52 protein-coding genes (2 of these 52 only partly in view) are annotated in these 56,316 nt (G+C 74.5%); 33 read left to right on the top strand and 19 right to left on the bottom strand.

The genetic code is table 11. The features are described 5' to 3' along the window. Window positions 1-8, bottom strand: partial view of an ATP-binding cassette domain-containing protein gene (locus GA0070622_RS27015; protein WP_091580779.1) — the 5' end (the start) only. The gene continues 997 nt to the left of window position 1, outside the view; only the first 8 of its 1,005 coding nucleotides appear in the window; it begins with the start codon at window positions 6-8; the stop codon falls past the left edge of the window. 133 nt (window positions 9-141) lie between these two features. On the opposite strand from GA0070622_RS27015, the gene GA0070622_RS27010 reads away from it, so the two are divergent. Together GA0070622_RS27010 and GA0070622_RS27005 are read left to right on the top strand one after the other, a co-directional pair. Next, complete coding sequence (locus GA0070622_RS27010; RefSeq protein ID WP_091580776.1) at window positions 142-981, top strand: ABC transporter ATP-binding protein; 840 nt, start codon at window positions 142-144, stop codon at window positions 979-981. A 17-nt stretch (window positions 982-998) separates the two neighbouring features. After that, entirely contained in the window at window positions 999-1,895 is an 897-nt protein-coding gene (locus GA0070622_RS27005; protein ID WP_091580774.1) for a ribokinase, read from the top strand. A 45-nt stretch (window positions 1,896-1,940) separates the two neighbouring features. Here GA0070622_RS27005 and GA0070622_RS27000 read toward each other — a convergent pair whose 3' ends face one another. Further along, a complete protein-coding gene (locus GA0070622_RS27000; RefSeq protein WP_091580770.1) occupies window positions 1,941-2,702 on the bottom strand; it encodes a hypothetical protein in 762 nt (253 codons plus the stop codon). A 106-nt stretch (window positions 2,703-2,808) separates the two neighbouring features. Here GA0070622_RS27000 and GA0070622_RS26995 point away from each other — a divergent pair, with 106 nt between their 5' ends. Further along, on the top strand, window positions 2,809-4,392 hold the full coding sequence (locus tag GA0070622_RS26995; protein WP_091580767.1) for an alpha/beta fold hydrolase: 1,584 nt from the start codon (window positions 2,809-2,811) through the stop codon (window positions 4,390-4,392). Window positions 4,393-4,426: 34 nt separating this feature from the next. Here GA0070622_RS26995 and GA0070622_RS26990 read toward each other — a convergent pair whose 3' ends face one another. The 3 genes from GA0070622_RS26990 to GA0070622_RS26980 form a co-directional block, all read right to left on the bottom strand. Continuing rightward, window positions 4,427-5,338: an alpha/beta hydrolase family protein gene (locus GA0070622_RS26990; RefSeq protein ID WP_091580762.1), complete on the bottom strand. Its 912-nt coding sequence runs from the start codon at window positions 5,336-5,338 to the stop codon at window positions 4,427-4,429. 95 nt (window positions 5,339-5,433) lie between these two features. Then, window positions 5,434-5,799, bottom strand: a complete 366-nt coding sequence (locus GA0070622_RS26985) for a DoxX family protein (protein WP_091580757.1) — start codon at window positions 5,797-5,799, stop codon at window positions 5,434-5,436. After that, the gene (locus GA0070622_RS26980; protein WP_091580754.1) at window positions 5,796-6,278 is read right to left on the bottom strand and encodes a DUF6232 family protein; all 483 of its coding nucleotides are present in this window, start codon (window positions 6,276-6,278) and stop codon (window positions 5,796-5,798) included. Before GA0070622_RS26980 ends, GA0070622_RS26985 begins: the two co-directional genes overlap by 4 nt. A gap of 156 nt (window positions 6,279-6,434) precedes the next feature. On the opposite strand from GA0070622_RS26980, the gene GA0070622_RS26975 reads away from it, so the two are divergent. After that, window positions 6,435-6,845 (top strand): nuclear transport factor 2 family protein, encoded by a 411-nt coding sequence (locus GA0070622_RS26975; protein ID WP_091580750.1) that lies wholly within the window; start codon window positions 6,435-6,437, stop codon window positions 6,843-6,845. Here the strand turns inward: GA0070622_RS26975 and GA0070622_RS26970 are convergent. Then, entirely contained in the window at window positions 6,791-7,339 is a 549-nt protein-coding gene (locus GA0070622_RS26970; protein ID WP_091580746.1) for a DUF6232 family protein, read from the bottom strand. The genes GA0070622_RS26975 and GA0070622_RS26970 overlap by 55 nt on opposite strands. 110 nt (window positions 7,340-7,449) lie before the next feature. On the opposite strand from GA0070622_RS26970, the gene GA0070622_RS26965 reads away from it, so the two are divergent. Beyond that, a complete protein-coding gene (locus GA0070622_RS26965; protein WP_091580741.1) occupies window positions 7,450-8,223 on the top strand; it encodes an enoyl-CoA hydratase/isomerase family protein in 774 nt (257 codons plus the stop codon). A 72-nt stretch (window positions 8,224-8,295) separates the two neighbouring features. Next, on the top strand, window positions 8,296-9,918 hold the full coding sequence (locus GA0070622_RS26960) for an acetolactate synthase (protein WP_091580736.1): 1,623 nt from the start codon (window positions 8,296-8,298) through the stop codon (window positions 9,916-9,918). Window positions 9,919-9,964: 46 nt separating this feature from the next. On the opposite strand, the gene GA0070622_RS26955 is transcribed toward GA0070622_RS26960, so the two are convergent. Genes GA0070622_RS26955 through GA0070622_RS26945 form a run of 3 tightly spaced genes read right to left on the bottom strand, consistent with a single transcriptional unit; the run spans window position 9,965 to window position 11,072 of the window. Next, complete coding sequence (locus GA0070622_RS26955) at window positions 9,965-10,363, bottom strand: PLD nuclease N-terminal domain-containing protein (RefSeq protein WP_091580732.1); 399 nt, start codon at window positions 10,361-10,363, stop codon at window positions 9,965-9,967. Between the two features lie 26 nt (window positions 10,364-10,389). Beyond that, window positions 10,390-10,689 carry a DUF202 domain-containing protein gene (locus GA0070622_RS26950; RefSeq protein ID WP_091580729.1) on the bottom strand — a complete coding sequence of 100 codons (300 nt, stop codon included), beginning with the start codon at window positions 10,687-10,689 and terminating at the stop codon, window positions 10,390-10,392. Continuing rightward, window positions 10,686-11,072 carry a YidH family protein gene (locus GA0070622_RS26945; RefSeq protein WP_091580726.1) on the bottom strand — a complete coding sequence of 129 codons (387 nt, stop codon included), beginning with the start codon at window positions 11,070-11,072 and terminating at the stop codon, window positions 10,686-10,688. Before GA0070622_RS26945 ends, GA0070622_RS26950 begins: the two co-directional genes overlap by 4 nt. A gap of 41 nt (window positions 11,073-11,113) precedes the next feature. Here GA0070622_RS26945 and GA0070622_RS26940 point away from each other — a divergent pair, with 41 nt between their 5' ends. From GA0070622_RS26940 to GA0070622_RS26925, 4 genes are all read left to right on the top strand, one after another. Beyond that, on the top strand, window positions 11,114-11,911 hold the full coding sequence (locus GA0070622_RS26940; RefSeq protein ID WP_091580722.1) for a GNAT family N-acetyltransferase: 798 nt from the start codon (window positions 11,114-11,116) through the stop codon (window positions 11,909-11,911). A 2-nt stretch (window positions 11,912-11,913) separates the two neighbouring features. After that, window positions 11,914-12,318, top strand: coding sequence for a hypothetical protein (locus GA0070622_RS26935; RefSeq protein WP_091584054.1), 405 nt, complete (start codon window positions 11,914-11,916; stop codon window positions 12,316-12,318). Between the two features lie 190 nt (window positions 12,319-12,508). Further along, window positions 12,509-13,288 (top strand): electron transfer flavoprotein subunit beta/FixA family protein, encoded by a 780-nt coding sequence (locus GA0070622_RS26930; protein WP_091580717.1) that lies wholly within the window; start codon window positions 12,509-12,511, stop codon window positions 13,286-13,288. An 11-nt stretch (window positions 13,289-13,299) separates the two neighbouring features. Beyond that, complete coding sequence (locus tag GA0070622_RS26925) at window positions 13,300-14,259, top strand: electron transfer flavoprotein subunit alpha/FixB family protein (RefSeq protein ID WP_091580710.1); 960 nt, start codon at window positions 13,300-13,302, stop codon at window positions 14,257-14,259. Between the two features lie 100 nt (window positions 14,260-14,359). Here GA0070622_RS26925 and GA0070622_RS26920 read toward each other — a convergent pair whose 3' ends face one another. Both GA0070622_RS26920 and GA0070622_RS26915 read right to left on the bottom strand, forming a co-directional pair. Continuing rightward, window positions 14,360-15,127: an anti-sigma factor gene (locus GA0070622_RS26920; protein WP_091580705.1), complete on the bottom strand. Its 768-nt coding sequence runs from the start codon at window positions 15,125-15,127 to the stop codon at window positions 14,360-14,362. Then, window positions 15,081-15,686, bottom strand: coding sequence for an RNA polymerase sigma factor (locus tag GA0070622_RS26915; protein ID WP_091580702.1), 606 nt, complete (start codon window positions 15,684-15,686; stop codon window positions 15,081-15,083). Before GA0070622_RS26915 ends, GA0070622_RS26920 begins: the two co-directional genes overlap by 47 nt. Window positions 15,687-15,926: 240 nt before the next feature. Here GA0070622_RS26915 and GA0070622_RS26910 point away from each other — a divergent pair, with 240 nt between their 5' ends. The 7 genes from GA0070622_RS26910 (at window position 15,927) to GA0070622_RS26880 (ending at window position 22,807) form a co-directional block, all read left to right on the top strand. Further along, window positions 15,927-16,757 (top strand): DUF4397 domain-containing protein, encoded by an 831-nt coding sequence (locus tag GA0070622_RS26910; RefSeq protein WP_091580697.1) that lies wholly within the window; start codon window positions 15,927-15,929, stop codon window positions 16,755-16,757. Then, window positions 16,754-17,425 (top strand): class F sortase, encoded by a 672-nt coding sequence (locus GA0070622_RS26905; RefSeq protein ID WP_091580692.1) that lies wholly within the window; start codon window positions 16,754-16,756, stop codon window positions 17,423-17,425. The genes GA0070622_RS26910 and GA0070622_RS26905 overlap by 4 nt, the downstream gene beginning before the upstream one ends. Before the next feature lie 86 nt (window positions 17,426-17,511). Beyond that, on the top strand, window positions 17,512-18,687 hold the full coding sequence (locus tag GA0070622_RS26900; protein WP_091580688.1) for a cysteine desulfurase family protein: 1,176 nt from the start codon (window positions 17,512-17,514) through the stop codon (window positions 18,685-18,687). Between the two features lie 37 nt (window positions 18,688-18,724). Next, window positions 18,725-19,798: a tRNA 2-thiouridine(34) synthase MnmA gene (mnmA, locus tag GA0070622_RS26895; RefSeq protein WP_218012331.1), complete on the top strand. Its 1,074-nt coding sequence runs from the start codon at window positions 18,725-18,727 to the stop codon at window positions 19,796-19,798. 559 nt (window positions 19,799-20,357) lie between these two features. Beyond that, on the top strand, window positions 20,358-21,362 hold the full coding sequence (locus GA0070622_RS26890; protein WP_091580680.1) for a uroporphyrinogen decarboxylase/cobalamine-independent methonine synthase family protein: 1,005 nt from the start codon (window positions 20,358-20,360) through the stop codon (window positions 21,360-21,362). Between the two features lie 36 nt (window positions 21,363-21,398). Continuing rightward, complete coding sequence (locus GA0070622_RS26885) at window positions 21,399-21,767, top strand: VOC family protein (RefSeq protein WP_172967842.1); 369 nt, start codon at window positions 21,399-21,401, stop codon at window positions 21,765-21,767. A gap of 26 nt (window positions 21,768-21,793) precedes the next feature. After that, window positions 21,794-22,807, top strand: coding sequence for an ADP-ribosylglycohydrolase family protein (locus tag GA0070622_RS26880; protein WP_091580671.1), 1,014 nt, complete (start codon window positions 21,794-21,796; stop codon window positions 22,805-22,807). A 19-nt stretch (window positions 22,808-22,826) separates the two neighbouring features. On the opposite strand, the gene GA0070622_RS26875 is transcribed toward GA0070622_RS26880, so the two are convergent. After that, the gene (locus tag GA0070622_RS26875; RefSeq protein ID WP_091584050.1) at window positions 22,827-23,363 is read right to left on the bottom strand and encodes a type II toxin-antitoxin system PemK/MazF family toxin; all 537 of its coding nucleotides are present in this window, start codon (window positions 23,361-23,363) and stop codon (window positions 22,827-22,829) included. Window positions 23,364-23,543: 180 nt separating this feature from the next. Between GA0070622_RS26875 and ligA the strand changes: the two genes are divergently transcribed. From ligA to GA0070622_RS26845, 6 genes are all read left to right on the top strand, one after another. Continuing rightward, window positions 23,544-25,697, top strand: coding sequence for an NAD-dependent DNA ligase LigA (gene ligA, locus GA0070622_RS26870; protein WP_425412784.1), 2,154 nt, complete (start codon window positions 23,544-23,546; stop codon window positions 25,695-25,697). A 150-nt stretch (window positions 25,698-25,847) separates the two neighbouring features. Continuing rightward, a complete protein-coding gene (locus tag GA0070622_RS26865) occupies window positions 25,848-28,454 on the top strand; it encodes an EAL domain-containing protein (protein ID WP_091580663.1) in 2,607 nt (868 codons plus the stop codon). A gap of 104 nt (window positions 28,455-28,558) precedes the next feature. After that, window positions 28,559-28,864, top strand: a complete 306-nt coding sequence (gene gatC, locus GA0070622_RS26860; protein WP_091580658.1) for an Asp-tRNA(Asn)/Glu-tRNA(Gln) amidotransferase subunit GatC — start codon at window positions 28,559-28,561, stop codon at window positions 28,862-28,864. Next, the gene (gene gatA / locus GA0070622_RS26855; RefSeq protein ID WP_091580654.1) at window positions 28,861-30,336 is read left to right on the top strand and encodes an Asp-tRNA(Asn)/Glu-tRNA(Gln) amidotransferase subunit GatA; all 1,476 of its coding nucleotides are present in this window, start codon (window positions 28,861-28,863) and stop codon (window positions 30,334-30,336) included. Before gatC ends, gatA begins: the two co-directional genes overlap by 4 nt. Before the next feature lie 11 nt (window positions 30,337-30,347). Further along, window positions 30,348-31,844: an Asp-tRNA(Asn)/Glu-tRNA(Gln) amidotransferase subunit GatB gene (gatB, locus tag GA0070622_RS26850; protein WP_091580649.1), complete on the top strand. Its 1,497-nt coding sequence runs from the start codon at window positions 30,348-30,350 to the stop codon at window positions 31,842-31,844. Window positions 31,845-31,955: 111 nt separating this feature from the next. Continuing rightward, window positions 31,956-34,313, top strand: coding sequence for a transketolase-like TK C-terminal-containing protein (locus GA0070622_RS26845; protein WP_091580645.1), 2,358 nt, complete (start codon window positions 31,956-31,958; stop codon window positions 34,311-34,313). A 5-nt stretch (window positions 34,314-34,318) separates the two neighbouring features. Here GA0070622_RS26845 and GA0070622_RS26840 read toward each other — a convergent pair whose 3' ends face one another. The 3 genes from GA0070622_RS26840 to GA0070622_RS26830 form a co-directional block, all read right to left on the bottom strand. Next, on the bottom strand, window positions 34,319-35,938 hold the full coding sequence (locus GA0070622_RS26840) for a metallophosphoesterase family protein (protein WP_091580640.1): 1,620 nt from the start codon (window positions 35,936-35,938) through the stop codon (window positions 34,319-34,321). A gap of 54 nt (window positions 35,939-35,992) precedes the next feature. After that, window positions 35,993-37,168, bottom strand: coding sequence for a PQQ-dependent sugar dehydrogenase (locus GA0070622_RS26835; RefSeq protein ID WP_091580636.1), 1,176 nt, complete (start codon window positions 37,166-37,168; stop codon window positions 35,993-35,995). Between the two features lie 66 nt (window positions 37,169-37,234). Beyond that, window positions 37,235-39,040: a SpoIIE family protein phosphatase gene (locus tag GA0070622_RS26830; protein ID WP_091584047.1), complete on the bottom strand. Its 1,806-nt coding sequence runs from the start codon at window positions 39,038-39,040 to the stop codon at window positions 37,235-37,237. A gap of 142 nt (window positions 39,041-39,182) precedes the next feature. Between GA0070622_RS26830 and GA0070622_RS26825 the strand changes: the two genes are divergently transcribed. Beyond that, window positions 39,183-40,109, top strand: coding sequence for a 2-hydroxyacid dehydrogenase (locus GA0070622_RS26825; RefSeq protein ID WP_091580632.1), 927 nt, complete (start codon window positions 39,183-39,185; stop codon window positions 40,107-40,109). On the opposite strand, the gene GA0070622_RS26820 is transcribed toward GA0070622_RS26825, so the two are convergent. Next, complete coding sequence (locus GA0070622_RS26820; RefSeq protein ID WP_091580628.1) at window positions 40,103-40,486, bottom strand: PH domain-containing protein; 384 nt, start codon at window positions 40,484-40,486, stop codon at window positions 40,103-40,105. The two genes, GA0070622_RS26825 and GA0070622_RS26820, sit on opposite strands and share 7 nt — an antisense overlap. Window positions 40,487-40,789: 303 nt before the next feature. Between GA0070622_RS26820 and GA0070622_RS26815 the strand changes: the two genes are divergently transcribed. Then, on the top strand, window positions 40,790-43,168 hold the full coding sequence (locus GA0070622_RS26815; RefSeq protein WP_245666840.1) for a putative bifunctional diguanylate cyclase/phosphodiesterase: 2,379 nt from the start codon (window positions 40,790-40,792) through the stop codon (window positions 43,166-43,168). Between the two features lie 28 nt (window positions 43,169-43,196). On the opposite strand, the gene GA0070622_RS26810 is transcribed toward GA0070622_RS26815, so the two are convergent. Beyond that, window positions 43,197-44,216: a LacI family DNA-binding transcriptional regulator gene (locus tag GA0070622_RS26810; RefSeq protein ID WP_091580620.1), complete on the bottom strand. Its 1,020-nt coding sequence runs from the start codon at window positions 44,214-44,216 to the stop codon at window positions 43,197-43,199. A gap of 383 nt (window positions 44,217-44,599) precedes the next feature. Between GA0070622_RS26810 and GA0070622_RS26805 the strand changes: the two genes are divergently transcribed. The 7 genes from GA0070622_RS26805 to GA0070622_RS32735 all read left to right on the top strand — a co-directional run bounded on the left by GA0070622_RS26805 (window position 44,600) and on the right by GA0070622_RS32735 (window position 52,767). Continuing rightward, window positions 44,600-45,883 (top strand): ABC transporter substrate-binding protein, encoded by a 1,284-nt coding sequence (locus GA0070622_RS26805; RefSeq protein ID WP_091580613.1) that lies wholly within the window; start codon window positions 44,600-44,602, stop codon window positions 45,881-45,883. A gap of 81 nt (window positions 45,884-45,964) precedes the next feature. Beyond that, on the top strand, window positions 45,965-46,978 hold the full coding sequence (locus GA0070622_RS26800) for a carbohydrate ABC transporter permease (protein ID WP_091580606.1): 1,014 nt from the start codon (window positions 45,965-45,967) through the stop codon (window positions 46,976-46,978). A gap of 41 nt (window positions 46,979-47,019) precedes the next feature. Further along, the gene (locus GA0070622_RS26795) at window positions 47,020-47,862 is read left to right on the top strand and encodes a carbohydrate ABC transporter permease (protein WP_172968022.1); all 843 of its coding nucleotides are present in this window, start codon (window positions 47,020-47,022) and stop codon (window positions 47,860-47,862) included. Then, the gene (locus GA0070622_RS26790; RefSeq protein ID WP_091580600.1) at window positions 47,859-50,306 is read left to right on the top strand and encodes a glycoside hydrolase family 2 protein; all 2,448 of its coding nucleotides are present in this window, start codon (window positions 47,859-47,861) and stop codon (window positions 50,304-50,306) included. The genes GA0070622_RS26795 and GA0070622_RS26790 overlap by 4 nt, the downstream gene beginning before the upstream one ends. Window positions 50,307-50,383: 77 nt before the next feature. Then, complete coding sequence (locus GA0070622_RS26785) at window positions 50,384-50,722, top strand: ArsR/SmtB family transcription factor (RefSeq protein ID WP_091580596.1); 339 nt, start codon at window positions 50,384-50,386, stop codon at window positions 50,720-50,722. Then, window positions 50,719-52,521: a SulP family inorganic anion transporter gene (locus tag GA0070622_RS26780; RefSeq protein WP_425412783.1), complete on the top strand. Its 1,803-nt coding sequence runs from the start codon at window positions 50,719-50,721 to the stop codon at window positions 52,519-52,521. Before GA0070622_RS26785 ends, GA0070622_RS26780 begins: the two co-directional genes overlap by 4 nt. Before the next feature lie 72 nt (window positions 52,522-52,593). Continuing rightward, a complete protein-coding gene (locus GA0070622_RS32735) occupies window positions 52,594-52,767 on the top strand; it encodes a hypothetical protein (RefSeq protein WP_176710577.1) in 174 nt (57 codons plus the stop codon). Between the two features lie 27 nt (window positions 52,768-52,794). Here GA0070622_RS32735 and GA0070622_RS26775 read toward each other — a convergent pair whose 3' ends face one another. Together GA0070622_RS26775 and ilvD are read right to left on the bottom strand one after the other, a co-directional pair. After that, window positions 52,795-53,517 carry a hypothetical protein gene (locus tag GA0070622_RS26775; protein ID WP_245666838.1) on the bottom strand — a complete coding sequence of 241 codons (723 nt, stop codon included), beginning with the start codon at window positions 53,515-53,517 and terminating at the stop codon, window positions 52,795-52,797. A 77-nt stretch (window positions 53,518-53,594) separates the two neighbouring features. Further along, window positions 53,595-55,442, bottom strand: coding sequence for a dihydroxy-acid dehydratase (gene ilvD, locus GA0070622_RS26770; RefSeq protein ID WP_091580591.1), 1,848 nt, complete (start codon window positions 55,440-55,442; stop codon window positions 53,595-53,597). Window positions 55,443-55,552: 110 nt separating this feature from the next. Between ilvD and GA0070622_RS26765 the strand changes: the two genes are divergently transcribed. Continuing rightward, a protein-coding gene (locus GA0070622_RS26765; RefSeq protein WP_091580586.1) for a putative bifunctional diguanylate cyclase/phosphodiesterase crosses the window boundary here: on the top strand, window positions 55,553-56,316 show its 5' portion. Its footprint extends 1,672 nt past the window's final position; the window shows 764 of its 2,436 coding nt (coding positions 1-764); it begins with the start codon at window positions 55,553-55,555; the stop codon falls past the right edge of the window.

Here is a 56,316-nt window from a genome sequence, read left to right as displayed (position 1 = left end):
GCGCTCATCCGCGTGCCTCCCGGCAGGGGTGGGGCATGGGCCGTCCTTCCGGATGCGGTGACCAACGACACGGCGCCCCACCCTATGGCGGCGGCCCCGCCCGTGGGGGGCGCCGGGCCGGGTGCGTGATTGGATGGGGCGGTGACTGGTGACCTGATCCCCGGCGCCCCGGGCGCCCCCGCCCCCTCGACCGTGGACGCGGATCTGGTGGTCAGCCTCGACGGGGTGGGCGTGACGCGCTCCGGCACCGCGCTGGTGCACGACGTCGACTGGCGGGTCGAGCTGGACGAACGATGGGTGCTGCTCGGCCCGAACGGCGCCGGCAAGACCACCCTGCTCAACCTGGCCGCCGGCCGGCTGCACCCGAGCAGCGGCGTCGCGCACGTGCTCGGCGAGCGCATCGGCCGCACCGACGTCAACGAGCTGCGGACCCGGATCGGCCTCTCCACCGCCACCCTCGCCGAGCGGATCCCCGCCGAGGAGCGGGTCGTCGACGTGGTCGTGACCGCCGCCTGGTCGGTGGTCGGTCGCTGGCGGGAGAGCTACGACCGCACCGACGAGGCGCGCGCCGCCGCGCTGCTGAGCCAGCTCGGCGTCGGCCACCTCGCCGACCGCGCCTACGGCACGCTCTCCGAGGGCGAGCGCAAGCGCGTGCAGATCGCCCGCGCGCTGATGACCGACCCGGAGTTGCTGCTGCTGGACGAGCCCGCCGCCGGGCTCGACCTGGGCGGGCGGGAGGACCTGGTCGCCCGGCTCGCCGAGCTGGCGTACGACCCGGACGCGCCGGCCATGGTCCTGGTCACCCACCACGTCGAGGAGATCCCGCCGGGCTTCACGCACGCCTTGCTGCTGCGCGAGGGCACGGTGGTGGCGCAGGGTCTGCTCGCCGACGTGCTCACCGCCGACAACCTGTCGAAGACCTTCGGCCTGCCGCTGGTCGTCTCGCGGTCCGGCGACCGCTGGACCGCGCGCGCCGCCTGAGCGGACGGGACCCCGTCGTGCAGCAGACCCGGATCGCCGTCGTCGGCAGCGCCAACATGGACCTGGTCGGCACCGCCGCCGCGCTGCCCCGGCCGGGCGAGACCGTGCTCGGCAGCGAGTTCGTCATGCTGCCCGGCGGCAAGGGCGCAAACCAGGCGGTGGCCGCCGTGCGCGCCGGCGCGTCCTGCGTCTTCCTGGGCGCGATCGGGTCGGACGCGTTCGGGGTCACCCTTCGGGCCCGGATGACCGCGGCCGGCGTGGACACCGGTCACCTGCGGGTGATGTACGGCCCGTCCGGCGTCGCCCTGGTCATGGTCGGCGGCGCGGGGGAGAACGCCATCCTGGTCACCCCCGGCGCGAACGAGGCGTTCACCGCGCCGACCGAGGACGAGCTGACCGCCGTACGCGAGGCGGACGTGCTGGTCGCGCAGCTCGAGGTGCCGGTCGAGACGGTGACCGAGGCGGCGCTCGCGGCCCGTGCCGCCGGCACCCGGGTGGTGCTCAACGCCGCGCCGGCCCGGCCGCTGCCGGCCGACCTGCTGGCCGCGACCGACCTGCTGGTGGTCAACGAGCCCGAGGCGCAGGCGCTGACCGGTCGGGGCCGGGACGCGCCGGCCGCGCTGCTCGACCTGGTGCCCCGGGCGGTGCTCACGCTCGGCGGCGACGGCGCGTGGTACGTCGACCGGGACCGCCCGGCGGTGCACGTGCCGGCGGTGCCGGTGGAGGTGGTCGACTCCACCGCCGCCGGGGACGCGTTCACGGCCGCGCTCGCCGTCGCCTGGGGCGAGGGGCGGGACCTGGTCGAGGCCGTGCGGTGGGCGGCCGCGGCCGGGGCGGCCTGTGTCCGCAAGCTCGGCGCCTCGGTGGCGCTGCCGCACCGCGCGGAGATCGACGCGCTGTTCGCCGGGCGTTAACAAGGGCCCCTTCCACTACCGCAGGCGTTAAGAGGGGGCCCTTCCTTACGCCCCCTCGGCGCGCTCGCCGCGCCGGCGCAGCATGCCGAGCCCGGGGATGCCGGCCACCGCGAGCTTGAGGTCACGGGTGACGTCGAGCAGGTCGTGCAGGTCCGGGCCGACCCGGTCCAGCGTGGCCAGGATCGGCAGCACGTCCGAGGTGAGGTGCTCCTTGAGCTTCGGCAGCTCGTCGACCAGCCGGATCGCGGCGGTCACCTCCTCCGGGCTGAGCTGCTCCACGAAGCGGGCCGCCATCGGGGCCGCGCGGCGCAGCGTCGACTCGTACGCCGCGAGCAGCTCGGTCGCGGTGCCGGCGGCCTGCTCGGCGGTGGCCACCGTGCCGGCCGCCCGGCCCGCCACCGTGTCCGCCTCGGCCACCACGACGGCCGCCGCCCGGGCCACCCGGTCGGCCTCGCCCACCACGGTCGCTGCCGCGGCGGAGACCCGCTCGGCCTCGCCGACCACCACGGCGGCCGCGGCGGCCACCTCGGTCGCGGTGTCGATCGCCCCGGTCGCGGCGGCGCTGATGACGCCCACCTCGCGCACCGCGGCCTCGGCGTCGGTGAGCACCCGGTCGGTCCGGTCGAGCGTCCCCTCGATCCGGTCGACCACGCCGTTGATCCGGCGCACCAGCGCCTCCACCTCGTCGAGCACGGCGAAGGCACGGGCGGGTACGGCGGCGAACGCGGCGGCCGAACCGAGCGCCTGGTCGAGGGCGGAGCGGGTGAGGCCGACGACGGCGCCGGGCCGGGGAAGTGGGATCGCCATGCCGACCAGTGTGCGTCGCCCCGGCCAGTCACGCCGGGTGAGGACGGAGCGGCGCACGTCACGCCGGCCCCTCCCGGCCGGGGCCCGGGACGCGTAGGGTGCCGGCATGCCCGACCCCGGCCCGGCTCCGCGGCGTCTCCTCGCGTTCGGCGCGGTCGCGCTGCTCACCGTCGTCCTCGGCGCTCTGCTGCTGGTCCGCGCGGACGCCGGCCTGGACACCCGGCGGGCGACCGTCGCCGGGGTGCCGCTCACCGAGGTCCGGGCGGCCGGCGGGGACGACGGCCCCCGGCCCGGGGTGGTGATCGCGCACGGGTTCGCCGGCTCGGCCCGGCTGATGCGGCCGCTGGCCGACTCGGTGGCCCGGCACGGCGGGGTCGCCGTGCTGCTCGATTTCGCCGGGCACGGCGCCAACCCGTCCCGGCTGCCCGGCGCGGGCCGGGACGACCAGCGGGCGCGGGCGCTCCTGCGGCACGACCTGGACGTCGCCGTCGGGTGGCTGCGGAGCCGGCCCGGCGTGGACCCGGACCGGGTCGTCCTGGTCGGACACTCGATGGGCGCCGGCGCGGTCACCCGCTACGCGGTCGACCACCCGGAACTCGCCCGCACCGTGGCGATCTCGCTGCCCGACGCCGGGGACGTGCCGGCGGGCTGGTCGGGCAACCTGACGCTGGTGGTCGGCGGGCTGGAGTTCCCCGACTTCCGCCGCGCCGCCGACCAGACGGCACGCGGCGGCCCGCCGGGATCGCGGCAGCGGGTGGTGGCGCCCGGCACCGAACACATCTCGGTGCTCTTCGCGCCGCGCACCCACGCCGCGGTGGTGGCCGCGATCCCCGGCCGTCCGGGTGGCCCGCCACCCGCGCCGCTGACCCGTCTGGCCGGCGCCGGCCTGCTCCTGCTCGGCCTGGGGCTGGGCTTCGTGCCGCTGGCCGCGGTGCTGCTGCGCCGCCCGCCGGCCCCGGTGACCGCCGGCCCGCCCGCTCCGATCGCCCCCGGGGTCGCGCGCCCGCCCGCTCCGATCGCCCCCGGGGTCGCGCGCCCGGCCGCCCCGGTCGCGCCCGGGGCCGCGCGCCCGGGCGCCGCGTGGCCGGGCCGGTGGCTCGTCGTGGCGGTGGGGGCGGCCGGGCTCGGTGCGGTGCTCGCCGCCCCGCTGCCGACCGCCCGGCTGCCGCTCGCGGTGGGTGGGCATGTCGCCGTGTTCCTGCTGCTCACCGGCGGGCTGCTGGTGGCGGCCCAGCGCTGGTTGCGCCCGGCGACCCGGGCCGTCGGCCGGGCGGGGCGAGCCGTCGGGGTGGCCGCGGCGCTCGTCGGGTACGCGGTGCTCGCCGTCGCGCTGCCGCTGCACCTCGGGTTCACCTCGGCCACGCCGGTCGGCGCCCGCTGGTGGCTGCTGCCGGTGGTGCTGCTCTGCTGCCTGGCCTTCCTGCTCGGCGCCGAGCTGGTCGCCGACGGCCGGGGCGGCCGGTACGCGGTGGTCGGCGGGCTCGGCGTGGTGGTCCTGGCCGTGGCCGCGGTGACCGGCCTGGCCCCCGGGTTCGTGCTGCTGGTGGTGCCGCTCTTCGCGGCGCTGGTGGCCTGGCAGGCGGCCTGGGCGGGGGTGCTGCGCCGGCGGGGCGCGCCGTGGTGGCTGCCGGCGCTGGTCGGCGCGGTGCTGCTGGCCTGGCCGATCGCCACCACGCTGCCGCTGGCCTGAGCCGGGGCGGGACCGCCCGCCCCGGCCCGGTCGCTCAGCGCACGCCCTCGAAGACCACCTGCGGATCGGTTTGGGCCGGGGTGCCCCAGACCGCGTCGTCGTAGGCGGCGTCGCCGGCCAGGTGGCGCAGGAACCACTCGGTGAGCAGCCGTCGGGTCAGCTGGAGCTGGACCGTCCGGCTGATCGAGCCGCTGTCGCAGAAGAGCGAACCGCTGTCCATGAAGCCGCAGTGCGAGCCGCCCCTGACGGTCCGGAGCTGCTTGGTCGGTGGCTTGGCGGCGTAGATCGGGCGCTGGTGGTCGGCCGGTGGCGCGATGCCGTCGCGTTCGCCGGCGATCAGCTGCACCGGGACGGTGACGCCGGCCGCGGCCGACACGGCGGAGGGATTGGTCTCGGCGGCGGCCAGGTTCGCCACCGTCACGACGCGCGGGTTGCGGGCGGCGGCCAGGATGCTCGCCCCGCCGCCCATGGAGTGCCCGGACAGGCCCAGCCGGTCGACGGCGACGTGCCCGGCGAACCGGGAGCCGGCCGTGGTGTCCTGGGCCACGGTCCAGGTCAGGGCCGCGTTCAGGTCGTCGGCGAAGGCGCTGTGGCTGGGCGACAGGCTGCCCTGCGAGGTCGGGGCGACGACGATGAACCCCCAGGTCGACAGGTGGGACAGCGTCGAGGAGTACTTCGACACCGACTGGAGGAAGCCGTGGCCGAACGCGATCGCCGGGAACCGGCCGGCGGCGACCGGCTGACCCTTGCCGGCGGCGGTGGCCGGGTAGGTGATCCGGGCCGAGAAGGAGCGGCCGGACGCGCTGACGGTGGCGTCGACGTAGCCGGCCGCGTACGGGCCGGGCGCGGACGGGTCGGCCGACGCCGCGCCGGCGGCGTGGACGCCGCTCGCCGGCAGCGTCAGGCTGAGCGCCGCCGCGACCGCGACGGTGAGTCTCCGCAACATGGCACCCTCCTGCTGAGCGATGGACATGAATGTCCACTCAGGAGAGCAGGGTCGGCGGCCGGGGGTAACACCCCGGTTGGTCAATAACCGCTGTGTTATGACCGGGCGACCCGCAGCGCCCACCAGATCAGCGGCGCCTGCATCGGCACCCGGCCGTAGGCGATCGCCCGCTGCGCCGGCCGGCGTCGCCGCCAGTCCCAGGCCATCTGCGCGTTCGCCGGCAGCACCGCGGCGAACAGGGCCGCCGCGGCCAGCCCGCCGCGCCGCCGGGTGGCCGGATGCGCCACCGCCGCCGCCACGGCCAGCTCGGCCACCCCGGAGGCGTACGTCCAGAAGCGGGCCGGCCCGGGCAGGGCGCGCGGCACGATCGGGTCGTAGAAGCCGGGGCGGGCGAAGTGCGTGACGCCCGCGGCGGCGAGCAGCCCGGCGAGCGCGACGGCCTCGCCGCGACGGTGGGTCATCGTCGGTCTCCCTGCTGTTCGACGGCGCGCTGCACGGCCCGGTAGATCTGCCCGAACCGTAGCGCGTCCGGCGTACGCACCAGCATCGACTCCCGGCCGTGGTGCTGCACCCACAGTTCGTGCACCCGGTTGCCCCGCTCGTAGGAACGGTCCAGCCAGCCGAGCGGCACCTCCAGGAACGGGGTGAGCGCCAGGCCGCCGACCACGAACGCGGCCAGGATGATCAGGGCCAGCTGCCACTCGCCCCGGTCCTGCGCCGCCCATGCCAGCGAGAGCACGCAGACCAGCGCCACCAACGGGGGCAGCGAGAGCAGCAGGACCAGCACCCCGCGCCCGAGCACCCGGCCCCGGACCGCCAGCGTGGTCGCGCCGCGGGCGTGCCAGACGTACGTGACGTCGGCGAGCGCGACCACCTGTCCACCAGCGTGGATGGCCTCCGAGGTGACCTGTACCGCGTCGTCCCGGTAATAGAGGGTCATAAATCAGCGTAACCGTCCGGTCCGCACTCGTGATCGACTCGATCTCGCTGAAGTGGCGGTATCGGAGCGGGTCCGTTCACGCCACCTCGGCGAAGTGGAGTGGATCAAGAGGGATGGGGCGAGCGGGGAGGATGTCGAAGCGTTAGCGTGCCGGGCATGACGGATCGCGACGAGCGGGCGCGCAACGTCGAGGTGGTGCGGCGTTACCTGCGCACGTTCGTCACCAAGGACCTCGCCGAGTTGGCCGAGGTGGTGCACGAGGACGTGCAGATCTACGGATCGGGCACCCGCGTGCGCGGCCGGCGGTATGCCGAGGCGGCCGTCTCCTCGCCCGGCCTGACCGTGCTCGACCAGGAGATCCTGGAGATCTTCGCGGCGGAGGACCGGGTGGCGGTGTCGTTGGCGCAGACCTACCGGCGGGACGCGACCGGGGCGACCACGGTGCAGAGCGCCTGCAAGATATACCGGCTGGCCGGCGGGCGGATCGTGCAGTTCTGGGGCGAGCAGGACACCTACGGTCTGCTGCGCGGTCTCGGGCTGCTGCCGGACGAGCCGATCACGTTCTGACCGGTCGCGGTCCGGCCGGGAGCGGTCCGGCCAGGGCCGGCGGGCACGTGCTCCATGGCCCGCTGCACCGCGCGGTAGATCTGCCCGAAGCGCAGCGCGTCGCCGGTGCGCAGCAGTCGCACCGGGCGGCCGTGCCAGCGGGCCCACATCTCCAGTTGGCGGCTGCCCCGCACGTACGAGCGGTCCAGGTGCTCGAAGAGCACGTCCGCGAGCGGGCCGACGGCGAGGCCGACGAGCACCGAGGCGCCGACGATCGCGATGGTGACCACGGCGGAGCGGTGCAGCCAGACGGCCAGCCCGATGCCGAGCAGGGCGGCCACCAGCGGGCCGGCGAGCGCCGCCCCGATCGCGCCCCGCCCGGCGAGCACCCGCCACGAGCGGTCGCCGCGCCGGTGCCACACCATGGTCAGCTCGGCCAGCGGGTAGCTGCGCCCGTCCACCCGTACCGTCGTGGACGTGACCTGGACCGACCGGTCGTCGTAGTAGGTGATCATGGCCTCACTCCCGGTGGCCGGCGACCCGGAGCCGTCGACACCACACTGTCTACCCCAACGATCCGGGTCGTAAGGTTGGCACGCTACTTCGAAGCGGAAGTGAGGGCAGCGTGGGCGAGTTCGTCAGGCTGGAAGTGAAGGACGGCATCGGCACCATCCGGCTGGAGCGGCCGCCGATGAACGCGCTCAACACCCAGGTGCAGGAGGAGTTGCGCGCCGCGGCGTCGGCCGCCACCGCCGACGCCGAGGTCCGCGCCGTCATCGTGTACGGCGGAGAGAAGGTCTTCGCCGCCGGCGCGGACATCAAGGAGATGGCGGACATGTCCTACGTGGACATGGCCGAGCGGGCTGCCGACCTCTCCAGCGCGCTGGGCGCGATCGCCCGGATCCCCAAGCCGGTCGTCGCCGCGATCACCGGGTACGCGCTCGGCGGCGGCTGCGAGCTGGCGCTGGCCTGCGACTGGCGGATCGTCGCCGCCGACGCCAAGCTCGGCCAGCCGGAGATCAAGCTCGGCATCATCCCGGGTGCCGGTGGCACCCAGCGGCTGGCCCGGCTGGTCGGTCCGGCCCGCGCCAAGGATCTGATCATGACGGGGCGGATGGTCGACGCCGAGGAGGCGCTGCGCATCGGCCTGGCCGACAAGGTCGTTCCGGCCGCCGAGGTCTACGAGGCTGCCGTCGCCTACGTCAAGCCGTTCCTGACCGGTCCGGTGCAGGCGCTGCGCGCGGCGAAGGTGGCGGTCGACGGCGGTCTGGACATGGACCTCACCTCCGGCCTGGCCTGGGAGAGCCAGCTCTTCGCGGCACTGTTCGCCACCGACGACCGGCGCGAGGGCATGGCCGCGTTCGTGGAGAAGCGCAAGCCGGGCTTCACCGGCCGCTGACGCGAGAGCTGTTCACATCCACGCTACCGGCCAGTAGCGTGTGACTCCGGTCGGGCGACGAAGGGGAGTGGCATGACGGAACACCTCGAGGGGCACGGCGGCGAGCTGGCGCTCGCGGCGTTGCGCGCGCACGGCGTACGGGAGATGTTCACGCTCTCCGGCGGGCACGTCTTCCCGCTCTACGACGCCGCGCACAAGGCAAGTTTCCCCCTCTACGACGTCCGGCACGAGCAGTCCGCCGTGTTCGCCGCCGAGGCGGTGGCCAAGCTCCAGCGCCGCCCCGGCCTGGCCGTGCTCACCGCCGGCCCCGGCGTCACCAACGGCGTCTCCGGGCTGACCAGCGCGTTCTTCAACGCCTCACCGGTGCTGGTGATGGGCGGGCGGGCGCCGCAGTTCCGCTGGGGCTCCGGCAGCCTCCAGGAGATGGACCACCTGCCGCTGGTCGCCCCGGTGACCAAGCACGCCGAGACGGTGTTCAGCGCCGACGACATCCCGCGGGCCGTCTCCGCGGCGCTGACCACCGCGCTCACCCCGCACCGCGGCCCGGTCTTCCTGGACTTCCCGCTGGAGGCGGTCTTCTCGGTCGGCGACGCCGAGCTGCCGGCGGTCACCGCGCCGGCGCCGATCGAGCCCGACCCGGACGAGGTGGCCAGGGCGGCCGGCCTGATCGCCGGCGCGTCCCGGCCGGTGATCATCGCCGGCTCGGACGTGTACGCCGGGGACGCCGTCGAGGCGCTGCGCGCCGCCGCCGAATCCCTCCAGGTGCCGGTGTTCACCAACGGCATGGGTCGGGGCGCGCTGCCGCCGACGCACCCGCTCGCCTTCGCCAAGGCCCGCCGGGTCGCGCTCAAGGGCGCCGACGTGGTCGTCGTGGTCGGCACGCCGCTGGACTTCCGGCTCTCCTTCGGCGACTTCGGCGACGCCACGGTGGTGCACGTGGTGGACGCGCCCAGCCAGCGCGCCGCGCACGTGCAGCCGGCCGCCGCGCCCGCCGGTGACCTGCGGCTGATCCTCGGCGCCTTCGCCGACCACACCGGCGACCGGGCCGACCACGCCGACTGGATCGCCGAGCTGCGCACCGCCGAGGACGCGGCGAAGGCCCGCGACGGCGAGGAGATGGCCGCCGAGACCGACCCGATCCGGCCGGCCCGGATCTACGGCGAGCTGCGCAAGGTGCTCGCCCCGGACGCCATCACCATCGGCGACGGCGGCGACTTCGTCTCGTACGCGGGCAAGTACCTGGAGCCCGCCCAGCCCGGCACGTGGCTCGACCCCGGCCCGTACGGCTGCCTCGGCACCGGCATGGGCTACGCGATGGGCGCCCGGGTCAGCCACCCGGACCGGCAGATCTGCGTGCTGATGGGCGACGGCGCGGCCGGCTTCTCGCTGATGGACGTGGAGTCGCTGGCCCGGCAGCGGCTGCCGGTGGTGATCGTGGTCGGCAACAACGGCATCTGGGGCCTGGAGAAGCACCCGATGCGGGCCATGTACGGCTACGACGTCGCCGCCGACCTCCAGCCCGGCCTGCGCTACGACAAGGTGGTCGAGGCGCTGGGCGGCGCGGGCGAGACGGTGGAGAAGGCCGCCGACCTCGGGCCGGCGCTGGGCCGCGCGTTCGACGCCGGCGTGCCGTACCTGGTCAACGTGCTGACCGACCCGACGGACGCGTACCCCCGCTCGTCGAACCTGGCCTGAGCGCGACGGCCGCTCGCCGGGTGACCGGCGGGCGGCCCGGGCCGGATCAGACCTCCGGGCGGTCCCGGTCGTCCGGCCGGTCGCGCAGCTCCTGCTCGCGGCGGCGCAGGTCCTCCTCCCAGCGGCGGAGGCGTTCCTGGTCCTCGTCGCGGGAGCGCTTGTCGAGCGAGGCGAGGAAGTCGGGGTCGTCGTCCGGCGCGAGCGGGCGGCGGGCCGGGGCGGCCGGACTCCCGGCACCGAGGACGCCGGCCGACCCGGCCGGGCGCTCGCGGCCGGCGACGAACCAGGCGATCGAGCCGATCAGCGGGAAGAAGAGGATCACCAGCACCCACACCATCCGGGGCAGCGCCTTGACCTGCCCGTCCTCGGCGGAGAGGCAGCTGATCAGCGCGCAGACGGCGAGCACGATCTGGGCCAGGAAGAGCAGCACGTAGAGGCGGGCCATGCCCCATGATGGCGCACCCGGGTGGGTCAGTGCACCCCACCGAGCACGTGTGCGACGCCGAGCAGCGCCAGCCCGGCCGCGCCGAGCGCGGTCAGCGGCACCGACCAGCGGGCGAGCCGGCGCGGCCCGGCGCCGGTGGCCCGACGCCAGTCCGCCAGCAGCACGGTCAGCCAGACCACGACCGCCGCGCCGGCCAGCGCCGCGTCGACGACCCGGCCGGTGAACGCCGGCCGGAGCTGGAGCAGCAGCACGGCGGTCAGCGTGAGCAGCGTCCGCCGCCAGGCCAGCCGGGTGCGTTCCGGCTGAAGCCCGGGATCCCGGGTCACCCCGCACCCCGCAGCAGCACCGCGACCACCAGGGCCAGCGCGCCGAGCGCGACGACCAGGGCGAGCACGGCCGGGAAGCGGGAGGCCGGCAGCTCCTCGCCCAGTCGCATGGCCCGTTCGGTGCGGGCCCAGTGGTCCACCGCCCGGATCGACACGGTCGCGCCGAGCAGCAGCAACGCGACGGCGAGGATCTCCCGCAGGTGGACCAGCGGCAGCGGCGGGAGGAACTGGGCGGCGGCCAGCCCGCCGGCGACCAGCGCCAGCCCGGTCCGCAGCCAGGCCAGGAACGTCCGCTCGTTGGCCAGCGAGAAACGGTAGTCCGGCGGGCTGCCCACCGAGCGCAGCTCGCGCGGGTCGAACCAGCGCCTGATCGACTCCCACACGCCGTCGATTATCCGCTTTGCCCCACGCCTAGCCTGAGGGGATGACCGATCTTGACGCGCGCGGTCTGCGCGACGCCTACGACAGCCAGATCCGCCCGGAGCTGCCCGACCCGCTGCCCGCCGGGGTGAGCGTGGACCGGGACGGGCCGCTGTTCCGGGTCCTCGGCCTGGACCAGCGCGGCTTCATCACCTACCGGACGCTGGACGGCCTGGCCGGCGCCGAGCTGGACGCGCTGATCGCGCGCCAGGTCGAGTTCTTCCGCGCCCGGGGCGAGGCGGTCGAGTGGAAGCTCGCCGGCCACGACGAGCCGGCCGACCTCGCCGACCGGCTGCGCGCCGCCGGCTTCGTCCCGGAGGACCTGGAGACCGTCGTGGTCGGACCGGTGGCGCCGCTCGCCGCCGCCGTCCCCGTGCTCCCCGAGGGGGTACGCCTGCGCGAGGTCACCGGGCGGGCCGACCTGGAGCGGATCGCCGCCATGGAGGAGGAGGTCTGGCACGACGACCGGAGCCACCTCGTCCACGCGCTGGCCCGGGAGATCGAGGCCGACCCGCAGTCGATCACGATCGTGGTGGCCGAGGCGGGCGAGACGGTGGTGAGCGCCGGCTGGATCCGCTACCAGGCGGGCACCGGGTTCGCCAGCCTCTGGGGCGGCTCGACGTTGCCGCAGTGGCGGAGGAAGGGCATCTACCGGGCGCTCGTCGCGTACCGGGCGCGGCTGGCGCAGCAGCGCGGCAAGACGCTGGTGCAGGTGGACTGCTCGCCGGACAGCCGACCCATCCTGGAGCGGCTCGGGCTCGTTGCGGTCACCACCACCACGCCCTACGTCTACACTCCGTGATCATGGACCGGTTGACGGCGGACGAGCAGCTCACCCTGAAGACCGGCGCGTTCGGCGCCGTCTTCCTGGTCTCCAACGCCGTGCCCGGGGTGCTGGCCATGGTGCGGGAGAGCATCGCCGCCTCCGGCGCGCTGGCCGACGTCGGCGGCGTGGTCAAGGAGGCGTTGACCACCGGGCCACTGCCGCAGCTGCCCCGGGACTCCGCGTTGGAGGTCGAGTCCGTCGTGCTGCCCGCGCTGGGTCGGTCGGTGGAGATCCTGCGGGCCAAGTCGCCGGGGGACGTCGAGGCGTACCGGTCGGTGGTGCTGGCCGCGGCGGACCGGGTGGCCGAGGCGCACCGGGGGGTCGAGCCGGCCGAGGCCGCGGCCATCGACAAGATCAGGCGGGCGCTGGCCGAGCCGGTCTGAGGGGCCGGTCCGCGCGCGGTGAGCTGCGTCACTCCGGGCCCCCGGGGTGGCGATGCTACTTGCGGGTAACATTGGCCCGTGGGCAAGTGCACAGCACCCTGCGGTTGACCGACCGTTAAGTCACGCGGGAGGCTGCGCCCGTGACCGGGCGAGTGATCGCTACACCAAACAGGAGGGTCGTCGAAGCGCGATGAACATCGTCGTACTCGTCAAGCAGGTGCCCGATTCGGGCGCGGACCGCAACCTGCGTTCAGACGACAACACCGTCGACCGCGGTTCGGCGAACAACGTCATCAACGAGATGGACGAGTACGCCATCGAGGAGGCGTTGAAGATCAAGGAGGCGCACGGCGGCGAGGTCACCATCCTGACCATGGGTCCGGACCGGGCGACCGAGTCGATCCGCAAGGCGCTCTCCATGGGGCCGGACAAGGCCGTCCACGTCGTCGACGACGCGCTGCACGGCTCCTGCGCCGTGGCCACCTCGAAGGTGCTCGCGGCCGCCCTCGGGCAGCTCAACGCCGACCTGGTCATCTGCGGCGCCGAGTCCACCGACGGTCGGGTCCAGGTCATGCCGCACATGATCGCCGAGCGGCTGGGCGTCGCCGCCCTCACCGGCGCGCGCAAGCTCACCGTCGACGGCTCGACCCTGACCGCCGAGCGGCAGACCGAGGAGGGCTACGAGGTGGTCACCGCCTCGACCCCGGCCGTCGTGTCCGTCTGGGACACCATCAACGAGCCGCGCTACCCGTCCTTCAAGGGCATCATGGCCGCCAAGAAGAAGCCGGTGCAGACGCTCTCCCTGGGCGACCTGGGCGTGGCCCCGGCCGAGGTGGGCTTCGACGGCGCCACCAGCGCCGTGGTCGAGCACTCGAAGCGCCCGCCGCGCTCCGGCGGCGAGAAGATCACCGACGAGGGCGAGGGCGGCGTCAAGCTGGTCGAGTTCCTCGCCACCGAGAAGTTCGTGTGAGAGGTCTGGACATGTCTGAGGTTCTCGTCGTCGTCGAAGCCACCAAGGAATTCGGCGTCAAGAAGGTCACCCTGGAGATGCTCACCCTCGCCCGCGAGCTGGGCACGCCGAGCGCGGTCGTGCTCGGCGGCGCCGGCGCCGCCGAGGCGCTGAGCGCCAAGCTGGGCGAGTACGGCGCGGAGAAGATCTACGCCGCCGAGGGCGAGGAGATCGACGGCTTCCTGGTGGCGCCGAAGGCCACCGTGGTCGCCGAGCTGGTCAAGCGCGTGCAGCCGGCCGCCGTGCTGCTCGCCTCGTCCCAGGAGGGCAAGGAGATCGCCGCCCGCCTCGCGGTCAAGCTGGACAACGGCATCCTGACCGACGTGGTCGCCCTGGACGCCGACGGCACCGCGACCCAGGTCGCGTTCGCCGGCTCCACCATCGTCAAGTCCAAGGTCACCAAGGGCCTGCCGCTGGTCACCGTCCGGCCCAACTCGCTCAACCCGACCCCGGCCGCGGCCACCCCGGCCGTCGAGCAGCTCACCGTGTCGGTCACCGACGCGGACAAGCTGGCCAAGGTCGTCGAGCGGGTCGCCGAGCAGAAGGGCTCCCGCCCGGAGCTGACCGAGGCGTCGGTGGTCGTCTCCGGCGGTCGCGGCGTCGGCAACGCCGACAACTTCAAGCTGGTCGAGGAGCTGGCCGACCTGCTCGGCGGCGCGGTCGGCGCGTCCCGCGCGGCGGTCGACTCCGGCTTCTACCCGCACCAGTTCCAGGTCGGCCAGACCGGCAAGACCGTCTCCCCGCAGCTCTACGTCGCGCTCGGCATCTCCGGCGCGATCCAGCACCGGGCCGGCATGCAGACCTCGAAGACCATCGTCGCGGTGAACAAGGACGCCGAGGCGCCGATCTTCGAGCTGGCCGACTACGGCGTGGTCGGTGACCTGTTCAAGATCGTGCCGCAGGCCGCCGAGGAGATCCGCAAGCGTAAGTGACCGCTGGTCACGAACGAAGGCCGCCGCCCGGTGCACCGGGCGGCGGCCTTCTTCTTTCGGGAGCTGATCGGCGGGCCGGGGAGCTGAGCCGGCCCGCCGATCAGCCCGTCAGGGTGCCCCTCACCAGGCTGTCGCCGGAGTGGCGGGTGTTGTTGTCGTACTGCTCGGCGCTGATGTCGACGACCGAGTAGGTGCGCAGGTCGACGTTCGGAGGGATGGGCAGCAGCGCGTCCCCCGATCCGTTGCTCAACGTACCCACCGAGAACATCTCCATCGTCTTGGGATCGATCAGCCAGACCTCGTAGTACCCCGGAACGTTCGGGAGATTCGCCACGTGCAGGTGCAACTGGTTGTCGCCGAGCACCCGGGCGTCGCCGGAGGCGTCCTTCGGGGTCGCCCCGAACGCGGCCAGCGGCGCGCTGGCCAGCACCGTCGGCTGCGGCGCGGGTTCGTCGCCGCCGGTGCCCAGCACGGCGGCGGTCCCGACGACGCCGATCACCGCGGCGGCGGTGGCGGTGACCGCGGTGGTCGCCCAGCCCGGCCAGCGCCGCCCCCGACGCCGTGCCGTGGTGACCGGACGCTCCTGCACCGCGACCTGCTCGCCGGCGCGCGGCGGACGCCGGTCGGCCAACGTGGGCAGCTCCTCGGCGGCCCGGATCTCCGCGACGATGCCCTGCCAGACGTGCTCCGGCGGGTCGGGCAGGTCGGTCAGACCCTGGGTGCCGGCACCCAGCCCGGCGACGTGCTGGAGCGTCTCCAGCTCCCCCCGGCAGTGCCCGCAGGTGTCGAGATGGGTGGCTTCACCGTCGGCCGCCTCACTCTCACCGAGCGCCAGAAAGACCAGCCGGTCGTGGTCCAGGTGCTGCACCGTCCACCTCCCATCTGCGCTTCAGGCTCTGCATGCCGCGTCGGATATGGCTCTTCACCGTGCCGAGCGGCACTCCGGTCACGGTCGCGATCTGCTGGTGTGTCAGGTCGTCGTAGAACGCCAGCTCCAGCATCCGACGCTGCTCGTCGGGGAGCCGGGCCAGCTCGTCGGCGACCACCAGCCGGTCGACCACCGTGTCGGGGTCGGGGCCGGTGGAGACCGGCTCGGGCAGTTGCCTGACCGTCTCGACCACCCGGGTCTCCCGGGCCGAGGCCCGGATCCGGTCGATCACCTTGCGCCGCCCGATGCCGAGCAGCCAGCCGATCAGTGATCCCTTCGCCGGGTCGAACGTCTCCCGGCCGAGCCAGGCGGCCACGAAGGTCGCCTGCGTCACGTCCTCGGCGTCGCTCCGGTTGACCAGTGTCGTGGTGGCCAGGTGCAGCACCGCTCGGCCGTACCGGTCGTACGCCTCTCGCAGGGCGGCCTCGTCGCCGTCGCGGAACCGCGTCGCGAGGTCGTCCTCGCCGGGCGGTTCGGGGCCCTGCCTGGCCGCCGTCACCGGGCGGCTCGCCTTCCGTGGGGCATGCCCGACTGTAACTCCCACAGTCACCGCCCCACGCTCCCGGTCTGTCCGTCACGACGCTCGTCACCTTCTCTTCGTCGCCGAGGGGGTCGACGGATGCGTCCGGGAGGAAGAAAAGAAATCGGATCCGGGGCGCATCCGGGGGTGCGGGAGCCGGCGTAACCCGTTCTGCAAGCCAGGCCTGACGAATCAGTACCAACTACCAGGAGGCAGACAATGCAGCTCGCCATGTTCCGTCGGGTCGCCGCGGGCGGCGCGGTGGCCGCCCTCACCTTCGCCGGTGTCGGCGCCGCCACCATGAGCCCGGCCTACGCCGCCTCGTCGAAGGTCTCCGTGGTGCACGGCATCCCGGACACCCCGGTCGACGTGTACGTCAACGGCAAGAAGACGCTGGACAACTTCAAGCCCGGCGACGTGGCCGGCCCGCTGACCCTGCCCGAGGGGGAGTACGACATCGCCCTGACCAAGCCCGGTGAGGCGATCGACAAGGCGATCCTCAAGGTCGACGACGCCGAGGTGCCGGGCGGGGCGAACATCAGCCTCGCCGCCCACCTGAGCGCCGACGGCAAGCCGCAGATCACCCCGTTCGTCAACGACGTGTCCAAGGTGGGCGCCGGCAAGGCCCGGCTGATCGTCCGGCACACCGCCGCCGCGCCGGCCGTCGACGTGCGGGCCGGTGGCAAGCCGGTCTTCGAGGGCCTGACCAACCCCAAGGAGGCCAAGGCCGACGTGGCCGCCGGCTCCGTGAAGGCGGACGTGGTGCTCGCCGGCACCGACACCGTCGCCATCGGCCCGGCCGACCTGAACCTCAAGGAGGGCACCGCCACCATCGTCTACGCGATCGGCTCCGCCGACGCCAAGAACCTGGACCTGGTCGCGCAGACCATCAGCGGTCTGCACTCGGCGCCGGGCGGCGTGCCCAGCGGCACCGGCGGTCAGGCCGGCACCGGCGTGGACACCTGGTGGTACGTGCTGGCCGGCGCCGGCGTGCTGCTGCTGGTCGGCGGCGGGGCGCGGGTGGCCACCGCCCGGGCCGGTCGCCGGTGACGGTGCGCAACCGCGGGGCGCTGGCGGCGATGGCCGCCGGCGCCGCCGCGCTCTCCGTCGCGGCCCTGGTGGCCTGCGGTTCGCAACCCGCCGAGGACGTCGGGGCCGACGAGGCGGCGGCCCTGGCCACCTCCACGCCCGCCCCGTCGGCCACGCCCACGACGGCCGGGGACGCGTCGGTGCCGGTGAACGCCGGCACCCTCCCGGCGGACGGCACGACAGTGCCCCCGGTCCGGCTGAGCATCCCGCCGATCAAGGTCACCGCCACGGTGAACCCGGTCGGCATCAACGACCGCACGAACGAGTTCGAGGTGCCGCCGAGCGTGGACCAGGTCGGCTGGTACCGCTACGGCCCGGGCCTGGAGGCGGGCGCCGGTTCGGTGGTCATCGCCGGGCACGTGGACAGCGCCGAGCAGGGCAAGGGAGCGTTCTTCCGGCTGCGTGAGCTGGACCGGGGAGACACGCTCACCGCCACCGGCTCGGACGGCGAGGAGCGCCGCTACCGGGTGGTGGCCCGGGAGGAGTACACGAAGACGAAGATCCCGCTGGACCGGTACTTCGCCCGGGACGGCAGCCCGCGTCTCACGCTGATCACCTGCGGCGGTCCGTTCGACCCGAAGACCCGGCACTACCGGGACAACATCGTCGTCACCGCGGTCCCCTCATGAGGAGTCGGACCACCTGTCCCACCGCGGTGCGGGACGGGTGGTCCGGCCCCCGGTGGCGCGCCCACCGGCCGTTAGGCTGAACGGTGATGGCATACCTGGATCACGCGGCGACGACCCCGATGCTCGACGAGGCACTCGAGGCGTACGTCGCCACCGCCCGCGAGGTGGGCAACGCGTCGTCGCTGCACGCGGCGGGCCGCCGTGCCCGACGGCGGGTGGAGGAGTCCCGGGAGCGGGTGGCCGCCGCGCTCGGCGCCCGCCCCTCCGAGGTGATCTTCACCGGCGGTGGCACGGAGAGCGACAACCTCGCCGTGAAGGGCATCTTCTGGGCCCGGCGGGCCGACCGGGCCGAGCGGGTCCGGGTGGTCTCCAGCGCGGTCGAGCACCACGCCGTGCTCGACGCGGTCGACTGGCTGGTCGCGCACGAGGGCGCGCAGGTCGGCTGGCTGCCGGTGGACGCCGCCGGGCGGCTCGACCCGGAGCGGCTCGGGGCCGAGCTGGCCGAGCACGGCGACCGCGTGGCGGTGGTCACGGCGATGTGGGCGAACAACGAGGTGGGCACCGTCCAGCCGGTGGCCGAGCTGGCCGCGGTCGCCGCCGCGCGCGGGGTGCCGTTCCACACCGACGCGATCCAGGCGGTCGGGCAGGTTCCGGTCGACTTCGCCGCGAGCGGCGTGTCCGCGCTCACCGTGACCGGGCACAAGCTGGGCGGCCCGGCCGGCGTCGGCGCGCTGCTGCTGGCCCGCGACGTCGCCGCCACCCCGCTGCTGCACGGCGGCGGCCAGGAGCGCGACGTGCGCTCCGGCACCCTGGACACGGCCGGCATCGTCGCGTTCGCGGTCGCCGTCGAGGCCGCGGTCAAGAACCAGCAGGAGTACGCGGCCCGGATCGCCGCGCTCCGCGACGAGCTGGTCGAGCGGGTCCGCCGGGCGGTCCCCGAGGTGGTCTTCAACGGCGACCCGGCCGACCGGCTCCCCGGCAACGCGCACTTCTCCTTCCCCGGCTGCGAGGGCGACGCGTTGCTGCTGCTCCTCGACGCCCAGGGCATCGCCTGCTCGACCGGGTCGGCCTGCTCGGCCGGCGTGGCCCAGCCCTCGCACGTGCTGCTGGCCATGGGCGCCGACGACGACCGGGCCCGGTCCTCGCTGCGGTTCACGCTGGGGCACACCAGCACCGGCGCCGACGTGGACGCGCTGATCGCCGCGCTGCCGGCCGCCGTGGAGCGGGCCCGCCGCGCGGCCGCCCTCCGTACGCCCCGCTGACCCGGATACCCTCGGTGAGGACGAGGGGAGTGGGCCGGTGAGGGTTCTGGCGGCGATGTCGGGCGGAGTGGACTCCGCCGTGGCGGCGGCGCGGGCGGTGGAGGCCGGGCACGACGTGACCGGGGTGCACCTGGCGCTGGCCCGCAACCCGCAGACCTACCGCACCGGCGCGCGGGGGTGCTGCACGCTGGAGGACTCCCGGGACGCCCGGCGGGCCGCCGACGTGCTGGGCATCCCGTTCTACGTGTGGGACATGGCGGACCGGTTCCACGACGACGTGGTCGACGACTTCGTCGCCGAGTACGCGGCCGGCCGTACCCCGAACCCGTGCCTGCGCTGCAACGAGAAGATCAAGTTCGCCGCGGTGCTGGACCGGGCCGTGGCCCTGGGCTTCGACGCCGTGGTCACCGGCCACCACGCCCGGCTGGGCCCGGACGGACTGCTGCGGCGCAGCGTCGACGCGGCCAAGGACCAGTCGTACGTCCTCGCGGTGCTGACCCGCGCGCAGCTCGACCGGTCGGTCTTCCCGCTGGGCGACTCGACCAAGGCCGAGGTCCGCGCGGAGGCGGCCCGGCGCGGCCTCGCCGTCGCCGACAAGCCGGACTCGCACGACATCTGCTTCATCGCCGACGGCGACACCCGCGGCTTCCTGGCCGAGCGGCTGGGCGAGGCCCCCGGCCAGGTCGTGGACGCGCTCACCGGCGCGGTGGTGGGCAGCCACAGCGGCGCCTACCAGTACACCGTCGGACAGCGGCGCGGGCTGCACCTGGACCGGCCGGCGCCGGACGGCCGGCCGCGCTACGTGCTCTCCATCACCCCGACGACCAACACGGTGACCGTCGGCCCGGCCGAGGCGCTGGAGGTCTCCTCGGTGCGTGCCCTGCGGCCGGTCTGGACCGGCGGGCCGCGCCCGGACGGGCCGATCGAGTGCGAGGTGCAGTTGCGGGCGCACGGCGACGTGGTCCCGGCCGCCGTCTCGGTGGACGCCGACGGCCTGCGCGCGTCGCTGCGTCGCCCGGTCCGCGGGGTCGCCGCCGGTCAGGCCATCGTGGCCTACCGGCCGGACCCGGCCGGCGACGTGGTCCTCGGCTCCGCCACCATCACCGCCTGACCGCGGTCCCCGGGCGGCGGGTCCCCGGCGGCGGGCCCCTGGCCGCGGGTCCCTGGCCGCGGGTCCCTGGCCGCGTGGGTCCTGGCCGCCGGACCCTGGCCGCGTGGACCCGGCCGCGACGGGCCGGGCCAGCCGGGGGCGGGAGCGCGCCCCCGGAGCTGGCCGTCGAGGTTGACGCCCGCCGCCGTGCCGATCTGCTCCGCCCGGGTCGCCCGGGTCGCCCGGGTCGCCCGGGTCGCCCGGGTCGCCCGGGTCGCTCCGGCAGGCCGTCGGCGTGCCCGACGGTCGCCTTTCGAGCTGATAGCGCAGACGACTCAACCGCCGCGCGGGCCCGCTGAGTCGTTCCTGATATCAGCTCGAAAGCGTGCTCCGAGCGACCATCCGCCGCCGGTCCCGCGCGGACGGGGGCGGGCAGTGCCCGATGTGTGGGGACGGTGCGTCCACGTGCCGCGTGACCGGTGCGGGCTGCCAGATCGCGCCGTCGTGGCGGGCGAGGGGGCGTCGGCCCCGGGCCCGCGTCCCCCCGCGCCCGGCCGGAGGCAGCGGATAGGCTGCGGCGGTGACTGAGCAGGCGTGGCCCTGGCCCACCGGCGCGGCGACCGGGATCGGTTCGCTGCCCGGCACCGACATCGCCGAGGCGCAGCGGATCGTGCTCGGTGAGCTGCCGGCACTGCCGCACCTGCCGGAGCTGCCCGCCCGGGGCCCCGGCGCGGACCTGCTCGGGCGCACCGCCGGCCTGCTGGTCGAGCTTCCGGTCGAGCTCTACGCGGCCCGCTGGCGGATCGCCCCGCGCCCCGGCCGCGACCTGCGCCGGGCCCGGGACCTGATGGAACGCGACCTCGACCAGCTCGCCGAGCAGGCCGAGGAGTACGCCGGTCCGGTCAAGGTCCAGGCCGCCAGCCCGTTCACCCTGGCCGCCGCGCTGGAGCTGCCGATCGGCGGCCGGCTGCTGCGCGACCCCGGCGCGGTACGCGACCTCGCCGGCTCACTGGGCGAGGGGCTGCGGGGGCACGTCGCGGCGGTGGCCCGGCGGCTGCCCCGCGCCTCGGTGCTGCTCCAGCTCGACGAGCCGTCCCTGCCGGCGGTGCTGGCCGGCCGCGTGCCCACCGAGAGCGGGCTCGGCACCCACCGTCCGGTGGAGGGCGAGGTGGCCCGGGCGCTGCTGGGTGGCGTGATCGAGGCGGCCGGGGCGCCCACGCTGGTGCACTGCTGTGCGCCGGACGTGCCACTGGAGCTGATCCGCTCCGCCGGGGCGGTCGGCGTCGCCCTCGACCTGTCGCTGCTCACCGACCTGGACCCGCTCGGCGAGGCGATCGACGCCGGGCTCGGGTTGCTCGCCGGCGCCGCGCCGACGCTGCCGCCGGCCGGTGGGCGGGCGCCCACGTCCGCCGAGGTGGCCGCCCGGGTCCGCCGGGTCTGGGACCAGCTCGGCTTCCCCCGTCGCCGGCTCGCCGAGCAGGTGGTGGTCACCCCCGCGTGCGGCCTGCCCGGCGCGACCCCGGCGTACGCCCGCGCGGTGCTGGCCGCCTGCCGGGACGCCGGGCGGCGGCTCGCCGAGGAGTGACGTTTCCCGTCGTACCCCGGGGGCAGGATGACCGGCATGATCGGACGACTGCGTTCCACGGTGATCGACTGCCCTGACCCGCGTGCGTTGGCCGGCTTCTACGCCGAGCTGCTCGGCCTGCCGGTGATCGAGGAGAGTTCCGAGGGTGACGACTGGGTGGTGCTCGGCGGCCCGCCCGGGCACCAGCCCCGCCTCGCCTTCCAGAAGGCGCTCGACCTGCGCGCCCCGGCGTGGCCCGACCCGGAGCGTCCGCAACAGTTCCACCTGGACGTGACCGTTGACGACATCGAGGCGGCCGAGAAGGCGGCGCTGGCGCTCGGGGCGCGGCGGCTGCGCGGCGAGGGTGACGGTTGGCGGGTCTACGCCGATCCGGCCGGCCACCCGTTCTGCCTCTGCTGGGACTGACCGGCCCGGGTTTGCGCGGTCGGGGCATGATCGCCACCGTGACCGCCTCCACCCCCCGCCGCGCCGCCGGGTCGCTCTTCGGCCTGGCCTACGGCGACGCCCTGGGCAAGCCGACCGAGTTCCTCACCGTCACCGAGATCGTCCGGCGCTACGGCCCGGCCGGTCCGCGCGAGCTGGAGGGTGATCCGGCGCTGGTCACCGACGACACCCAGATGGCGCTGGCGGTCGCCTGGGCGGTGCACGACGCGCCGGCCCTCACCGCGGAGGCGGTGGAGCCGCTGCTGCGGCAGCGCTTCCTCGACTGGGCGGCCAGCCCGGAGAACAACCGCGCCCCCGGCATGACGTGCCTGCGGGCCTGCGCCGAGCTGGCCCGGGGCACCCGCTGGCAGGAGGCCACCGTGGCCGGCTCGAAGGGCTGCGGGGCGAACATGCGGGTCACCCCGCTCGGGCTGCTCGACGTCGATCTCGACACCCTCGCCGGGCTGGCGCAGCTCCAGGCCGGCCTCACCCACGGCCACCCGACCGCCCTGGCGGCCAGCGAGCTGACCGCGTACGCGGTCCGGCTGCTGCGCGACGGCGCGGCGCTGCCCGAGCTGCCCGGCCTGCTCACCGACCGGGCCCACGCGCAGCGCACGGTCTACCGGGACGACTGGCTCGGCGACCTGTGGCAGCGGCCGGGGGAGCGCAGCGCGGCCGAGTTCGCGGCCCGGGGCTGGGACGACTGCCTGCGGGTGCTCGGCCGGTTGGAGGCGGCGCTGGCCCGCCCCGACGACGGCGGCGACCCGTGCCGGCTCACCGGCGAGGGGTGGATCGCCGAGGAGGCGCTCGCCACCGCGCTGCTCTGCGCGCTGCGGCACCCCGACGACCCGGTCGGCGCGCTGGCCCGGGGCGCCACCACCGCCGGCGACTCGGACTCCATCGCCGCGCTGGCCGGCGCCTTCGTCGGGGCCGCGCACGGGATGACGGCCTGGCCGGCCGGGTGGGCCGACCGGATCGAGTACGCCGACCAGCTCGCCGCGCTCGCCGGCGCGCTCGACTGAGCGGCCGTCGTCCCCCGGCTCAGGCGGCCAGGTGGGGGAGCCGGCGGACGCCGCGCCAGAGATCGGGGTCGCAGGTGCCGGCGCGGTCGGCGAACGCGTCCAGCGGCACCGGGATCGGCTCGCTGACGTCGAGGAAGCTGTCGTGGTCCGCGCCCGGGTCCCAGCTGCGGGTCGGGATCGGCAGGTGGTCGTCCCGGTCCGACTTGTCCTGGCTGGTGATCTTCAGGACGTCGGCGTCCCGGCCGTCGACCCGCAGCACCAGGCAGGGGCGCACCTTCGAACCGGTCCCGTCCGCGTAGGGCACGTCGGCCCACCAGATCTCGCCGGGCCGGGGCCGGTCCCCGGCCGGCGCGCCGCCGTCGCGCGGCCTCGGCGGCGCGCCGGTCCGGCCGCCGCCCCGGGGACCCCGCTCGGGCCGCCCGGCGCCCGGGCGACGTCGATCGGCCGGCCGGGTACGCGGGCCGGTCCCGGTGGACCGGCGGCGCCACTCGCTCCACAGCCAGCCGGCGGCCACGCAGACCACGATCACCAGCGCCCAGATCAGCCCGTCGCGCATCCGTACCCCGCCTTCCGTCCGTTCCGGCCCAGCGCCGCCGCCGCGATCGTCGCACGGCCGGGGCCGGCCCGCCCGGTGGCGCGACGCGCGCCGGGTCGCCTGGTCAGCGTGGGTGGCCGGACGGTTGTCACCCCCGACCGCTACGGTGCGGGGGTAGCACGAGCACGGGAGGTCGACAGCGTGTCCGAAGACGGCGGTGTGTCCGAAGAAGCGGTTCCCTCGGCGGTCGACGCCGCCCAGGAGGCGGCGGCGGGCGCCGAGCCGACCCCCGAGGCCCGGGAGCGGCACGCCCTGCTGAGCCAGGAGCTCACCGAGCACCAGTACCGCTACTACGTGCTGGACGCGCCGACCGTCACCGACGCGGAGTTCGACAGGCAGCTGCGCGAGCTGGAGGCGCTGGAGGCCGAATACCCGGCGCTGCGCACCCCCGACTCGCCCACCCAGCGGGTCGGTGGCACCTTCTCCACCGACTTCACCCCGGTCACCCACGCCGAACGGATGCTCTCGCTCGACAACGCCTTCGCCGACGAGGAGCTGGCCGCCTGGGCCGAGCGGGTCGAGCGCGACGCCGGCGGCCCGGTGCCCTACCTGTGCGAGCTGAAGGTCGACGGGCTGGCCATCAACCTGACCTACTCCAAGGGTCGGCTGGTGCGCGCCGCCACCCGGGGCGACGGGCGCACCGGCGAGGACGTCACCGCCAACGTGCGCAGCATCAAGGGTGTGCCGGCCCGGCTGATCGCGTCCGACGACTTCCCCGACGTGCCGGAGCTGATCGAGGTGCGCGGCGAGATCTACTTCCCGGTGGCCGCGTTCGCCGACCTCAACGCGAGCCTGGTCGAGCAGGGCAAGGCCCCGTTCGCCAACCCGCGCAACGCCGCCGCCGGCAGTCTCCGGCAGAAGGACCCGCGGGTCACCGCCTCCCGCCCGCTGCGCCTGGTGGTGCACGGCATCGGCGCGCGCAAGGGCTTCCAGCCCGCGGCCCAGTCCGAGTCCTACGCCGCGCTGCGGGCGTGGGGGCTGCCCACCAGCGACCGCTGGCGGGTGGTGCCCGACCTGGCCGGCGTGGCGGAATACATCGCCTGGTACGCCGAGCACCGGCACGACGTCGAGCACGAGATCGACGGCGTGGTGGTCAAGGTCGACCCGGTCTCCATCCAGGGGCGCCTCGGCTCGACCAGCCGCGCGCCGCGCTGGGCGATCGCCTTCAAATACCCGCCGGAGGAGGTCAACACCACGCTGCTCGACATCGACGTCAACGTCGGGCGCACCGGGCGGGTCACCCCGTTCGCCGTCCTGGAGCCGGTCCGGGTGGCCGGCTCCACCGTCGCGCTGGCCACGCTGCACAACGCCCGCGAGGTCGAGCGCAAGGGCGTGCTCATCGGCGACACGGTGGTGCTGCGCAAGGCCGGCGACGTGATCCCCGAGGTGCTCGGCCCGGTGGTCGAGCTGCGGCCGCCCGACGCCCGCCCGTTCGTCATGCCGACCACCTGCCCGGCCTGCGGCACGCCGCTCGCGCCGGCCAAGGAGAGCGACGTCGACATCCGCTGCCCCAACTCCCGCAGCTGCCCGGCGCAACTGCGGGAACGGGTCTTCCACCTGGCCGGCCGCGGGGCCTTCGACATCGAGGTGCTCGGCTACAAGGGCGCGGCCGCGCTGCTCGACGCGGGGATCATCGCCGACGAGGGCGACCTGTTCGGTCTCGACGCCGAGCAGTTGAGCCGCTCGCCGTTCTTCGTCAACAAGGACGGCAGCCTCGGCAGCAACGCCACCAAGCTGCTCGACAACCTCGCGGTGGCGCGGGAGCGCGACCTGTGGCGGGTGCTGGTGGCGCTCTCCATCCGGCACGTCGGCCCGACCGCGGCCCAGGCGTTGGCCCGGCACTTCCGCTCGATCCCGGCGATCGAGGAGGCGTCCGAGGAGGAGCTGTCCTCGGTGGACGGCGTCGGCCCGACCATCGCGGCCAGCCTGAAGGAGTGGTTCGCCGTCGACTGGCACCGCGACGTGGTCCGCAAGTGGGCCGAGGCGGGCGTCCGGATGGCCGAGGAGGCCGGCGACGAGGGTCCGCGACCGCTCGACGGGGTGACCGTGGTGGTCACCGGCACGCTGGCCGGCTTCAGCCGCGACCAGGCCGCCGAGGCGATCCAGAGCCGGGGCGGCAAGGTGACCGGGTCGGTCTCCAAGAAGACCGGTTTCGTGGTGGTCGGCGACAACCCCGGGTCCAAGGCTGACAAGGCGGCCACCCTGAAGCTGCCGATCCTCGACGAGGACGGGTTCCGGGTGCTGCTGGAGTCCGGCCCCGAGGCGGCCCGCGCGGTGGCCCGGGTGGAGGACTGACCCCGACCCTGGCGACGGCTGCGCCGTATACCAACTTAATTACGACTACGACCGATTCGTGACTGTCGTGTCGGGGAAATCGACCCGGAGGGCGTTTCATTGGCGTACGGCGCGTGACCGCGCGTGCCGATGCCGCTTCCGGGAGGTGCGATGGAGAACGGCGACCCGCGCAACTCCGTCCCGCCCGGGCGGACCGGGCCGTTCTTCGGCTTCGTCGCCGGCGTCGGCGTGCTCGCCCTGCTCGTCTCGGTCGGGCCGCTCGTCGCGCTCCCCGACCGGCTGACCGAGCTGCCGGCCGCGTTCTGGACCATGGCGGCGCTCGCCGTCGCCTGCGACGCCCGACCGTTCGTCCCGCCCGGCCGGCGGCAGACCTCGGCGGTCTTCCCGTCGACCTGCTTCACCTTCGCCATCCTGCTCGGCTGGGGGCTCGGCCCGGCCGTCGCGGTGCAGGCCGTCGCGGTGGCCGTCTCCGGCTGGCGCCTCGGCTACGCCCCCTGGCGCACCGCCTTCAACGCCGCCCAGTACGCCTGCGCGCTCGCCGCCGGGTACGCCGTCACCCGGCTCGGCCCGGGTGAGCTGTTCGGCGGCGGCCGGCTGCACTGGACCGACGTGGCGGCGGTGGGCGGCGCCACGGTGGCCTGGTTCGTGGTCAACTACGGCCTGGTCACCACCGCCATCCGGCTGCGCTTCGGCGACCGGTGGTGGCCCAGCGTCCGGCACGGGCTGGCCTACGAGCTGCTCTCCACCGGCTCGCTGCTGCTGCTCGCGCCGGTGCTGGTGGCCGCCGCCCGGGCCAGCGCGGCGCTGATCCCGCTGGTGCTGGTCCCGCTGTTCGCGGTCTACCGGATGGCCCGGCTCTCGGCCGAGCGGGAACAGCTCGCCGACGTGGACCCGCTCACCGGGCTGCCCAATCGCAAGGCGCTGCTCACCGAGGTGGCCGAGCAGGTGCACCTGCACGCCGAACGGGCCGCGCGCGGCGAGCCGGACGCCCACCTGGCCCTGCTGCTGCTCGACCTCGACCGGTTCAAGCACGTCAACGACGCGCTCGGGCACGCGGTCGGCGACCGACTGCTGGTCGAGGTGAGCGCCCGCCTGATCGACGTGGTCGGCGAACGGGACCTGGTGGCCCGGCTCGGCGGGGACGAGTTCGCCATCGTCGTACCCCGGCTGGCCGGCCTCGACGAGGCCCGCGAGCGGGCCGACCGGGTGGTCGCCGCGCTCGCCGAGCCGGTGCCGCTGGACGGGCTGCCGTTGGACGTGGGCGGCTCCATCGGCGTCGCGCTCTTCCCCGATCACGGCGAGGACTTCGCCACCCTGATGCGGCACGCCGACGTCGCGATGTACGACGCCAAGCACCGCAACGACACCGTCGCGGTCTACGCGCCGGAGTCCGACCACAACTCGGCGGAACGGTTGAGTCTCCTGGCCGACCTGCGTCGGGTGCTGGAGTCGCCGCCGGCCGGGGAGCCGGTCGGCGTACGCGGGGGTGACGGTGCGGTGCTGGCGCCGGACGTGCCCGCCGCGACGGCGCACGACGGGCCGGCGGACGACGGGCGGCCGGCCTCCGACGCGCGGCCGGGCCGGGACGACGGCCGGGGTGGGGTCCGGCCGGACGGCGGTCCGGCCCGGTGGCGGCTGCGGCGCCGCCGGGAACGCGTCGAGGCGCGGCCCGGCGACGACCTGATCGAGCAGATCCTCACCGGCGCCGACCCGATCCGCCGCCGTGGCGCCCGCGCCGGCGCGCCCGTCGGCCCGGCGGCCTGGTCCGGCGGTGACGCCGTGCCGGCCGGTGCCGCGGCCGAGGTTCCGCCGTCCGCCCACGCGCTGACGGCCACGGAGACGGCACCCGTCGCCGAGGCCACCGAGGCCGTCGAGGCCGCCGTGACGTCCCGCGCCGCGCCGGGCGAGCCCGACGGCGGTCCCGTCGCCTCCCACCGACCGGCGGCGCGGGAGCCGGACGACCCGGGTGAGATCACCATGTACTACCAGCCGCAGATCGCCATCGCGACCGGCGAGGTGGTCGGCGTCGAGGCGCTGCTGCGGTGGCGGCACCCGCGCCGCGGGATGGTCGACCCGGGTGAGCTGATCCAGGTCGCCGAGCAGAGCGCGGTCATGCGGCTGCTCACCCGGCGGGTGGTGGACGACGTGGTGGAGCAGCTCGCCAAGTGGTCCGCGGCCGGGCTCACGCTGCGCGCCGCGCTCAACGTCAGCGTCCGGGACCTGCACACCGGCGAGATCGCCGACCAGATCGCCGACCGGCTGGCCCGCTACGGCGTGCCGCCGGAGCGGCTCCAGGTCGAGATCACCGAGGGCGCGTTGATGGCCGACCCCCGGCGGGTGCTGGCCAGCATCACCCAGTTGCACCGGATCGGGGTCGGCATCGCCCTGGACGACTTCGGCACCGGCTACTCCTCGTTGCAGCACCTGCGCCGGCTGCCGCTGTCCGAGGTGAAGGTGGACCGGTCGTTCGTGCTGGGGATGGCCGACGACCCGGACGACGCGGCGATCGTCCGCTCGATGATCGAGCTGGCCGGCGCGCTCGGGCTGCGGGTGGTGGCCGAGGGCGTGGAGGACGAGCGCACCTGGCGGCTGCTGCACGCCGCCGGTTGCGACGTGGCGCAGGGCTGGTTCCACGCCCGGCCGATGCCGGCGGAGGAGTTGGCCACCTGGCTGTCGCGCTACCGCCCGGTGCGTCCGGCGGTCGCCGAGGCGGGCGGCCGGGGCGGCCCGGAGGGGGAGTCGAAGGCGTCGTCGTGAGCGCGGGACAATAGACTCGCTCCGGTCACCGCGCGTCATCGCTCCGCCGTCGCGCGCGGCCGGCACACCTAGACGTCTCAGGACAGCCACGAAGGGGGCACCCGATGGCCGCCATCTCCCGCGAGGAGGTCGCGCACCTCGCGCGACTGTCGCGGCTCGCCGTCACCGAGGAGGAGCTGGACACCTTCGCCGGTCAGCTGGACGTGATCCTCCAGTCGGTCGCGCAGGTCGGCGAGGTCGCCGCGGCGGACATCCCGCCGACGTCCCACTCGGTGCCGCTGACCAACGTGCTCCGCGAGGACGTGGTGACGCCGAGTCTGACCCCGCAGGAGGTGCTGTCGGGCGCGCCCGACGCCGAGGAGCAGCGGTTCCGCGTCCCGCGGATCCTGGACGAGGATGTGGCATCGTGACCGACCTGACCAAGCTCAGCGCCGTCGACCTCGCCGGTCTGGTGGCCAGCGGCGAGACCTCCGCGGTCGAGGTCACCCGGGCCCACCTGGACCGGATCGGCGCGGTCGACGACCGGGTGCACGCCTTCCTGCACGTCGACACCGAGGGGGCGCTGGCCGCCGCGCGGGCCGTGGACGAGCGTCGGGCCGCCGGCGAGGAGCTGGGCCCGCTGGCCGGCGTGCCGGTCGCGGTGAAGGACGTGCTCACCACCAAGGGCGTGCCCACCACCGTCGGGTCGAAGATCCTGGAGGGCTGGCGCCCGCCCTACGACTCGACGATCGTCGAGCGGCTGCGCGCCGCCGGCACGGTGATGCTCGGCAAGACCAACATGGACGAGTTCGCCATGGGCTCCTCCACCGAATACTCCGCGTACGGCCCGACCCGCAACCCGTGGGACCTGGAGCGGATCCCCGGCGGCTCCGGCGGCGGCAGCGCCGCGGCGCTGGCCGCGTACGAGGCGCCGCTGTCGATCGGCTCGGACACCGGCGGTTCGATCCGCCAGCCCGGCGCGGTCACCGGCACCGTCGGCGCCAAGCCCACCTACGGCGGCACCTCCCGGTACGGCCTGGTCGCGTTCTCCTCGTCGCTGGACACCCCCGGCCCGTGCGCCCGCAACGTGCTCGACGCCGCGCTGCTGCACCAGGTGATCGGCGGCCACGACCCGCGCGACTCCACCTCGATCCCGGCCCCGGTGCCGGACGTGGTGGGCGCGGCCCGGTTGGGCGCGAGCGGTGACCTGACCGGCGTGAAGCTCGGTGTGGTCACCGAGTTCACCGGCGAGGGCGCCGAGCCGGGCGTGATGGCCGCGTTCCGCGAGTCGGTGGAGGCCCTGGCCAAGCTGGGCGCGGAGATCGTGGAGATCTCCTGCCCGCACTTCGGGTACGCGCTGCCGGCCTACTACCTGATCGCGCCGAGCGAGTGCTCCTCCAACCTGGCCCGGTTCGACGGCGTCCGGTTCGGCCTGCGGGTCGGCGACGACGGCAACCGGTCGCTGGAGGAGGTCATGTCGCTGACCCGGGAGGCCGGCTTCGGCCCGGAGGTCAAGCGCCGCATCATGATCGGCACGTACGCCCTCTCCTCGGGCTACTACGACGCCTACTACGGCCAGGCGCAGAAGGTCCGCACCCTGATCACCCGCGACTTCACCGCCGCGTTCGAGCAGGTGGACGCGCTGATCTCGCCGACCACGCCGTTCGTGGCGTTCCCGATCGGGGCGCGCACCTCCGACCCCTACCAGATGTACCTGGCCGACCTGTTCACCATCCCGACGAACCTGTACGGCGGCCCGGCGATCTCGGTCCCGTGCGGCCTGTCCGACGGGCTCCCGGTCGGTCTGCAGATCATGGCGCCGACCATGGCCGACGACCGGATGTACCGGGTCGCCGCCGCGCTGGAGTCGACGGTCGGCACGTTCACCCCACCGGCACTGTGAGGCAGGAGCAGATGACGACGACACTGCCCGCGTACGACGAGGTCGTGGCGCGCTGGGAACCGGTGATCGGCCTGGAGACCCACGTCGAGCTGGGCACGAACACCAAGATGTGGTGCGGCTGCCCGACCGACTTCGGCGGCGAGCCGAACACCCGGGTCTGCCCGGTCTGCCTGGGCCTGCCCGGTTCGCTGCCGGTGGCCAACAAGGCCGCCATCGAGGCGACGATCCGGATCGGTCTGGCGCTCAACTGCTCGATCGCCGAGTGGTGCCGGTTCGCCCGGAAGAACTACTTCTACCCGGACATGCCGAAGAACTTCCAGATCAGCCAGTACGACGAGCCGCTGTGCTTCGACGGCTACCTGGACGTCGAGGTCAACGGCGAGCTGGTGCGCATCGGCATCGAGCGGGTGCACCTGGAGGAGGACACCGGCAAGACGCTGCACGTCGGCGGCGCCACCGGCCGGATCCACGGCGCCACCGAGTCGCTCGTCGACTACAACCGGGCCGGCATCCCGCTGGTCGAGATCGTCACCAAGCCGATCCCGGGCACCGGCGCGCTCGCGCCGGAGGTCGCCCGCGCGTACGTCGCCGAGCTGCGCGACGTGATCCGCTCCCTGGGCGTCTCCGACGTCCGGATGGAGGAGGGCTCGCTGCGCTGCGACGTCAACACCTCGCTGAACCTGCCGGGCGAGGAGTGGGGCACGCGCACCGAGACCAAGAACGTCAACTCGTTGCGCTCGGTCGAGCGGGCGGTCCGCTCGGAGATGCTGCGCCAGGCGTCGGTGCTGGACGCGGGGGGCCGGATCACCCAGGAGACCCGGCACTTCCACGAGGACACCGGCGACACCACCCCGGGCCGGTCGAAGGAGACCGCCACCGACTACCGGTACTTCCCGGAGCCGGACCTGGTGCCGCTGGCGCCGGACACCGCCTGGGTGGCCGAGCTGAAGGCCGCCCTGCCGGAGCTGCCGCGGCTGCGCCGCAAGCGGATCCAGCAGGACTGGGGTCTGTCGGACCTGGACATGCAGTCGGTGGTGAACGCGGGTGCGGTCGAGCTGATCGAGGCGACCGTGGCCGCCGGCGCCACCCCGGCCGCCGCCCGCAAGTGGTGGCTGGGTGAGCTGTCCCGCCGCGCCAACGAGACCGGCGTGGAGCTGGCCGACGTCGGGGCCACCCCGGCGCAGGTCGCCGAGCTGCAGGGCCTGGTCGACGCGGGCAAACTCAACGACAAGCTGGCCCGTACGGTGCTGGAGGGCGTGGTGGCCGGCGAGGGTTCGCCGACCGAGATCATGACCAACCGCAACCTGGAGGTCGTCTCGGACACCGGCGCGCTCACCGCCGCCGTGGACGAGGCGATCGCGGCCAACCCCGACGTCGCCGACAAGATCCGCAGCGGCAAGGTCGCGGCGGCCGGTGCGCTGGTCGGCGCGGTCATGAAGACCACCCGCGGCCAGGCGGACGCGAAGACCGTCCGCGAGCTGATCCTGGAGCGCCTCGGCGCCGCCTGACGTGCAAGGAAGGGCCCCTTCTTAACGCCTGGTGCATAAGAAGGGGCCCTTCCTAACGCCTCACCCCCACACCACAGTGGGCGTCAACGGCGACGCCCGGATGGAGTCACCGTGAACCAGCACGACCTCGACGTCCTCGACGAGATCCAGCGCCGGGTGCTCTGGCTCGCCACCCGCATCGTCGACGCCGCCAACCACGACCGGGACACCGGCGACGGGGTGAAGGTCGGCGGCCACCAGGCGTCCAGCGCCTCGCTGGTCACCGCGATGACCACGCTCTGGTTCGAGCACCTGGACGCCGAGGACCGGGTCGCGGTGAAGCCGCACGCCTCGCCGGTGTTCCACGCCATCCAGTACCTGCTCGGCAACCTCGACCGGTCCTACCTGCCGAAGCTGCGGGCGCGCGGCGGCCTCCAGTCGTACCCGTCGCGCACCAAGGACCCGGACGCTGTGGACTTCTCCACCGGCTCAGTCGGCCTGGGCGCCGCCGCGCCGCTGTTCGCCGCCGTCACCCGTCGCTATGTCGACGCGCACTTCGGCGCGCGGCCGCACTCCCGGTTCGTCGCCATCATCGGCGACGCCGAGCTGGACGAGGGCAACATCTGGGAGGCGGTCGCCGACCCGGCCACCACCGGCCTGGGCAACGTGATGTGGCTGGTCGACTTCAACCGCCAGTCGCTGGACCGGGTCGTCCCCGGCATCCGGATCAACCAGTGGCGGGGCCAGTTCGAGGCCGCCGGCTGGCACGTCGTGGAGGTCAAGTACGGCCGCAAGCTGGCCGAGGCGTACGGCCGGCCGGGCGGGGCCGCGTTGCGCGACTGGATCGACCGGATGCCGAACGAGCAGTACCAGTCGCTGTTCGGGCTGGCCGGGCCGGCCCTGCGCAAGCAGTTCCTGGACGGCGCGCCGGCCGAGGTGGCCGCGTTCGTCGCCGACATCGGTGACGACGAGCTGGGCCCGCTCGTCACCGACCTGGGCGGGCACGACGCGCAGGCGATGCTCGACGCGTACGCCCAGTGCGACGCGGTCACCGACCGGCCCAGCGTGGTGTTCGCGTACACGGTCAAGGGCTGGGGCCTGCCGATCGCCGGCAACCCGCGCAACCACTCGGCGCTGCTCACCACCGAGCAGGTCGACGCGCTGCGCGCCGCGCAGGGCCTCACCGCCGAGACCGAGTGGGACCGCCTCGACCCGACGTCCCCGGCCGGCATCCGGGCCGGCGAGCGCCGGGAGGCGCTGTCCCGCCCGCCGCGCGAGCGGGCGCTGGGCGTCACCGTCCCGGAGACCACCCGGGTACGCGCGAACAAGCCCGTCTCCACCCAGGAGGTCTTCGGCCGGGTGCTGGTCGACCTGGCCCGCGATCCGCAGGTGGCGCCCTACCTGGTGACCACCGCGCCGGACGTGGCCACCTCGACCAACCTCGCCGGGTTCATCAACAAGACCGGCGTCTTCGCCCCCACCGAGCAGCGTTCCTGGACCGAGGACCGGATGCTGCGCTGGACGGAGAGCCCCGCCGGGCAGCACATCGAGCTGGGCATCTCGGAGATGAACCTGTTCCTGCTGCTGGGCCAGCTCGGCCTGTCGTGGGACCTGTCCGGCCAGCCGCTGCTGCCGGTGGGCACGGTCTACGACCCGTTCGTGCTGCGCGGGCTCGACGCGTTCCTCTACGGCACCTACTCGGGTTCCCGGTTCGTGGTGGCCGGCACCCCGTCGGGCATCACGCTGGCGCCCGAGGGCGGCGCGCACCAGTCCACCATCACCGCCTCGGTCGGGCTGGAGCTGCCCGGCGTGACGTTCCTGGAGCCCGCGTACGCCGGCAGCCTCGACTGGCTGCTCTGCGACGCGCTCGGGCAGATCGCCGGCGGATCCGCGCCGGCCGCGACCGCCGCGCCGGCCGAGGACGGGGCGTACTACTTCCGGCTCAGCACCCGGCCGGTCGACCAGGCGCCGTTCGAGGCGGCCCGGGCCCGGCTCGGCGAGGCGGTGCTGCGCCGGCAGGTGGTGGCCGGCGCGTACCGGCTCGTCGACGCGCACCAGGCGTACCCCGATCTGGCGGACGCCCCGGTGGTGCAGCTCGCGGCCTCCGGCGCGGTGCTGCCGGAGGTCCTGGCCGCCGCCGCGGAGCTGGCGGAGGAGGGCATCGCCGCGCACGTGGTCGACGTGACCAGCCTGGACCGGCTCTACCGGGCGTGGCAGCGGACGCTGCGCCAGGGCGTGCGAACCGCCACCGTGCCGAGCGTGCCCGGCGCGCTGCGGTCGGCGTTCGTCGACCGGGTGCCGGTGGTCACCGTGCACGACGCCGCGTCGCACGCGATGGCCTGGCTCGGCTCGGCGGTGGGCGCCCCGGCGGTGCCGCTCGGGGTGGACGAGTTCGGCCAGTCCGGCAGCGTCCGTGACCTGTACGAGCTGCACGACCTGCTGCCGGGCAGCATCGTCAACGCCGCGCTGGCCGCGCTCGCGCTGCGCTGACCCGGTCAGCCGGTGGTGGTCGGGCTCGGGGAGGTGGCGCTCGACGAGGGCGACGGTGACTCCGACGGGCCGCGGGTGGGGGTCGGGGTGACCGGCACCTGGTCGCCCTTGGCCGGGTCCCGGATGACGTGTCGCTCCAGGTTGACCTGGGACTGGCCGGTGCCGCCGACGGTGATCTCGTCGTAGGCCTGGAGCAGCTTCTGCTGGTCGAAGTAGAGCACCGTCATGGTCAGCGGGGTGGGCTTCTCGCCCTCCAGCCCGCGCAGCCCGGCCCCGCCGGTCGAGCCCTCCACCATCAGCGTGGTGGGCTGCTTGCCCGGCGCCTGCGGCAGCTTCGACACCTGCCGGGAGTGGGTGTGCCCGGACAGCACCAACGGCGCGAGGCCGGAGAGCGGCCCGGCCGAGGCCGGGTCGTGCACCAGCGCGACGTCCACCTTGCGTGGCGACTTCCCGACCGTGGTCGCGAGCTGCTCACCGGCGCCGATCACCTGGTCGGCGACGGCCGAGGTGAGGCCGCTGCCGGCCGGTGAGGTCTCCTTGTCCGGGGTGAACCGGGGGTCGCCGATCCCGGCGATGGTCAGCCCGCCGACCGTCGTGACGGAGTTGTTCAGCACGATCGCGTTCGGCTGCTGGGCCACGGCCGCGGCCGTGCGGGGCGAGTCGTGGTTGCCGCGGATGAACACGTACGGCTTTTTCAGCAGGCCGATCGAGCCGACGAAGGAGGCCTCCGGCTCGCTGCCCCAGTCGGTGATGTCGCCGGTGTCGATCACGACGTCGATGCCGAACTGCTCGACCACGGTGCGGATCAGCTGCCAGCCGGTCGGGTTCAGGTGCATGTCCGACACGTGCAGCACCCGGGTGGTGCCCGGGGACGGCTGCACCACCGGCAGCGCGGAGACCGTGGTGTAGAGCTTGCTGACGTTGCCGACCAGCCGCTGCAACTGCTCCGCGTACTTGGTGTAGTCGTTGGCGATCCGCCGTGCGTCACCGACGATCGCGGGCGCGTTGACCAGCAGGCCCTCGTACCGGGGCTCCTCGATCGCCTGCGGCCGCAGGGTGGCGGCGCCGAGGCCGAGGCTGCCGGCGGTGACCACCAGCGCCAGGCCGCCGGCCCAGGCGGTACGCCGGACGTCCCGGAACACGAGCGCGGCCAGGAGCAGGGTGGCCAGCACCGCCGAGGCGAGCGTCTTCAGCCCGAGTCGCATCACGCCGGCGCGGACGTCCTCCACCGCCGACTGGCTGGCCCGGCTGATGCTGGCCGGGTCGTCGATCAGCGCCTCGGTGCGGCCCTGGTCCAGCGCGCCCACCTCGACGGTCAGGTAGGCCGGCCCGTCGTGACTGTCCAGCAGCAACGCGCCCAGCGGCGGGATGTCGACGGTGGTGCCGCCGGTCAGCGACGGGCTGAGCTTCAGCTCGGCGCGGAACGGGCCGATGTCGGTGCCGACGTGGCCGCCCGCGTACGTGCCCACCACGATGCCGCCGAGGGTGACCGCGAGCAGCGCGAGCACCACGCCCACCCGGCGCAGCCGGTGGCCGGGTCGCCACGCCGTCCAGCGGCGGGCAGGCCCGGTCTCCGGGGGCGTCGTGTCCCCGGCGCGGTGCTGTTCGTTCTCGTGGTCGTCCATGCTGAGATTCTGACCTGCCCCTGTGGCGATCTTGGTGAACCCGGCCGAAGCCGGTCAGCTCCGCCCGGCCCCGCCGTCGGCGAAGACCAGGCGCAGGATCCGGTCGTCCTCCGCGGCGGGCCTGCCCCGGCCGTCCCGGTTGGAGGTGCTCACCCAGATCGAGCCGTCCGGCGCCACGGCGGCGGCCCGCAGCCGGCCGTACTTCCCGGTGAGCAGCTCACGCGGCTGGCCCAGCACGGTGCCGTTGCCGGCCAGCTCGACCAGCCACAGCCGTTGGCCGCGCAGGCAGGCGGTGACCAGCAGCCGCTCGACCGCGGCCAGCCCGGAGCAGGACGCGTCGGCGGTGCGCCACTGCACGATCGGATTCACGTAGCGCTTGTCGTCGCCACGCCCCTCGACCTGCGGCCAGCCGTAGTTGCCGCCCTGGTTGATCTGGTTGATCTCGTCCCAGGTGTTCTGGCCGAACTCCACCGCGTACATCCGCTTGTTCGGCGTCCAGGCGAAGCCCTGCACGTTGCGGTGCCCGGTCGACCAGACCGGGGATCCGGCGGTCGGGTTGCCGGGGGCCGGCTTGCCGTCCGGGGTGATCCGCAGGATCTTGCCGCCGAGGCTCTTCGGGTCCTGCGCGTTCTCGGTGCGCCCCGCGTCGCCGGTGCTCGCGTAGAGGTAGCCGTCCGGGCCGAAGCCCAACCCGCCGCCGTCGTGGTTGCCGGCCTTGGGGATGCCGGTGAGGATCGGGGTCGGCGGCTGGCCGAGCCGCAGCTTCGCGATCCGGTTGTCGTCCTGCGCGGTGTAGTAGACGAAGACGGTGCGGTCCCGCGCGTAGCCGGGGGAGACGGCGATGCCGAGCAGGCCGCCCTCGCCACCGGAGGCCACGCCCGGCACGGTCTGCACCGGCCGCACGGTGAGCCCGTCCGGCCCGGACTCCGGCCCGACCTGGAGGATCCGCCCGCTGTCCCGTTCGGTGACCAGGGCCGCGCCGTCGGGCAGGAACGCGATGGCCCACGGCACCTCCAGCCCCTTGGCCAGCACCGTGGCCACCACCTGCTGCCCGGCCCCACCGGGACTGGCCGTGGCCGACGGCGTCGGCAGGTTGGGCGGCTCGCCGGCCGGGTCCGGCTCGGGCTCGCCGAGGGCACAGCCGGCGGTGCCCAGCAGCAACGCCGCGCACGAGGCCGCCAGCGCCGTCCGGAGGCGGCGGATGCGGGGGTACGTCAGACGCGGGCTCACCCGGACCAGACTAGCCGGGCGGGGCGGGGAACCCGGCGTGTCGAGCGCGGACGCGACGGTGGCCGGTCAGCCGGCCCGCAGCGCGAGCAGGGCGACGTCGTCCTCGCGACGGTGCGCGGCGGCGAGCAGCCGGTCGCAGAGGAGATTGAGCGGCACCCCGGACCCGGCCGCGGCGAGGTGGGCCAGCAGTTCCGCCTGCCCCTCGTCGATCGGCTGGTCGCGGCGCTCGATCAGCCCGTCGGTGTGCAGCAGCAGGGTGTCGCCCGGCGCGAGGGTGAGAGCCCGCCCGGTGCGCCGGGGCGGACGGGCCAGACCGAGCAGCGGACCCCGTCCCTCGGCCACCGACACCGCGCCGTCGGCGCGGATCAGCAGTGGTGGCGGGTGGCCGGCGTTGCACCAGCAGACCCGCAGCCCGTCGCCGTGCGGGCGGACCCGGGCCAGCACCGCGGTGGCGACCGTGGGCACCCGCAGCCCGCCGATGGCCCGGTCGAGGTTGGCCACCAGCTCCTCCACCGGGTCGTCCCGCCCGTACGCGTTGCCCCGGACCAGGTTGCGCAGCTGGCCCATGGAGGCCGCCGCCTCGATGTCGTGCCCGGCGACGTCGCCGATCGCGGCCACCAGCTCGCCGTCGGGCTGGACGAACGCGTCGTACCAGTCGCCGCCGACCTCGACCCGGTCGGCGGCCGGCAGGTAGCGGGCGGCCAGCTCGATCCCCGGCACCGCCGGCAGCGCGGGCAGCATGCTGTGCTGGAGCACCTCGGCGACGTGCCGCTGCTCGCCGTAGAGCCGGCTGTTGCCGACGGCCTGGCCGGCCCGTACGCCGATGTCCTGGGCGGTGCGCAGGTCGCTCGCGTCGAAGCCGCGCCGACCGGGACGGTTGACGAGCGTGACCGCGCCGATCACCCGGTCACCGGCCGCGGTGATCGGCACGGTCAGGTGGGAGCTGATGCCGAGCCGATCGGCCAGCGTCACCAGCTCCGGGCGGGTGGTGCCGCGCGCCACGTCGTCGAGGCCGGCGACGCCGCGCATCACCGGCCGGCCGCTGCGCAGCACCGACCGGATCAGCGACTCCGGGCCGAGCCCGGTGGTCAGCAGCGCGGTGAAGCGGGCCAGGTCGGCGTCACGCTCCGGGTCGCGGTGCACCCCGGAGACGGTGCGCGGGCGCCCGGCCGGGTCGACCAGGGTGATCAGACACCAGTCGCCGAGCAGCGGCACCATGGCGTGCGCGAGCCGGTCGACGGCGGTGGACACGTCGAGGGTGCCGCCGAGCATCTCGCTCATCCCGGCCAGCATGGCGAGCCGGTCGTGTGCCTCCTCGGCGCGGCGGCGGGCCTCGTCGGCGCTGCGGACGGCGATCCGCAGCCGCAGCTCCGAGGAGCAGGCGGCGGCCAGGTCGCCGAGCGTCCGCAACTGCTCCTTGGTCCACGCCCGGGGCTTGCTGTCGATCGCGCAGAGCGAGCCGAGCACCCGCCCGTCCAGGTCGGTCAGCGGCATGCCCGCGTACGCCACCACGCCCAGGTCCTCGATGGCGAGGTTCAGCCGCACCCGGGGGTAGAGGCGGGCGTCGGGCAGCACCATCGGCACTTCGATGTCGACGACGTGCTGGCAGAACGAGTGGCTGAGCGGGGTCTCCCGGCGGGCCGCCCAGGGCTCGGGCAGCCCGGTCGCGCCCGGGAAGAACTGGCGCTCGGCGTCGACCAGGGAGACCAGCGCGACCGGGACGTCGAGCAGGTCACCGACCAGTCGGGCGAATCGGTCGAACGCCTCGTCCGGCACGGAGTCGAGGCGGGTCTCGTCGAGGGAACGCAGCCGGTCGGGGTCGGTCAGCGCCGGAATCGGCGCGGCCGTCCGTCCGGGGCCGTCCTCGCTCATCGTCACCCGCTCCCCTTACCCCGGGCACCGGCCGGCGTCCCGCCCTCGATTAAACCCTGTCGCACGTGTGTCCGACCCCCGGCGGGGTGTTCGTCACGGCCCGCGCCGCGCCGACCGGCGCGGACGGATATGGTCGGCGGTCGTGAAGGCATGGATTCCGCACCCCGACGGCCGCCGCCTGCTCGGCGAGATCCCGCCCGGCGTCACCGTGGAGGTGCTGGAGGACCCGTCCCGGCTTCCGTCCGCTCCGGCCGGCGTGCGGTTCTGGGTGCCGCCCTTCCTGTCCGGCCCGGACGCCGGCGCGCTCCTGACCGAGCTGCCCGACGTCGAGGTGGTGCAACTCCTCTCCGCCGGCGCGGACGCGTGGGTGGGCCGGGTGCCGGCGGGGGTGACGCTCTGCGACGCCCGCGGCGTGCACGACTCGGCCACCGCCGAGTGGGTGGTCACCGCGATCCTGGCCGCCCTGCGCGGGTTCGCGCCGCTGGCCCGCGCCCAGGCGCGGCGGGAGTGGGCGTACGACGAGGTGGCCCCGACCGACGAGCTGGCCGGCAAGCGGGTGCTGATCGTCGGCGCCGGCTCGATCGGCGCGGCGGTGCGCGCCCGACTCGCCCCGTTCGAGGTGACCTTCACGCTGGTCGCCCGTACGCCCCGCCCGGCCGACGGCGTGCACGGGGTGGCCGAGCTGCCCACCCTGCTGCCCGAGGCGGACGTGGTGGTGCTGCTGGTCCCGCTGACCGACCGGACCCAGGGCCTGGTCGACGAGCGCTTCCTCGCCGCGATGCCGGACGGCGCGCTGCTGGTGAACGCCGCGCGCGGTCCGGTCGCCCGCACCTCGGCGCTGGTCGCCGAGCTGTCGTCGGGGCGCCTGCGGGCCGCGCTGGACGTCACCGACCCGGAGCCGTTGCCCGCCGACCATCCCCTGTGGGAGCTGCCCAACGTGCTGCTCACCCCGCACGTGGCCGGTTCGGTGCGCGGCCTGCTGCCGCGGGCCTACCGGCTGGTGGGGGAGCAGTTGCGGCGCTTCGCGGGTGGGGAGGAACTGGCGAACCGGGTGGTCGACGGCTACTGACCCGGTGCGTCGTCGGGCATCTCCTGCCCGGTCGCGGTGATCAGCCGGGGCAGGTCGGTGGCGCGGACCGCGGGCAGCACCAGCACCTGCCCGTCGTCGAGCCGGGCGACCGCCCGCCCCCGGGGGTCACCGGCCAGCTCCGCCACCCGGGCCCAGGGCACCCGGCGCTGCCCGAGGAGCGCGCGCAGCCGCAGCTCCCGGGCGTCCGCGTCGGTGCCGGAGCGCCACGCCCAGACGCCGACCGCGAGCGGCACGAGCAGCACCCAGAGCAGCCACCAGCGGGCACCGGCCAGCGGCAGCGCGCCGATGAAGGCGACGATCGCGGCGGCCAGGATGGCCTGGTTGTGGCGGAAACGGACGGTGTCGGCGCGGCTCACCCCCCGATGATCCCATCCGGCCGGCCCACCCTCCCGATCGGGCGTCACGGCCGCCCGATCGAGCCCTCGCCGTTACGGGATCCTGGTACGGGAACGCCCCTCCGAGGGCGCTTCCGTACCAAGGTCTCTGCGGATTCCCCGTCGCCGCTGTGACGGACGTCACTGTCGCGTCACCGGTCGCGTCCGGGATCGTTCTTAGGCATGGCCGCAGCGGTCCCCGCCGATGCGGCCCCGCCCGCGCTCCTACCCCGCACGTCGCACCGCAACCGCAACGCCCCGTGCCCCCTCACGAAGGCGACCGCCGTGCCCGTCACCCCTCCCGCCGGTCCCCGCCGGCTCCCGCCCCTGCCCGACCTCGCCGCGTCGCTCGGCGGCGCGCTCTTCCTCCTGGCGGGCGCCGCCGGGCTCGTGCCCGGTCCCGCCGCCGTGGCGCTCGCCGTCGCCGGGGGCTCCGCCCTCGCCTGCGTGCGGCTCGCCTGGCTGGCCGGCGTCCCGCCGGCCCCGTCCCCGGGCGCCGCCCCGGCTCCGCGCCCGCCCGCGCCGGCGGCACGGGGCCACGCGGTCCCGAGTCCGGCTCCGGGGACGAGGCGCCCCGCGCCGGGGCCGGGCCGGGCCGGGACCGTCGATCGAGGACGGTCCGAGCCGACCGGGCGGCAGGCACGCCGGGTGGCGCTGTCCCGCCGGGTGGCCGTGATCCTCGACGCCGCCGTCCTGGTCGCCGGGCTCACCGTGGCGGTGCTGCCGCTCAGCGATCCGGCGCACCGGCTGCCGGTGGCGCTGGTCGGTCTCGGTCTCACCGCGCCGCTGCACGCCGCCGCGTTGCTGCGGCTGCCCGGCCGGTCCCGGCTGCCGGGGCGGGAGCGGCTGCGCCGTGGCGTCGACATGCTCGCCCTCGCCGTCAGCCTGGTCTTCGCCGGCTGGATGGTGCTGCCGGTCGGTCCGGTGCCGGTGGCCGCACGGGTCGCCAGCGTCGGCGGAGCGGTGGCGCTGGCCGTGCTCGCGGTGGCGGCGATGGCCGAGCGGCGTCGCCGGCCCGGCGCCGCGCGCTGCCACGCCGGTGCCGGTCTCACGCTGGCCGGGCTGTCGCTGCTGGTGGTGCTGTTGGCGTACGACGCCCCGGACCGGGCGATGTCGGCCGTCGGGCCGCCGCTGCTCGCCGGCGCGCTGCTGACCGCGGCCGGCGCCCGGCGTACGTCGGCGGGGGAGCGACCGCACCCCGGCGTGGCGCCGGCCGCGTGGCCCCGGCTCACCGCGCCGGCCGGCGTGGCGGCCCTGGCCGCCGGCGTGCACCTCGGCACGGCGGGGGAGTTCACGCCCGCCGCCATGGCGCTCGGGCTGGCGGTCATCCCACCGATCATGGTGGGCGAGCTGCTCGCCGCCGCCGACCACCGCCGTCGGGTCGAGCGGCTCGCGGCCAGCGAGGCGTCGCTGCGCCGGCTCGTCGGCGGGGAGCCCGACGCCGCCGACGCCGCGCCGTTGACCCGGGCCGACCTGGTCCGGGTGCTGCCCCGGCGCAGTGGCGGCGCGCTGCTCGTGGTGGACCTGCACGGTGAGCACGCGACGGCGCCGGACGCGATGGTGCTGGCCGAGGCGCGTCGGCGGCTCCGGACCGGCTGCGGCCCGCACGACCTGGTCGCCCGCGTCGGCGACACCGAGTACGCCGTCCTCACCGATCTCGGCCCGGTGCTCGCGTACGCGCTGGGCACCCGGCTGCTGGCGGCGCTCGTGGAGCCGTATCCCCGGGCCGGGGGTGTGGTCCGACTGGCGGTGAGCCTGGGATTGGCCGAGACCACCGGCGGCGAGCCGGAGGACGTGTTCCGTCAGGCCGGCCTGGCCCGGCGGCGGGCGGTGCAGATGGGTCGGGACCGGGTCGAGTGGTACGACGCCTACCTGGAGGAGCAGTTGGTCCGCCGGCTCGACCTGGAGCGGGAGCTGCCCGGCGCGGTGGCCCGGGGCGAGCTGGACCTGGTCTACCAGCCGGTGGTGGCGCTGGCCGACCGGACGCCGGTGGGCACCGAGGCGCTGCTGCGCTGGCGCAGCCCGGCGTTGGGCACCGTGCTGCCGGCGGAGCTGCTGCCGGTGGCGGCCGACCTCGACCTGCTCGGCGAGGTCGGACGGTGGGTGGTGGACCGGGCCTGCCGGCAGCTGGCCGCCTGGTCGGAGGGGGGCCGGGAGCTGTGGATGGCGGTGAACGTGACCCCGCGTGAGCTGGCCGCGCCGGACTTCGTGGCCCGCGTCGCGACCGCGCTGGCCGCGTACGACGTGCCGCCGGAACGGCTGGTGGTGGAGGTGGCGGAGCCGGCGGTGGGCGCGGAGCTGTCGACGGTGGTGGCCCGGCTGGCCGGTCTCCGGTCGCTCGGGGTGCGCACCGCGCTGGACGACTTCCGCGCCGAGCACGCCTCGCTGGCCCAGCTGCGCCGGCTGCCGATCGACCTGCTCAAGGTCGGACCGCACCTGGTCGCGCCCGGCGCGGACGGGCAGCGCCCGCTGATCGACGTGGTGGCCAACCTCGGCGACCGGCTCGGCGTGGAGGTGGTGGTGGAGGGGCTGGAGTCGGACGGTCAGGTGGCCGGCGCGCGCCGGGCCGGCTGCCGCTACGGGCAGGGCTTCGCGCTGGCCCGGCCGGCGACCGCGGAGCGGGTCGAGGCGTGGTTCGAGGAGTTTCCCTCGGCGTCCCGGTGAGCACCAGTGGGTCGACAGCTGAACCGGTTCAGCGGGCGCGCGGCGGCGCGGTGCTGCCGCGCGGGGTGAGGTGGGCGGTCTCGTCCTGGAGTCCGCTCACCGGCTCCCCGGCGATCACCGCGAGGAGCTGCCGGGCGGCGTGCGACCCGTACGCCGGGATGTCCCGGCCCAGCGCGGTCAGCGGCGGGTGCACCAGCTGGCAGAGCGGGGAGTCGTCCCACGCGACGATGGACAGGTCGCCGGGGACGGCGAGCCCCATCTCCTGCGCCACCGAGAGCCCGGCGATCGCCATCACGTCGTTGTCGTAGATCACCGCCGTCGGGCGGTTGGCGGAGCTGAGCAGGCGTCGGGTGGCCCGCGCTCCCTCCTCGCCGGTGTAGTCGGACCAGACCGTGCTCGCCTCGTCCAGCCCGAGCCGCCGGCACACGTCGGTGAACGCGTCGGTGCGGATCTCGGTGTGCAGCAGCGACGGGAGGCCGCCGACCCGGGCGATCCGCCGGTGGCCGAGCGCGACCAGGTACTCCACGGTCTCGACCAGGGCCGCCGCGTCGTCCGACCAGACGCTGGCCAGGCTGCCGGTGTGCCCCGGGCCGCCGATCACCACCGCGGGCAGTTGCAGCTCCTCCAGCGCCGGCACCCGACGGTCGTCGGTGCGCAGGTCGCAGACGAAGACGCCGTCCACCCGACGCTCGGCCCACCAGCGGCGGTAGACCGCGATCTCCGCCTCCTGGTCGGTCACCACCTGAAGGGTCAGCGCGTACGAGCGGGCGGACAGCTCGGCCTCGACGCCGCTGATCAGCTCCATGAAGAACGGCTCGATGCCGAGTATCCGGGCGGGCCGGCACAGCGCCAGCCCGACCGCCTTGGCGGTGGCGCCGGAGAGCGCCCGGGCGGCGCTGCTCGGGCTGAACCCGATCTCGGCCGCGATCGCCAGGATGCGCTGGCGGGTCGCCTCGGAGACGCCGGGCTGCCCGTTGAGCGCGTACGACACCGCGCCCTTGGAGACACCGGCCCGTCGGGCGACGTCGGCGATGGTCGGCCGCTTCACCGCAGCGTTCCTCCACTGTGTCCGGCCCTCGCGGGCGCTGTCGACCGCCGGGGTGGCCGGCGGGAAGTGACGCTACTGCACCGGGCCCGCCGGCCGGTCGGCGCGGCGGACCTCGACGACTGAACCGCACAGTTCGTCACTTGTGCGGTTCAGTGTACGGCCACCCCCACCCCTGTCCGCCACCCCTGCGCTCACGAAACTGCTCCGGAAAGCGCTCCACCACGCATGGTCGCGCTCCCAAACGGCTCCGAAGGTTACGGGACGGCCTCGCTGTTAACCGGCCGTTGACAGTGCCGGAGGTGAACCGTACGGTGGCCTCACTTATCCGGTTCAGTCAACGTCTCTCGATCTCGGGAGCGTTCCCATTCGGCGCGGAGGATGACATGAAACGGTCCTGGACGCACTGGGCGCGCACGGCCGCCGTCGGTGCCGTCAGCCTGGTCATGGTCGCCGCCTGCAGCGGCAGGAGCACCACCGGCGGCGCGGACGCGGCCGACGGTCAGGTCACGTTGAAGATCAATTTCTGGGGCGACTTCGGCCTGCAGGACCTCAAGACCAAGTACGAGGCCGAGCACCCGAACGTGAAGATCCAGCTCAACTCGGGCGAGTACAACGCCCAGCACGAGGACCTGCAGAAGAAGCTCGTCGCCGGCAACGGCGCGCCCGACATCGCGGCGATCGACGAGGGCTTCATGGTCCAGTTCCGCAGCCAGTCCGACAAGTTCGTCAACCTGCTGGACAAGGGCGCCGGCTCCTACGAGAGCAAGTACCTGCCCTGGAAGTGGAAGCAGTCGCTGTCCGCCGACGGCAAGACGCAGATCGGCCTCGGCACCGACGTCGGCGGCCTGGCCATGTGCTACCGCACCGACCTGTTCAAGGCCGCCGGCCTGCCCACCGAACGCGACCAGGTCTCCGCGCTCTGGCCCACCTGGGACAAGTTCCTGGAGGTCGGCCAGCAGTACACCGGCAAGACCAGGAAGAAGTTCATCGACGCCGGCACCAACCTGTTCAACCCGATCCTCGGCCAGCAGCAGGTCGGCTTCTACAACGACCAGGAGCAGCTCCAGATGGAGCAGGGCCCGAAGGTCGCGTTCGACTACACGGTCAAGGCCGTCGACTCCGGGCTCTCGGCCAACCTGGTCAGCTTCCAGGCCGACTGGGACAAGGGCTTCACCAGCGGCGCGTTCGCGGTGCTCGCCTGCCCGGCGTGGATGCTCGGCCACATCAAGGACACCGCGCCCGGCACCCAGGGCAAGTGGGACATCGCGGCGGTGCCCGGCGGCGGCGGCAACTGGGGCGGCTCGTTCCTGACCATCCCCAAGCAGGGCAAGCACGTCGACGAGGCGTACAAGCTGCTGGAGTGGTTGGTCGCGCCGGAGCAGCAGATCGAGATCTTCAAGAAGGTCGGCAACCTGCCGTCGCAGCCGGCGCTCTACGCCGACCCGGCGATCGCCGACTTCAAGAACCCGTTCTTCAACAACGCCCCGGTCGGCCAGATCTTCCCGAAGATGGCGCAGGGCCTCACCCCGCAGTACCTGGGCAAGAAGAACGGCCCGACCCGGGTCGCGGTGGAGAACGTCATCCGCCGGGTGGAGAACAAGTCGCTGAAGCCGGACGCCGCCTGGAACGAGGCGGTCAAGGAGGCCGACAAGGCCGCCAAGTCCTGACGCACCACCGGTGCCGGAGCGGAACCCGACCGCTCCGGCACCGCCGTACCCGTCCACCCTCCTCGGCTCTGGAGTGATCCGATGTCCAGCACCCGTGCCGCGCCCGCGCCGCCGAGCCGCCGACCCGCGCCGGAGCGCGGCCGTCCCGGGGCCGACGACCGGCGGCTGACCTGGCGCAACCGGCTGTACCTCTTCGACATGCGCTACATGCCGTACCTGATGATCGCGCCGTTCTTCCTGCTCTTCATCGTGTTCGGGCTGTTCCCGCTGCTGTTCAACGCGGTGGTCTCGCTGCGCAACTACCGGCTCGACGACCCGACGCTGCCCTACTGGGCGGGCGTCGAGAACTTCAGCCGGCTCGTCGCCGACGAGGACTTCTGGAACGCCCTCTACAACACCTTCGGCATCTTCCTGCTCTCCACCGTGCCGCAGCTGCTGCTCGCCCTGCTGGTCGCCTCGCTGCTCAACCGGCAGCTGCGGGCGCAGACCTGGTGGCGGGTCGGCGTGCTGCTGCCGTACGTGACACCGATCGTCGCCTCGACCATGGTGTTCAGCGTCTTCTTCTCCCGCGACTTCGGCATGGCCAACTGGGTCCTCGGCCTGCTGGGCATCGGCGGCGCCGACGACCCGATCGACTGGCGGGCCGACAAGCTGCACGCCTGGATCGCCATCGCCACCATGGTCAACTGGAAGTGGATCGGCTACAACGCGCTGCTCTACCTGGCCGCCATGCAGTCCATCCCGCGCGACGTCTACGAGGCCGCCGCGATCGACGGCGCCGGCCAGTGGAAGCAGCTCTGGCGGATCACCGTGCCGATGATCCAGCCGGTGGTCCTGTTCACCGTGATCCTGTCCACCATCGGCGGCCTCCAGCTCTTCACCGAGCCGATGCTCTTCGACCCGAACGCCCAGGCCGCCACCGGCGGGCCGAACGGTGAGTGGCAGACCATCGCCCAGCTCATCTACAAGGTCGGCTGGAAGGACCTCAACCTCGGCTACGCCGCGGCCATGTCCTGGGCCCTGTTCCTGATCATCCTGGTCGTCGCCGGGGTCAACTACCTGCTGACGAACCGACTCTCCGGAGGGCGCAAATGAGTGCCGTCGCCTCCCCGCCGGTCCGCCGCAAGCGGCGCGCCATGGCCCGGGCGCCGCAGGACACCCCGGCCGGGCTCTGGACCTACCTGCTCCTCGCGGTCAGCATGCTGTTCGCCGCGTTCCCGCTCTACTGGATGTTCGTCATCGCCACCAGCAACGACGAGGCGCTGGCCAAGCTCCCCCCGGCGATCGTCCCCGGTGACCGGTTCCTGACCAACGTCGACGAGGTCTTCTCCCTCCAGGACGTCTACTTCGCCGCCTCGCTGGTCAACAGCGTCATCGTCTCGACCGTGGTGACCGCCTCGGTGCTGTTCTTCTGCTCGCTCGCCGGGTTCGCCTTCGCCAAGCTGCGGTTCAAGGGCAGCAACGCGCTGATGCTCTTCGTGGTGCTCACGCTGACCGTGCCGAACCAGCTCGGCATCGTCGCGCTCTACATCGTGATGGGCAAGCTCGGCTGGAACGGGACCCTGCTCGCGGTCATCGCGCCCGGCCTGGTCACCGCGTTCGGCGTGTTCTACATGCGGCAGTTCATCGTCAACACCGTCCCGGACGAGCTGGTCGAGTCGGCCCGGGTCGACGGCGCCACGACCATGCGGGTGTACGGCACCATCGTGCTGCCCGCGATCCGTCCGGCCCTGGCGGTTCTCGGCCTGCTCACGTTCGTCGCCACCTGGAACGACTTCCAGTGGCCGCTGATCACGCTCAGCGGCACCGACTTCCCCACCTCGATGGTCGCGGTCTCCGACCTGGCCAGCGGCAACTACGTGATCTACCGGCGGGTGCTGGCCGGCGCGTTCATCGCGACCATCCCCCTGCTGCTCATGCTGTTCATCGGTGGACGCCAGATCGTCCGCGGAATCATGGAAGGCGCGGTGAAGTCGTGAGCCGTCCCACGCTGCTGCACGAGGGCTGGACGCTGCGGGCCCTGCCCGGCCCGCAGGTGCCGTCGGAGATCGCCGGGGTCGAGGTGCCGGCGACCGTGCCCGGCTGCGTGCACACCGACCTGCTCGCGGCCGGGCTCATCCCCGACCCGTACCTCGACGACAACGAGAACCGGCTCACCTGGATCGGGCGCACCGACTGGGTCTACCAGACCACGTTCCACCACGAGCCGGGCGGCGACGACCGGGTCGACCTGGCCTGCGCCGGCCTGGACACGGTCGCGACGGTCACGCTCAACGGCGTCGAGGTCGGGCACACCGAGAACCAGCACCGCTCCTACCGCTTCGACGTCCGGTCGCTGCTGCGTGCCGGCGACAACACCCTCGCCGTACGCTTCGACTCGCCGTACCGCTACGCCGAGGCTCACCGGGACCGGCTCGGCGACCGGCCGAACGCGTACCCGGAGCCGTTCCAGTTCATCCGCAAGACCGCCTGCAACTTCGGCTGGGACTGGGGACCGACGGTGGTCACCGCCGGCATCTGGCGGCGGATCGCCCTGCACGCCTGGTCCACCGCCCGGCTGGCGACCGTCCGGCCGCTGGTCACGGTCGACGGTGGCGTCGGCCGGGTGGAGCTGCACGTCGAGGTGGAACGGGCCCGCGACGAGCCGCTGACCGTGCACGCCACGGTCGCCGCCGTCGCCGCCGAGGTGACGGTGCCGGCGGGGGAGCGGGCCGCCGTGCTCACCCTCACCGTCGACGACCCCGCGCTGTGGTGGCCCGCCGGGTACGGCGAGCAGCCGCTGCACGACCTCGACGTGACCCTGCGCGCGGCCGACGGCCGGGACCTGGACACCGTGTCGCGCCGGATCGGCTTCCGCTCGGTGCGCCTGGACACCACACCCGACGCGCACGGCACCCCGTTCACGCTGCACGTCAACGACGTCCCGATCTTCGTCAAGGGGGTCAACTGGATCCCCGACGACGCATTCCCCAACCGGGTCACCCGGGCCCGGCTGGCGCAGCGGTTCGACCAGGCCCTCGGGGCCAACGTCAACCTGCTGCGGATCTGGGGCGGCGGCCGCTACGAGTCGGACGACTTCTACGAACTGGCCGACGAGGCGGGGCTGCTGGTGCAGCAGGACTTCCTGTTCGCCTGCGCGGCGTACCCGGAGGAGGAGCCGTTCCGCACCGAGGTCGAGGCGGAGGCGCGGGAACAGGTGACCCGGCTCGCCGGCCACCCGTCGCTGGTGCTCTGGACCGGCAACAACGAGAACATCTGGGGCTGGCACGACTGGGACTGGCAGGAGCCGCTCGCCGGGCGCACCTGGGGACGCGGCTACTACCTGGAGCTGTTGCCCACGATCGTCGGCGAGCTGGACCCGACCGTCCCGTACTGGCCGGGCAGCCCCTGGTCCGGCAGCGACGACATCCACCCCAACGACCCGGCGCACGGCACGATGCACATCTGGGACGTCTGGAACGACGACGACTACACCAAGTACCGCGAGTACGTGCCGCGCTTCGTGGCCGAGTTCGGCTACCAGGCCCCGCCCGCGTTCGCGACGCTGCGCCGGTCCATCTCGGACGAGCCGCTGGCGCACGACTCACCGGGCATGGCCCACCACCAGAAGGCGGCCGACGGGGACCGCAAGCTCCAGCGCGGGCTGGACGCCCACCTGCCGCCGCCCGCCGACTTCGACGACTGGCACTACCTCACCCAGCTCAACCAGGCCCGCGCCATCCAACTCGGCGTCGAGCACTTCCGGTCGCACCGGCCGGTCTGCACCGGCACGATCGTGTGGCAGCTCAACGACTGCTGGCCGGTCACGTCCTGGGCCGCCGTCGACGGCGACGGCCGCCGCAAACCCCTGTGGTACGCGCTGCGCCGCGCCTACGCCGACCGGCTGCTCACCGTGCAGCCGCGCGACGGTGGGCTGGCGCTGGTGGCGGTGAACGAGACCGGGCGGGCGTGGACCGCGCCGGCCACTATCACCCGGCTCACGCTGGCCGGGGAGCCGAGGGCGAAGACCTCGGTCGACCTCGACGTCCCGGCGTACTCCTCGGTGGTGCTGCCGCTGCCGGCGGAGCTGGCGCGGCCGGACGAGGCGCGCCGCGAGCTGCTGGTCGCGGAGGCCGGTGACACCGCGGAGCGGGCGCTGTGGTTCTTCGCCGAGGACCGCGACGTCGAGTGGCCGGCGGCGGACTGGGACGCGACGGTCGAGCCGGCGGACGGCGGCCGGCGGGTCCGGGTGACCGCCCGGACGGTGCTGCGCGACCTGACGCTGTTCCCCGACCGGCTGGACCCGTCCGCGCAGGTCGACCAGGCGCTGGTGACGCTGCTGCCGGGGGAGTCGGCGGTCTTCACGGTGCGGGCGGACGCGCCGCTGGACGCCGACGCGCTCACCCGCCGCCCGGTGCTGCGCTGCGTCAACGACCTGCTCTGAGGCGGTCACCCCCATCTCCGTCGACTTGAAGATTTCTGCAAGTGCTAAAGTCTTCAAAGTCGTCGGAGGGATCAGTCGTGTCGGTGCCGCTCTACCAGGCCAAGGCGGAGCTGTTCCGCACGCTCGGGCACCCGGTGCGCATCCGGGTGCTCGAGCTGCTCCAGGACGGGCCGAAGCCGGTCCGCGACCTGCTGGCCGCCGTCGACGTGGAGGCGTCCAACCTCTCCCAGCAGCTCGCCGTACTGCGCCGCGCCGGCATGGTCACCTCGTACCGGGACGGCCCGCTGGTGATGTACGCGCTCAGCACCCCCGACGTGGCCGACCTGCTCACCGCCGGGCGGCGCATCCTCGGCACGGTCCTCACCGACCGGGACGCCCTGCTGGACGAACTCCGGGCCTCGGGGACGGACCGGTGAGCACGGCGGCTGCCGTTCGCGCCGGTGACGTCGTCCGGCAGGCGGGCCGGCTGTTCGGCGGGCTGCTGCCCGGCCGGGCCGACTGGGCGGCCGTGCGCCGCTCGCCCCGGCGTGACCTGCTCGCCGGGCTCACTGTCGCCGTGGTGGCGCTGCCGCTGGCGCTGGCCTTCGGCGTCACCTCCGGGCTCGGCGCGCAGGCCGGTCTGGTCACCGCCGTCGTCGCCGGAGCGGTCGCGGCGGTCTTCGGCGGCTCGAACCTCCAGGTCTCCGGCCCCACCGGGGCGATGACCGTCGTGCTGGTGCCGGTGGTGCAGCAGTTCGGCGCCGGTGGCGTGCTGATGGTCGGCGCGCTGGCCGGGCTGATCCTGATCGCGCTCGCGCTGGCCCGCCTCGGCCGGTACGTGCGCTACCTGCCGGCCCCGGTGATCGAGGGCTTCACCGCCGGCATCGCCGTGGTGATCGCGCTGCAACAGGTGCCGGCCGCACTCGGCGTCACCGGCGCACACGGGGAGAAGGTGTGGGCGGTGGCCGCCGACGCGGTCGCCCGGTTCGCCGCGCATCCCCGCCCCGCCGCGATCGCCGTGGCGCTCGGCGTGGCGGCGCTGATGCTGCTCGGCGGCCGGTGGCGGCCCGCCGTGCCGTTCTCCCTGGTCGGGGTGGCCGCCGCGACGCTCCTCGCCGAGCTCGCCCCGATCGACCTGACCCGGATCGGCGAGCTGCCGCAGGGGCTGCCCGCGCCGTCACTGGACTTCGTTGACCTCGGGGCGCTGGGCGTCCTGCTGCCGAGTGCCCTGGCGGTGGCCGCGCTCGCCGCCCTGGAGAGCCTGCTCTCCGCCACGGTGGCGGACGGCATGACCGTCGGCGAGCGGCACGACCCGGACCGGGAACTGTTCGGCCAGGGCCTGGCCAACCTCGCCTCCCCGGTCTTCGGCGGCATCCCGGCGACCGCCGCCATCGCCCGTACGGCGGTGAACGTGCGCGCCGGTGCGTCCTCGAAGCTCGCCGCGCTCACCCACGCGGTCGCCCTCGCCGCGATCGTGCTCGCCGCCGCTCCGCTGGTCGGCCGCATCCCGCTGGCCGCGCTGGCCGGGGTGCTGCTCGCCACCACGGTCCGGATGGTGGAGGCGGCCTCCCTGCTGGCGCTGATGCGGGCCACCCGGGCCGACGCGGTGGTGCTGGTGCTGACGTTCGCCGTCACGGTGATCTGGGACCTGGTGACCGCCGTGGTCGTCGGGCTCGCCGTGGCGGTGGTCCTGGCGCTGCGCGCGGTGGCCCGCAGCGCCAGGCTGGAACAGGTGCCGCTGAACACCGGCGAGCACAGCGCCGAGGAGCACGCGCTGCTCGCCGAGCACATCGTCGCGTACCGGCTGGACGGGCCGCTGTTCTTCGCCGCCGCGCACACGTTCCTGCTGGAGCTGGCCGAGGTGTCCGACGTGCGGGTGGTGATCCTGCGGATGTCCCGCGTCTCCACCGTCGACGCGACCGGCGCCCAGGTGCTCGGCGACGCCGTCGCCCGGCTGCGCGCCCGGGGGATCACGGTGCTGCTCTCCGGCATCACCCCAGGCCACGACCAGGTGCTCAGCACCCTCGGCGTCGCCGACGAGCTGCGCCGCGAGGGCCTGGTGTTCGCGGACACCCCGGCCGCCATCCGGTACGCCCGGGGCGTCGCCCTCGCCGCGAGACCGGCCTGGGCTTCGGCCCCTTCGAGCGCCCGCCCGCGCCCGCCCGACCGGAGCACGCACCAGCCCATCGGCACCAGCCAGAGGCCGAAGAAGAGCCCGCCCAGGGTCGGACCTTGACGGACAGGCGCTGTCGCTCGACGGGCCGCGGGCGGGCGGGTTCGGGCGGCGCCGGGCGGGTACCAGCACGGCATGACTGATCCGGTTGAGCTGTCCGAACTGCACGCCGGAGGCGCCGACCCCGACGACGCCACCCCGCACGAGCCGCACGCGGACCTGGACGGAACCGACGAGAACTCACCGGCGGAGTTCGGCCTGCCGATAGACGCCACCGCCCCGGCCGAGGAGGACCCCACCCGGTCCTGACGCAGCCGTCGCGTGGGCTGGCGGTCGCTAATTGGGCAGGGCGGCCAGGCCGGCCAGCAGTTCCCACCGCTCGGCCTCGGTGAGCACCGCGTACGCCGGTTCGTCGCGGCGGTCGGTGTCCGCCTCGATCGCCGCGCGTTCCGGCCCGTCCGGCAGCGCGCGGATCTCGGCGGCGGTCAGCCCGGCGGCCCGCCACGCGGCCCGGTGCGCGTCCGCGCGGTGGTGGCGCAGCGAGCCCAGCCTCGTCACCAGCAGCAGCGCGGCAGAGGCGCCTTCCGGCTCGTACGGCGGGGACATGGCGTGGAACGCCGGCCCGCCGGTGGCCTGCGCGTGCGCCAGCACCCGGCCGACCAGTTCGGCGAGCCGGGGCACGACGACCAGGCCGGGCAGCACCCCGGGCAGCATGCCCCACTTCTCCTCGGCGGCCTCGCCGGTGGCCCGCTGCGCGAACAGCACCAGTTCCCGCCCCAGGTCGGTGAGGTGCCAGGCGCCCTCGTCGTCCCGGACGAAGATGCCCTGCTCCAGCTCCCGGCTCATGTCACCGTCGCCGTAGGCGAGGCCGTCGGCGAGCGCCTCGGCGGGCATCGGCCGGGCCAGCACGCCGGAGAAGAAGCTGTTCTCGGCGCCGAGGTCGCAGCCGCGCTCGGCGTAGAACGCCTCCATCCGGGGGCGGGCCGCCCAGCGGGCGCCCACGTAGACCCGGTCGATCGCCGGCCGGACCAGTCGCGCGTAACTCACCGTCGTCTCCACGCCGCCGGACCCTACCGGCGGCGTGGCGTTAACAGGGGGCCCCTCCTCTACCGGAGGCGTTAAGAGGGGGCCCTTCCTTACTCGGGGACGCGGCGGTAGGCGCCGTCGCTGGCCGAGGTCGCCATCGACGCGTACGCGCGCAGCGCCGCCGACACCGGGCGCTGCCGGTCGGTCGGGGTGTACGGGCGGTCCCGCTTCTCCTCCGCCACCCGCCGCGCGGTCAGCTCGTCGGCCGGCACGTTCAGTTCGATGGACCGGCCGGGGATGTCGATGACGATCTCGTCGCCGTCGCGAACCAGCGCGATCAGGCCACCGGAGGCCGCCTCCGGGGAGACGTGCCCGATGGACAGCCCGGACGTGCCGCCGGAGAAACGACCGTCGGTGAGCAGCGCGCAGGCACGGCCCAGCCCCCGGCCCTTGAGGAACGAGGTCGGGTAGAGCATCTCCTGCATGCCGGGGCCGCCCTTGGGGCCCTCGTACCGGATCACCACCACGTCCCCGGCGACGACCTCCTTGGCGAGGATGGCCGTCACCGCGTCGTCCTGCGACTCGTAGACCTTCGCCGGCCCGCGGAACGTCAGGCACTCCTCGGGCACCCCGGCGGTCTTCACCACGCAGCCGTCCGGCGCCAGGTTGCCGTGCAGGATGGCCAGCCCGCCGTCCGCGCTGTAGGCGTGCTCGCGGTCGCGGATGCAGCCGCCGGCCGCGTCGGTGTCCAGCGACGACCAGCGGTTGGTGGTGGAGAACGGCTCGGTGGTGCGCACCCCGCCGGGCGCGGCGTGGAACAGCTCGAGCGCCTCTCGCGTGGCCGATCCGCCGCGCACGTCCCAGTCGGCGAGCCACCGGTCGAGGTCGGGGGAGTGCACCGCGCGCACGTCGCGGTGCAGCAGGCCGGCGCGGTCCAGCTCGCCGAGGATGGCGGGGATGCCGCCGGCCCGGTGCACGTCCTCCATGTGGTAGTCCGGGGAGTTCGGCGCGACCTTGGCCAGGCACGGCACCCGCCGGGAGATGGCGTCGATGTCGGCCACCTGGAAGTCCAGCTCCGCCTCGCGGGCGGCGGCGAGCAGGTGCAGGATCGTGTTGGTGGAGCCGCCCATGGCCACGTCGAGCGCGACCGCGTTCTCGAACGCGGCCCGGCCGGCGATCGCGCGGGGCAGCACCGAGGCGTCGTCGTTCTCGTACCACCGCTTGGCGATCTCCACGGCGGTGCGGCCGGCCTCGACGAAGAGCGACCGGCGCGCGGCGTGGGTGGCCAGCGTCGACCCGTTGCCGGGCAGGGCCAGGCCGATCGCCTCGGTGAGGCAGTTCATCGAGTTGGCGGTGAACATGCCGGAGCAGGAGCCGCACGTCGGGCACGCGGAACGCTCGATCTCGCCGAGCTGGTCGTCGGTGACCGCCTCGTTGGAGGAGGCGATCATCGCGTCGATCAGGTCGATCTTGGAGTGCACCACGCCCTCGATCGCCACCGTCTTGCCGGCCTCCATCGGGCCGCCGGAGACGAAGACGGTCGGAATGTTCAGCCGCAGCGCGGCCAGGAGCATGCCGGGGGTGATCTTGTCGCAGTTGGAGATGCAGACCAGGGCGTCCGCGCAGTGCGCGTTGACCATGTATTCCACCGCGTCGGCGATCAGCTCCCGGCTGGGCAGCGAGTAGAGCATGCCGCCGTGGCCCATGGCGATGCCGTCGTCCACCGCGATGGTGTTGAACTCCCGGCCGACGCCGCCGGCCTCGGCCACCGCGTCGGCGACCAGGCCGCCGAGGTCCTTGAGGTGGACGTGACCGGGTACGAACTGGGTGAAACTGTTCGCGATGGCGACGATCGGCTTGCCGAAGTCGTCGTCGGTCATCCCGGTGGCCCGCCAGAGGGCCCGGGCGCCGGCCATCGTCCGACCGTGGGTGGATGTCCTCGACCGCAGCTCAGGCATGACTACCAGTCTGACACCGCCCGCGCGGCGACCCCCCGCCGTGCACCCTGTGTCCCAACAGTTGCACACCCGGTGCCCCACGGAGGGCGCGGATCCGGCAGAGTTGACGCGTGCAGTCGTCCCCGGGGATGGTCACCGTCGCGGTGCTGAGCGGCTCCGTCGCGACCGCCGCCGCCGCGCTGCTCGCCGTGTCCGCCCGCCGGCGCACCGGCCCCCGGCGGCAGGCCCACCTGCTGCTGGCCGTCGCCGCCGGCGCCGCACTGCTCAGCCTGCTCCTCGGCCTCGGTGGTCTGCTGGTCGCCGGGGACCACTGGGCGCACCGGCAGGGCCAGCGCACCGGGTGGGCGACGCTCGTCGCGGTGGGCACCACGGTCGCCGCGCTCGGCCTCGGCGCGGCCCTGCTCCGACTGCCCGGCGCGGCCGCGACGCGGGCCGCCACCGCCCGGCTGCTGCTCGACGGTCTGATCATGGCCGCCGCGCTCTGGTTCGTCGGCTGGGTGGCGGTCAGCGAGCCGACCCGGCTGCTCGGTGGCACCATCCCGGCCGCCTGCCTGCCCATCCCGCTGGCCACGGTCAGCGCGGCGCTCACCGCCGGGCTGACGCTGATCCTGGTGCTGCGCGTCGCCCCGCCGCGTGGCTGGCTGACCCTGCTCGGGGCCGGGGCGATCGCGGTGACGGTCGGCGGGCTCGGCGTCTCCGCCGGGCTCTGCCAGGGCGGGCCGGGCATGCTGGTGGCCGGTGCCACGACGACCGCCGCCGGCCTGCTGGCCACCGCCGTTGCCGGGCGCCGGGCCGACCTGACGCAGCTCGACGTCGATCTCATCCGCCGCGACGGCGAGTACGCCTTCGCGCCGATGTTCGCCATCGCCGCCTC

The sequence above is a fragment of the Micromonospora sediminicola genome (genome assembly GCF_900089585.1).
Classification (GTDB): Bacteria; Actinomycetota; Actinomycetes; order Mycobacteriales; family Micromonosporaceae; genus Micromonospora; species Micromonospora sediminicola.
The sequence above is the reverse complement of the archived record's forward strand: the minus strand, read 5'-3'. Positions and strand labels throughout refer to the sequence as shown.

What these genes read in the sequence shown, in the direction of transcription:
- GA0070622_RS27000 (WP_091580770.1), bottom strand. Translation starts at nt 2,702, where the DNA reads ATGGCGATCCCACTTCCCCGGCCCGGCGCCGTCGTCGGCCTCACCCGC.
- GA0070622_RS26995 (WP_091580767.1), top strand. Translation starts at nt 2,809, where the DNA reads ATGCCCGACCCCGGCCCGGCTCCGCGGCGTCTCCTCGCGTTCGGCGCG.
- GA0070622_RS26990 (WP_091580762.1), bottom strand. Translation starts at nt 5,338, where the DNA reads ATGTTGCGGAGACTCACCGTCGCGGTCGCGGCGGCGCTCAGCCTGACG.
- GA0070622_RS26985 (WP_091580757.1), bottom strand. Translation starts at nt 5,799, where the DNA reads ATGACCCACCGTCGCGGCGAGGCCGTCGCGCTCGCCGGGCTGCTCGCC.
- GA0070622_RS26980 (WP_091580754.1), bottom strand. Translation starts at nt 6,278, where the DNA reads ATGACCCTCTATTACCGGGACGACGCGGTACAGGTCACCTCGGAGGCC.
- GA0070622_RS26975 (WP_091580750.1), top strand. Translation starts at nt 6,435, where the DNA reads ATGACGGATCGCGACGAGCGGGCGCGCAACGTCGAGGTGGTGCGGCGT.
- GA0070622_RS26970 (WP_091580746.1), bottom strand. Translation starts at nt 7,339, where the DNA reads ATGATCACCTACTACGACGACCGGTCGGTCCAGGTCACGTCCACGACG.
- GA0070622_RS26960 (WP_091580736.1), top strand. Translation starts at nt 8,296, where the DNA reads ATGACGGAACACCTCGAGGGGCACGGCGGCGAGCTGGCGCTCGCGGCG.
- GA0070622_RS26955 (WP_091580732.1), bottom strand. Translation starts at nt 10,363, where the DNA reads ATGGCCCGCCTCTACGTGCTGCTCTTCCTGGCCCAGATCGTGCTCGCC.
- GA0070622_RS26940 (WP_091580722.1), top strand. Translation starts at nt 11,114, where the DNA reads ATGACCGATCTTGACGCGCGCGGTCTGCGCGACGCCTACGACAGCCAG.
- GA0070622_RS26935 (WP_091584054.1), top strand. Translation starts at nt 11,914, where the DNA reads ATGGACCGGTTGACGGCGGACGAGCAGCTCACCCTGAAGACCGGCGCG.
- GA0070622_RS26930 (WP_091580717.1), top strand. Translation starts at nt 12,509, where the DNA reads ATGAACATCGTCGTACTCGTCAAGCAGGTGCCCGATTCGGGCGCGGAC.
- GA0070622_RS26925 (WP_091580710.1), top strand. Translation starts at nt 13,300, where the DNA reads ATGTCTGAGGTTCTCGTCGTCGTCGAAGCCACCAAGGAATTCGGCGTC.
- GA0070622_RS26910 (WP_091580697.1), top strand. Translation starts at nt 15,927, where the DNA reads ATGCAGCTCGCCATGTTCCGTCGGGTCGCCGCGGGCGGCGCGGTGGCC.
- GA0070622_RS26900 (WP_091580688.1), top strand. Translation starts at nt 17,512, where the DNA reads ATGGCATACCTGGATCACGCGGCGACGACCCCGATGCTCGACGAGGCA.
- GA0070622_RS26885 (WP_172967842.1), top strand. Translation starts at nt 21,399, where the DNA reads ATGATCGGACGACTGCGTTCCACGGTGATCGACTGCCCTGACCCGCGT.
- GA0070622_RS26880 (WP_091580671.1), top strand. Translation starts at nt 21,794, where the DNA reads ATGATCGCCACCGTGACCGCCTCCACCCCCCGCCGCGCCGCCGGGTCG.
- GA0070622_RS26875 (WP_091584050.1), bottom strand. Translation starts at nt 23,363, where the DNA reads ATGCGCGACGGGCTGATCTGGGCGCTGGTGATCGTGGTCTGCGTGGCC.
- GA0070622_RS26865 (WP_091580663.1), top strand. Translation starts at nt 25,848, where the DNA reads ATGGAGAACGGCGACCCGCGCAACTCCGTCCCGCCCGGGCGGACCGGG.
- gatC (WP_091580658.1), top strand. Translation starts at nt 28,559, where the DNA reads ATGGCCGCCATCTCCCGCGAGGAGGTCGCGCACCTCGCGCGACTGTCG.
- gatB (WP_091580649.1), top strand. Translation starts at nt 30,348, where the DNA reads ATGACGACGACACTGCCCGCGTACGACGAGGTCGTGGCGCGCTGGGAA.
- GA0070622_RS26840 (WP_091580640.1), bottom strand. Translation starts at nt 35,938, where the DNA reads ATGGACGACCACGAGAACGAACAGCACCGCGCCGGGGACACGACGCCC.
- GA0070622_RS26830 (WP_091584047.1), bottom strand. Translation starts at nt 39,040, where the DNA reads ATGAGCGAGGACGGCCCCGGACGGACGGCCGCGCCGATTCCGGCGCTG.
- GA0070622_RS26805 (WP_091580613.1), top strand. Translation starts at nt 44,600, where the DNA reads ATGAAACGGTCCTGGACGCACTGGGCGCGCACGGCCGCCGTCGGTGCC.
- GA0070622_RS26800 (WP_091580606.1), top strand. Translation starts at nt 45,965, where the DNA reads ATGTCCAGCACCCGTGCCGCGCCCGCGCCGCCGAGCCGCCGACCCGCG.
- GA0070622_RS26795 (WP_172968022.1), top strand. Translation starts at nt 47,020, where the DNA reads ATGGCCCGGGCGCCGCAGGACACCCCGGCCGGGCTCTGGACCTACCTG.
- GA0070622_RS32735 (WP_176710577.1), top strand. Translation starts at nt 52,594, where the DNA reads ATGACTGATCCGGTTGAGCTGTCCGAACTGCACGCCGGAGGCGCCGAC.
- ilvD (WP_091580591.1), bottom strand. Translation starts at nt 55,442, where the DNA reads ATGCCTGAGCTGCGGTCGAGGACATCCACCCACGGTCGGACGATGGCC.